Raw genomic sequence first — 55,394 nt, 5'->3', positions numbered from 1 at the left:
GACGATCAGCACGTCCGGCCGCGCGATCGGGCCATCCTCCGGCAGCGCGTTGAAGCCGCTGATCGCGGCCGCCACCTGCTCGGCCGAGCCGTCGCCCTGCACCTTGACCGGCCATACCAGGACACGGCGGGGGAAGCGGTCCTCCAGCCGGTGCAGGATGTCGCGGATCACCGCGCCGGTCGGCGACGTCACGACGCCGATCACCTCGGGCAGCCATGGCAAGAGCTGCTTGCGCGCGGGATCGAACAGGCCCTCGGCGCCGAGCTTGCGCTTGCGCTCCTCCATCAGCGCCATCAGCGCGCCGATGCCGGCGGGCTCCAACGCCTCGATGACGATCTGGTACTTGGAGGAGTTGGGATAGGTCGTGAGCTTGCCGGTCGCGATGACCTCGAGCCCTTCCTGCGGCTTGAAGCGCATGCGGCCGTGCACGCCCTTCCAGATCACGGCCTCGATCTTGGCGCTCTCGTCCTTGAGCGCGAAATAGCAGTGCCCCGAGGAATGCGGCCCGCGAAAACCGGTGATCTCGCCGCGCACGCGGACGTGCCCGAACTGATCCTCGACTGTGCGCTTCAGCGCCGAGGACAGTTCGGTGACGGTGAATTCGGGCGCGTTGGGCAGGGCTTCCGCAGGCGGCATTGCTTCTGATTCGGTTCGGGGAGCAGCCGCCAAGGTAGGAGCTTTCGGCTCCCATCGCCAATCAAGCCGTTGCCTTTTCGATAACTCTGTATTACAGAGTTCTCTATTATAAGACGGAGAGGACGATGAAGAGGGGTGTTCGGATCGCCGTGCGGCTGGTGGGCTGGCCGTTGGCTCTCGCAGGAGCGATGGCCCTCACCCTGGGGGCAATGATCGCCCGGCCCATGGTGCGGCCGCCCGAGCTGAAGTCGATCTCGAACACAGCGGGCCAGGTCGACCGCAGCACCATGCCCGGCCTGCAGCGCTTCACGGCCCGCGACGGCACCGAACTCGCCTACCGGCACTATCCGGCGCGAGGGACGCCGGTTGGAAAGGTCGCGGTTCTGGTGCACGGCTCCGCCGGCTCCAGCATCGCCGTCCATGCGCTGGCCGACGCCCTGGCCGCGCGTGGCGTCGAGACCTTCGCCCCGGACATGCGCGGCCATGGCGGCTCCGGCACCCGTGGCGACATCGGCTATCTCGGGCAGCTCGAGGACGACCTCGCTGACTTCGTTGCGGAGGTGAGGACGTCCGTACCGGCGCAGCCGCTCGTGCTGCTCGGGCATTCGGCCGGCGGCGGCTTCGCGCTGCGCGCCGCGGGCGGACCGATCCAGGACCTGTTCGCCCGCACCGTTCTGCTCTCGCCCTATCTCGGCTACGACGCGCCGACCAACCGTGACAATTCAGGCGGCTGGGCCAGTCCCGATATTCCGCGCATCCTCGCGCTCGCCGTGCTGAGCCGCATTGGCCTGTCCTGCTGCGAGGCGCTGCCCGCTCTCGCCTTTGCCGTGCGGCCGAACGCGGAGAAATACGTCGTCTCGACCTACAGCTATCGGCTGCTGCGCAACTTCGCGACCGGTGGCTACAAAGCCGACCTCACAGCGGCGAAGCATCCTGTGACCCTGATTGCCGGTGCCGACGACGAACTGATGCTCGCCGACAAATATGCCGAGGCTGTGCATGCGGTTGCGCCCGCGGTTGACGTGAAGCTGATCGCCGGCGTCAATCACATGGAGATCGTGTCGGCGCCGCAGGCCATCCACGCGATCGCCGAGGACGTGGCCACGCGCTAGAGGGTCTATTGCCATGATCGACAGCCGGGAGGCCGCGCGTGCGCTCGGCGACATCGAGGACGTCACGAAGCGCGTGCGGCAATCGCAGATCTACAGGCTCTCCAGCCTGCTGATGATCCTGTGGGGCGTGCTGGTGTTCCCCGCCAACCTCATCACCTATCTCGCCCCGGTCTACGCCGACAAAGCGTGGCTCGCGGTCTACGTGCTCGGCATCGCCGGCTCGGCGATGCTCGGCGTGGGACAGAAATTCCGCACCGGCGTGCGCGGCTTCGATATCCGGGCGCTGCTCGCCTTCGTGATGTTCTTCGCCTTCGGCTCCTTCGTCGAGACCATCGGTCATTTCGGGCCGCGCGAGATGGGCGCGTTCTGGCCGATCTACTTCATGCTGTTCTACTGCCTCGCCGGCCTGTGGTTCGGCATCGCGTTCATGATCTTCGGCCTCGGCGTGACCGCGCTGACCCTGATCGGCTATGCCTTCATCGGCGCGGCCTTCCCGCTGTGGATGGCCTTCGTCAACGGCGGCGGCCTCGTCCTCGGCGGCCTGTGGATGCGGCGGAGCTGAGGGGGTGGCGGAGCTCGACGAGATCATCCACCAGCCGCTGCGGCTGAAGATCATGGCGGCGCTGAATGCGCTGCCGACCGCGGGCGGATTGGAATTCGTCCGCCTGAAGAAGCTGACCGGCGCCACCGACGGCAACCTCGGCGCCCATATCGAGACGCTGGCGCGCGCGGGCTATGTTGCGGTGGACAAGGCCTTTGTCGGCAAGAAGCCGCAGACCACGGTCACGGTCACCGCGGCCGGCCGGGCCGCTTTCGCCCGGCACGTCGCCACCCTGCAGGAGATCATCGCTGGCGCCGCCGCCAAACCGTCCGAGCCATGATTTGACTCTGTAGCGACGGCCGGGCAATTGGGGCGTCCAGATTGGCTTACACCCCCTGCAACGGCTTCGACGATGAACATTCTCCTCCTTGGTTCCGGCGGCCGCGAGCACGCGCTCGCCTGGAAGATTGCAGGCTCCCCGCTGCTCACCAAGCTCTGGTGCGCCCCGGGCAATGCCGGCATCGCCAAGGAGGCCGAATGTGTCACGCTCGACGTCGCCGACCATGCGGCCGTGATCGCCTTCTGCCGCGCCCACAAGGTCGACCTCGTGGTGGTCGGCCCGGAAACTCCTCTGGCGGCCGGCATCGTCGATGATCTCGAGGCGGCCGGAATCAAGGCGTTCGGGCCGTCCAGGCTCGCCGCGCAGCTCGAGGGCTCCAAGGGTTACACCAAGGATCTCTGCGCCGAGTACGACATTCCGACCGGTGCCTATTGCCGCTTCGACAATGCGCCGGAGGCGCTCGCCTATGTCCGCGAGCACGGCGCGCCGATCGTCGTGAAGGCCGATGGGCTCGCGGCCGGCAAGGGCGTCGTCGTCGCCAAGACGCTGGCCGAGGCCGAGGACGCGGTGCGGATGATGTTCGATGGCGGCTTCGGCGTCGCCGGCACCGAGGTCGTGATCGAGGAATATCTCGAGGGCCGCGAGGTCTCGTTCTTCGCGCTGTGCGACGGCCAGACCGCGATTCCGCTCGCATCCGCCCAGGACCACAAGCGGGTGTTCGATCATGACCAGGGGCCCAACACCGGCGGCATGGGCGCCTATTCCCCGACGCCGTTCGTGACCCAGGAGATCCATGATCAGATCATGGATCGCATCATTCTGCCGACGATTGCCGGCATGAACGCGCGCGGCACGCCGTTCAAGGGCATCCTCTATGCCGGCCTGATGCTGACGGCGCAGGGCCCGAAGCTGTTCGAGTACAATGTGCGCTTCGGCGATCCGGAATGTCAGGTCCTGATGCTCAGGATGATGTCGGATCTCGTTCCCGCGATGCTCGCCGCCTGCGACAGTCAGCTCAAGAATTTCGATCTGCGCTGGTTTCCCGACGCCGCCGTCACCGTGGTGATGGCCGCCAAGGGCTATCCGGGCGACTACGCAAAGGGCGGCGTGATCGAGGGACTCGATGACGCCGCGAAGGTCGACGGGGTCGAGATCTTCCACGCCGGAACGGTCGCCAAGAACGGTGCTGTTCTCGCCAATGGCGGACGGGTCCTCAATGTGTGCGCGTCGGGAAAGACCGTGACCGAAGCGCAGGCGCGGGCCTACCAGGCCGTCGACCGCATCAAATGGACCGACGGCTTCTGTCGCCGCGACATTGCCTGGCAGGCCGTGGCTCAGGAAAGCGGTAACGGCTGAGCCGGCGACGGTTCCAAAATCCGGCCTCTGCCTTGAATCTCCGAAACGCTATGTTTCCCCGGAAATCTGTGGCAGTTCCATACTATCATGCCGTGACGGGATGATTCAGTTCCGCCGTGGAACGGAGGGGCCATGGAATGCGCGCGGTGCGGGAGGCAAAATCAGCCAGGGAGAGCGTCATGCGATCTCTGCGGTGAGCCGCTCGGCCTCAGATGTGAGGCGTGCAGCCACGCGAACAACCCGTCGAATCGCTTCTGCGGCCAATGCGGCTCGCCGCTGCCGGGCCGGGTCGCTCCGCCCGACCAGGCCGCTCAGCGCGTCCTGAGGACGCTGAGCAGCAAGGGCGGCGAGCGCAAGCGCCTCACCATTCTGTTCGCCGACATTCGCGATTCGACCCAGCTGATCGACAGCCTCGGCGATCCCGAGCTCGCGATGCAGCGGCTTGATCCGGTGCTCAACCTGATGAAGGAGGCCGTTCACCGCTACGACGGCGTCGTCAACAAGACGCAGGGCGACGGCGTGATGGCGCTGTTCGGCGCGCCGGTGCCGCATGAGGACCATGCGGTGCGCGGCTGCCTTGGCGCGCTCGCGATGCAGGATTCGATCGGGCGTCTGGCGGACCCGCATCTGCAGGTCCGCGTCGGGCTGCACACCGGCGAGGTCATCGTCCAGGTCGTCGAAAACAGCATGTACCAGACCTACGACGCGGCCGGGGCCAACGTACACCTGGCCAACCGTCTGGAGCACATGGCCGAGCCCGGGACGATCCTGATCAGCAAGGAAACCTATCTCGGCGCCCGCCAGTTCGTCGAAGCGGAATCACTCGGCACGCACACGCTGCGAGGCATTGCGTCGCCCGTCTCCATCTACAAGCTGATCGGCCGCCTCAGCGCGCCGGCGAGCGACGTCTTCCGCAGCGGACAGCGCCTGCTGCCGCTGATCGGGCGCAACGCCCAGCTCCGGGTGCTCGAACGCGAGCTCGACGACGTGCTGGCCGCGCGCGGCGCCGTGGTCGGCATCGTCGGCGACGCCGGCATCGGCAAGAGCCGGCTGTGCTTCGAGTTCGCCGAGCACTGCCGCCGGCAGGGCATTCGTGTCTACGAGGCGCGCGTGCTCGCGCACAGCCGCACCACGCCATTCCAGCCGGTGCTGGAATTGCTGCGCGACTTCTTCGGCATCCGCGCCAAGGAGCCCGTCGAGGTGTCGCGCCAGCGTGTCGTCGACAAGCTTGAAGCCATCGGCATGCCCGACACGGCGCTAGTGCTGCTCCTGGACTTCATGAGCCTCGCCGACCCGGCGCGGCCCGCGCTGCGGCTCGATCCCGGCGTGTTCAAGACGCGCCTCCTGAACGTCTTCAAGACGCTGTTCCGCACGGCGCCCGCCGACGGCGCCGTCGTGATCATGATCGAGGATCTGCACTGGCTCGACGAGGCCAGCGAGGAATTCGTCGAGGCTCTCGCCGAGGCCACGATCGGCACCAAGACGCTGCTGGTCGTCAACTATCGGCCGGGTTTTGCCGCGTCCTTCATGCAGCGGGCGCTGTTTCACGAGCTGCATATCGTCCCGCTGGCCTCCACCGAGGCGCGCGAGCTGCTGCGCGGCGTGTTCGGCGACGATCCATCGCTGGAGCAATTGGCCGGCGACATCGTCGAGCGCGCGCAAGGCAATCCTTTCTTCCTCGAGGAGCTGGCGAGCGCGGTGTCGGAAAGCGGCGGCTTCGAAGGCGAGCGCGGCGCCTACCGGCTCAAGGGCGGCATTGGCCCCATTCCGCTGCCCCCGACCGTGCATGCCGTGGTGGCCGCGCGCATCGACAGGCTCGGCGAGACCGCCAAGAGCGTGCTCGAAACCGCCGCCGTGATCGGCCGCTCGGTCGCACTTGCGGTGCTCAGGCCGGTGATGGAGCTCCCCGATGCCGAACTCTATGAGGCGCTTGCACAGTTGCGACAGGCCGACCTGCTCTACGACCTGCCGCCATTCGACATGGGCGTGCTCGCCTTCCGCCATCCGCTGATCCAGGAGGTGGCCTATGCGATGCAGCTGCGCTCGCGGCTGACCGGCGTGCATCTGGCCGTGGCCAAGGCGATCGAGTCACTCGATTGGGGCAGCCAGGACGAGTTCGCCGCCCTGATCGCCTCGCACTACGAGTTCGCAGGCCAGACCATGCAGGCCGTCGAGCATCTGCAGCGGGCAGCGCGCTGGATCGGACGCACCAACACGCCGGAGGCGCTTCGGCTCTGGCGCAAGATCCGCAACATGCTCCAGGCGTTGCCGCCGTCGGAGCACGTCGATCGCCTGCGTGCTTTGGCCAGCGGCCAGATCCTCAATTGCGGATGGCGCGAGGGCATGTCGGCCGACGAGGTGAGGCCGTTTGCCGAGGAGGCCCTGCGCTATGCGCGCTCTTCCGACAAGATGCATGAGCCCATTCTCATCGGCGCGTATGGCCGGGTGCTTGCGTCGACCGGAGCGGCTGACGACTACGTCGATCTGGTGCAGAACGCCGTCAAGCTGACGTCGGAGGAGGGCGACGTCGGACGTTACGCCACCGTCAATGCCATGCTGGCCCAGGCGTTCTTCATGTCGGGGCGCCCGCGCGAGGCGCTGGCCGCGGCCGAGACCGCCCAGGATGTCATTCGCAGCCAGGGTGGCTTCGACAGCAACGTGACGCTCGGCCTGACGCCTAACCAGATCCTGGGTTTCGATGTCGAATATTGGATCAGATGTCTGAAGTCGCGGATCCTGCTCCAGCTCGGCCGCTTCGAAGACGTCGAAAAGGAGTTGGTCCATCTGCTTGGCGAGTCGGCTCAGCAAGTGGCCGCCGTCGTGCGCTTCATTCCGCATTTTGCTTCGGTCGAGTTCGGGTGGGCGACCGGCAACGCCGCAATGGTGCGCGACCACGCGGCCCGCGTGAACGACATCGCCGAGCAATCGGGCATGCCATACATCCGCATGGCGGCCCTCTGGTGCGCGAGCCTCGCGCTCGCTGCCGCGGGTGATCTCCCTTCGGCGGCGCAGGAGCTTCAGGACGCGATCGCCTATGCGCGCCAGAAGAGGGCAGGCCTCGAGTTCGAGCCGCGCATGCTGGCGTCCTACGCCGCGTTGCTCTGGCAGGCCAAGCGGATGGAGTCGGCTCTTTCGGCGGCCGAAGAGGCCATTGCCGTCGGTCAAAGACGAACGGATCGCATCGCGCAGTTGCACGGCCTGCTGCTGAAGGGACACATCATGAGCTCCGCTCCGCATGTAGCTGCAGCAGATGATGCTCGTCGCTTGCTGGCGGAGTGCGAAGGACTGCTGTCGATCACGGGTGCGGATTTGCATCAGCCGTTGTTGATGGCGCTGAGGTCCTCCCTTGAACAAGTAAGATGATATGGGCAGAGTGCCGGCGTTTGTATGACCAAACGATGGCGAGGGACCCATGGGTGCAATGATCAAGGACAGCACGACGCTGGATATCGTCGTGCAGTTGAACAAGCGTTTTGATGCGGATGCGTTGGCCGAAATGGTCGAGTTGCAGCGTGAGTTCGGTGTTTTCTCACTGCAGCACGGGCTGCAGCAGTCTTTCGCCCTGCTCGGAATCGTTCCGTCCGACTGGTCCGAGCGGCGCCGCTGGTACAAGTTCCTCGAGTTTCTCAAGACCTACCCATCGGATATGCCCAACGTGAATGGGCATGACCGTGTGATCAAGGCGTTCAAGGACAATCTCGAAGCCGAGAAGCCGCTTCCCGTCTCGATCGTGTGCCATGCCGCGGCTGATGATCCGCGCGTCACCGTGTCCGAAGGACGCCCCGTGGTGTTCTCCCTCGATGTTCACGTGATGGTGTCGATTCCGACGACGCCGGGGCGTGAAGTCCGCCGTCAGGCGGCCGAGACCGCGCGGGCGAGGCGAGTCGAGAAACGCAAGAAGTGAGCGAGACGCAGGGCGGCGGTCCTGAGCGGACGGATCCTCCTCCGGAGGCCGTCTGCTCCGGCGTCGATGCCTACTATACCGCTTGCGTCGCGCGTCATGGCGCGACGCCGCGTGGCGTCGATTGGTCGTGCGAGGCGACGCAGAGCCTGCGCTTCGTGCAGCTGATGAAGCTGTGCGACACGTCGGCGCCGTTCAGCCTTAACGATGTCGGCTGTGGCTACGGCGCGCTGGTGCCGTTCCTGGCTTTCCGTCATTCGTCCTGCGACATCGACTATCTCGGCATCGACTTGTCCCGCGCCATGATCAGCCGCGCCCGCCGGCGTTTCTCCGGCCCCCGGCGGCGCTTCATCGTCGCCGCGCAGAGCCCGCGCGTCGCCGACTATTCGGTCGCTTCAGGGATCATGAACGTCAATGTGGGCTATCCGCGCGAGGTCTGGGAGAGCTACATCAAGGATCTGTTGCGGCAGCTGCATGCGGCCAGCCGGCGCGGCTTCAGCGTCAACTTCATGCACGCAGATGCCGTCGATCCATTGGATCGCGAGCCGGCGGCGACGCGTCTGTATCGGACGACGCCGGACATCTGGTCCGAGCATTGCGCGCGCGAATTTCCGGTCACGGTCGATATCCTCGGCAACTACGGCATGAAGGAATTCACGCTGTTGGTGCGCCGCAAGCCGGACCCGGGCCCGCTCCAGGCGAGCCCGCCAGCCTGATGCCGGGCCGGCCGACATCATCGTCGCGCGCCGATCGTCGCAGTGACGCCATCGAGGGTGCGGTCGACGTGCTGATCTCGCCGCGAGGCCACGCGAGCCCTTCGCGGCTCGAACGCGCCTGCGCGCTGCTGCGACGGCAGGCGCCGCTGCATTGGGTCGAGCGCCCCGGCGTGCGCCCGTTCTGGGCCGTCACGCGCCATGCCGATATCGCGGCCATCGAAACGCAAAGCCGGGACTTCGCCGCGGGACCTCGGACCTATCTCGCCAGCGAAGCCTCCGAGGCTGTGCTGCAGCGCGTGACCGGCAAGCCGCAGCTCGTGCGCGGCCTGACGGAGATGGATCCGCCCGATCACGCCGTCTACCGCGCGGTCATTCAAGCAGCCTTCTCGCCGCCGGCCTTGCGCGACATGGAAGCCTGGCTGCCGCGATGGGCGGCCGACATCATCGATCGCGTGGCGGCGCGCGGCAATGAATGCGACTTCGCCGCCGACATCGCGCGGCCGTTCACCTTCCGCGTCATCGGCCGCATGCTAGGCACGCCCGAAGCCGATGATGCGCGGCTGGCGCGGCTCGCCCAGGCCTTCGTCGGCGCCGAGGATCCCCAGCGGCGGCTCGCGGAGTCGCCGGCCGACACCATGCGGATGGCCATGCTGGCGCTGCGCGACTATTTCGAAGCCGTCGCCGCCGATCGCCGCGTTCATCCGCGCGATGACCTCGCGACGATGATCGCGACGGCCACGCCGCATGGCGCGGCAATGCCGCATTACGAATTGATCTCCTACTTCATCCTGCTGGTCACCGCCGGTCACGACACCACGGCGCTCGCGCTCGCCGGAGGGCTGGAGGCGCTGCTGGCCGCGCCCGACCAGGTTGCACGGCTGCGCTCGGGGCCTGATCTCCTCGACAGCGCCATCGAGGAGATCTTGCGCTGGACCAGCCCCGTCCGTCATTTCATGCGGACCGCTATTCGCGACACCGACATTGCCGGCCGGCGCATTCGCGAGGGCGAGGCGTTGGCGCTGTTCTTTCATTCTGCCAATCGCGACGAGGCGGTGTTCGAGGACGCCGGCACATTCCGGATCGATCGCCGGCCGAATCCGCACATTGCCTTTGGCCGCGGACCGCATGTCTGCCTGGGGCTGCATCTGGCGCGGATGCAGATGCGGGCGCTGCTGACGGAACTGTTGCGGCGCACGGAGCGGATCGAACTGGCGGGGCGGGTTCGCCGCGTCGAGTCGCCCTTCATGAGCGGTGTGAGCGCGCTGCCGCTACGCATCTCGTTTTGCGCGCCGCACAGGGCAGCTGTAGCATAGCGCGGGCGATCCGCGGGCCGTCCGTGCGACGAGTGCTTTGAGGCTGACATGAGTGACCTCGCCGATCTGTTTCCAGGCTATGCGTCCGAATGGATCAACACATCCGCGGGGCGCGTCTTCGCGCGTGTCGGCGGCAGTGGTCCGCCGCTGCTGCTGCTGCACGGCTTCTCCGAAACGCATGTGATGTGGCACCGCGTGGCGCCAGCGTTGGCTGATCGCTTCACGCTGATCGTCGCCGACCTCCCTGGCTACGGCTGGTCCGACATGCCCGACAGCGATCCGGAGCACACGCCGTACACCAAGCGCGCGATGGCGAAGACGATGATCGAGGCGATGGAGCAGCTCGGCCATGTCCACTTCGCGCTGGCCGGCCACGATCGCGGCGGCCGCGTCGCCTATCGGCTGGCGCTCGATCATCCCGGCCGGCTGTCGAAGCTCGCCGTGCTCGATATCCTGCCGACCTATGACTATTGGGAACGTATCAACCGCGCCTATGCGCTGAAGATCTACCACTGGGCATTCCTGGCCCAGCCGGCGCCGCTGCCGGAGACGCTGATCGCGGGGGCGGGCGAGTTCTTCCTGAAGCAGAAGATGGCGAGCCAGACCAAGAGCAAGACGCTTGACGCGATCGACCCTCGCGCGCTTCAGCACTATCTCGCGCCGTTCCGCGACCCCGCGCGAATCCATGCGATGTGCGAGGACTATCGCGCCGGTGCCTATGCCGACTATGAGATCGACAAGGCCGATCTCGGCGCCGGCAAGAAGATCACGGTCCCGATGCTGGCGCTGTGGGGCGATGCCGGGATTGCCAGCGCGGCGGCGACACCGCTCGACACCTGGGGGAAATGGGCGACCAACGTGCGCGGCGCGCCGGTCGATTCCGGGCATTTCCTCACCGAGGAGGCGCCATCCGAGACGGCGCGGCTGTTGCGGGAGTTCCTTCTGAGCGAGTGACATCAGCGCCGCGCCTTGAAGAACTCCTTCAGCATCTGCGCCGCTTGTTGTTCGCCGACGGCCGAATAGACGTCCGGCACGTGATGGCAGGTCGGGGAGGCGAAGAAGCGCACGCCCGACTCGACGGCGCCGCCCTTGGGGTCGGCCGCACCGTAATACAGCCGGCGGATGCGGGCGAAGGAGATGGCGCCGGCGCACATCGTGCACGGTTCGAGGGTCACGTAGAGGTCGCAATCCACCAGCCGCTCGCTGCCGATCACCTGGCCGGCCTGGCGCAAGGCCAGGATCTCGGCATGGGCGGTGGGATCCCGGTCGGTCAGCGTGCGGTTGCCGGCGGTGGCGATCACCTCGCCGTTACGGACGACCACGCAGCCGATCGGCACCTCGCCGGAAATTCCGGCCGATTCGGCCGCTTTCAGGGCCAAATCCATGAAAGAAGGGCTGTTCATGGCTCGTATTACCCGGTCAAGTCTGCTACTGCATCGCCCTTCAGCAAAACCGGACACCGATTTCCCGCGTGACATGCGCTGCTCAGAGCGCGCGTATCACCCCGCGTCCTGCACCTCGAAGCGAGACCTTCATGCCCCGTGATACCGACAAAGACAACGATACCCGCGGCCGCCGCGGTGGCGCCCCGCGAGGGCGGTCCGAGGGGGCCAAGGGACCTAAGGGACGCTCGGGCGCCGCGCGCGGGCCTGAGAAGAAGTTCGCCAAGCGCGGTTTCGGGGCCAAGGACGGCGGCAAGAGCTTTGCCAAGCGCGACGGCGACAAGCGCTCGTTCGACGAGGGCCGCGCGCCGCGCCGGCGCGACGACGGCGATGCGCCGCGGAAATCCTTTGGCGACAAGCCGCGCTTCAATCGCGATGAGCGTCCGCGCGGCGACCGGCCCTATGCCGCTCGCCCCGCCCGGGCCGCCGATGGTGAGAAGCGCGCCTTCAAGCCGCGTGGCGACCGGCCGAAATTCGATCGTGATGAGCGCGGTGGTGAGAAGCGCCCCTATACGCCGCGTGCCGGCCGCGACGAGGCCCGTCCTGCGGGGCGGTCGTCGGAGCGCAAGTTCGGCGAGCGCAAGCCTTACGCGCCGCGAGAGCGTGACGGTGAGAAGCGTCCGTATACGCCGCGTGGCGAGGGCGCGCGCGATCGCGGCGACCGGCCCGCGCGTAGCTTCAGTGACCGTCCGTCGCGTGGAGGTGATCGTCCGGAGCGCAAGTTCGGCGGCGAGCGCAAGTTCTCGCGCGGCGCCGAGGGGGATCGCGGCGAGCGAAAGTTTGGCGGCGGCGCACGTGGTCCGCGCAAGGAGTTCGGCGACCGACCGCCGCGGGGTGAAAGCAAGCCGTGGCAGAAGCGCGATACCGATGGCGAGCGGAGCGCGCGTCCGCCGCGCGAGGGCGGCCGCAGCTACGACCGTCCGCGGTCCGACCGCACCCGTGAGGATCGTCCGAAGTTCGACCGGCCGAAATTCGATCGTCCGCGTGATCGCGGCGACGACCGGGGCTTCGACAAGCCGCGCCGCCGTCCCGAGGGCCGCACCGACTGGCAGGAGCATCCGCGCAGCGAGCGCCGCGAGTTCGGCGATCGGCCGCGCCGCGACAATGAGAACGACGGCGAGATCTTCGCCAAGCGCCCGGCGTTCGGCGGCCGCGGCCCGTACCGCGAGCGCAAGCCTGAGACGGAGAAGCGCAGCAAGCGCGTCGTGCCCGACGAGGCGCCGAAGCCCGGCAAGACCGGCGAGCGCATCGCCAAGGTGCTGGCCCGCGCCGGCCTTGCCTCGCGCCGCGACGCCGAGGAGATGGTGACGCAGGGCCGCGTCAGCGTGAACGGCCGCATCATCAACTCGCCGGCGCTCGACGTCACCGAGAACGACGAGATCAAGGTCGACGGCGCGCCGCTGCCGGAGCGCGAGCGGACGCGGCTGTTCCTGTATCACAAGCCGCGCGGGCTGATGACGACGCATAGCGACCCCGAGGGCCGCCCGACGGTGTTCGACAATCTGCCGGAGGGACTGCCCCGGCTGATCTCGATCGGCCGGCTCGACTTCAACACCGAAGGCCTGCTGCTGCTGACCAATGACGGCGGTCTCGCGCGCGTGCTCGAGCTGCCGGACACCGGCTGGACGCGGCGCTACCGTGTCCGCGCTCATGGCGAGATCACGCAGGGACAGCTCGACCAGCTCGCCGCTGGTGTCGAGGTCGATGGCGTGAAGTATGGTCCGATCGAAGCCACGCTCGAGCGCGACCAGGGCGCCAATGTCTGGCTCGTCGTGGCGATCCGCGAGGGCAAGAACCGCGAGGTACGCAATGTGCTGGCGCATCTCGGCCTCGAGGTGAACCGCCTGATCCGCGTCTCCTATGGTCCGTTCCAGCTCCTGGAGCTGCCGGAGGGCGAGGTGCAGGAGGTCAAGACGCGGGTGCTGCGCGAGCAGCTTGGCGAGAAGGTCATCGCGCAGTCCGGCGCCGATCTCGGGCCGGCCGGCAATAGCAATCGCGAGCCGCTGCCGGATCCGAAGCCCAAGCCGAAGCGCGAGGTCGTCGCCGACCGCAAGGGCCGCCGCGTCCTCGTCCAGCGCACCGGCAGCGAGGAGGCCCGCGAGCGCCACGAGGCCGAGGCGCGCTTCCCCGGCCCGCCGAAGCGGCCGAAGCGCGGCTATCACGGCAAGCGTGATATCGCTCCGCGGGACGACGAGTAGGGCGATGCGGCCGGCTGCGATGTATGCCGCGAGGGCAGCGCTCCTCGCTGACGCTCGGGTGGTCTTTCCTCTCCCTCCCCCCTTGTGGGGGAGGGTTGGGGAGGGGGGTGGCCAAGGAAAGATTCGCGTTCGTGGCACCCCCACCCCCAACCCCTCCCCGCAAGGGGGAGGGGAGTGGCGCCGTGCCCGCACGTCCAAACCTCGCTTCATCAATCCGCGCAAGGGCGCGTGATGCGTGTCGTCGGGGGACGGCTGAAGGGCCGCAACATCGCGTCGCCGGCGTCGCGCGATATCAGGCCGACGCAGGATCGGCTGCGCGAGGCATTGTTCAACATCCTGGTGCACGCCTACGACAATCCGATCGCGGGCGCGCGTGTGCTCGATCTGTTTGCCGGCACCGGCGCGCTCGGCATCGAGGCGGTGTCGCGCGGGGCTGAGTTCACCCTGTTCGTCGACAATGGCGCCGAGGCGCGGGCGCTGTTGCGCAACAATGTCGAGGCGCTTGGCCTGGGCGGCGTCACCAAGGTGTATCGCCGTGATGCCACCAATCTCGGCCCGGCGCATCCGGTCGAGCCGTTTGCGCTGGTGTTTCTTGATCCGCCCTATGGCAAGGGGCTGGCGGAGACGGCGCTGGTGTCGTTGCGCGATGGCGGCTGGCTGGTGCCATCGGCGCTGCTGGTTGTTGAGGAGTCCAAGGCCGCGGCGTTCAAGGCGCCAGACGGGTTCGAGGAGCTCGAGCGGCGCGCCTACGACGACACGGAATTCGTGTTTCTGCGCCGCTCGTGATCCTCGCTCGGTGTCGCACCTGCAAACGCAGGGGCCCATAACCACAGGATCACGTTGGGAGGCAGGCTGCTCGCCACCCCGTTCTTTTTCCTCACGGCTGCTGCGGCGTATGGGTCCCGGATCGGCGCCTCCGCGGCGCTTTGCGCCGCTGCGGCTTGTCCGGGACGACACCGGATTTGTAGCCATCGTCGAGGCCTCGAGCGTCGCTATCTCCTCCCGAACAGCTTCTCGACGTCGGCGAGCTTGAGCTCGACATAGGTCGGGCGGCCGTGGTTGCACTGGCCGGAGTTCGGCGTCTCCTCCATCTCACGCAGCAGCGCGTTCATCTCTTCCGGCTTGAGGCGGCGGCCGGCGCGGACGGAGCCGTGGCAGGCCATGGTGGCGGCGACGTGCATCAGGCGGCGCTCCAAGGGCAGCGCTTCGCCCCATTCCTCCATGTGCTCGGCGAGATCGCGCAGCAGCGCCGACGCATTGACCTTGCCGAGCAGCGACGGCGTCTCGCGCACCGCGACCGCGCCGGGGCCGAAGGATTCGATCGCGAGCCCGAACGAGGCGAGCTCATCGGTTCGCGCAAGCAGCGACTCGACGTTGGCCTCGTCGAGCTCGACGATATCGGGGATCAAGAGGATCTGCCGCTGCACGCCGTGGGTCGCAAGCGAAGACTTCAGGCGCTCATAGACGATGCGCTCGTGCGCGGCGTGCTGGTCGACGATGACGAGGCCGTCGCGCGTCTGCGCCACGATGTAGGTGTCGTGGATCTGAGTGCGCGCCGCGCCCAGCGGACGGTCGAGCAGGTCGGGCGCGGCCGGCTGCTCGTGCAGGCGCAAATCGGCGCGCGGGCCGCCGACGTCGAACGCCGACTGCATCGGCTCGGCGAAGGCGGCAGACGAGAATGCTGCCGGGCCCGCAGCCGCATCGTCATAGAGCGGCATCGGCGCCACCGGCGCCGACGGCGAGCGCTGCCAGTCCCAGTTCATCGGCGCAGCGTTCGGCCGCGGCGGCGAGAATGCCGGGCGGAACGCCGCGATGGTCGCACCGCCATCATTGGCCGCGGTGCGGCGGCCTTCGCGCGCCAAGCCTTCCTTCAGCGCGTGGATGATCAGCGCGCGCACCAGGCCGGCATTGCGGAAGCGCACCTCGGTCTTGGCCGGATGCACGTTGGCGTCGACCTCGCGCGGATCGAGCGTGACGAACAGCGCCACCACCGGATGCCGGTCGCGCGGCAGATAGTCGGCATAGGCCGCGCGTACCGCGCCGAGGATCAGCTTGTCGCGCACCGGGCGGCCGTTGACGAACAGATACTGGCCGAGCGCATTGGCGCGCGTCAGCGCCGGCGCCGCGGCGAAGCCTTCGACGACGACATGATCGCGCTCGCTGCGCACCGCGATCGCATGGCTGCGGAAGTCGGCGCCGAGGATATCGCCGAGCCGCGTCAATTGTCCCGGCGCGCCGGGCAGCGCGGCGGCCCAGGTCACCGGCGCGCGCTCCTCGCCGGCGATGGTGAAGGCGATGTCGGGCCGCGCCATCGCCAGCCGCCGCACCACCTCGCGGATCGCCTCGGCCTCGGTGCGGTCGGTCTTGAGGAACTTCAGCCGCGCGGGCGTCGCGTGGAAAAGATCGGCGACTTCGACGCGGGTGCCTTGATTCAGCGCCGCCGGTACGATCTCTGACTTGTCGCCGCAATCGACCGTGATGCCCCAGGCATGCGGCTCGCTTCTGTGCCGCGTCGTGATCGACAGCCGCGCCACTGAGCCGATCGACGGCAGCGCCTCGCCGCGGAACCCGAGCGTGCGGATCTGCAGCAGATCTTCGTCGTCGAGCTTCGACGTCGCATGACGCTCGACCGCGAGCGCAAGATCGGCTGATGTCATGCCGCCGCCATCATCGGTGATGGCGATCTTTCGCCGGCCACCGCCATCGGTGAAGATGTCGATGCGGTGGGCGCCGGCATCGATCGCATTCTCGACCAGCTCCTTGACCACGCTCGCAGGCCGCTCGACCACCTCGCCGGCGGCGATGCGGTTGATGACCTGTTCGGGGAGTTGGCGGACGGGCATGACTTGAACTTGGGTGGCTTGGATTTTGAAGGGACGCGGCGCCGTGAGAATAGCGTTTTTTATGCAGTGCGGCAGGCGAAAGCCACGTTCTCCAACGGGATTGTGAGGCGGGCGGGGCCAGTATATCGTTTCGCGAAAATCACAATCTGCCGGAGGAAGTCCATGTGCCGTCTGTTCGCACACCAGCCTCAGCGCGATTATGAGTCGCAGACCCGCTCCTTGCGGATCGGCGGCCATAGCACGTCGATCCGGCTCGAAATGGCGTTCTGGGACACGCTTGAGGAGATCGCGGCGAAGGAAGGCATGAGCGTCGCCAAATTCGTGACCACGCTGTATGCCGAGGTGCTCGACCATCACGGCGAGGTGAAGAATTTCGCGTCGCTGCTGCGGTGCTCCTGTCTGATCTATCGGTCGAAGGCGAGCGCGGCGATGCCGGAGTTCACCGCGGCTGCGATCATGGACGCGGCGGAGTAGCCACGCCACCAGTCTCTCGTCTCCCTCCCCCCGCCTGCGGGGGAGGGCGGGGTGGGGGCGCCCCACGGATAGTCTTTGCCGTATGAGCTCCATCATCAGCAATTTTTGCTGAGCGTTCCCCCACCCGCATCGCATCTTCGATGCGATGCGACCTCCCCCGCAAGCGGGGGAGGTGCTGACCGAGATCGCCGCAAGACTTTTGCGCCACCATATCGATCGTAATCAGATCTCCTTCTTCTGCATCGCGCCCGCGATGTAGTCGGCTTGCCTGATCGCCAGCGCCACGATGGTCAGCGTCGGATTGCACGCCGCACCCGTCGTGAACTGGCTGCCGTCCGACACGAACAGGTTCTTCACGTCGTGCGTCTGGCCGAACTTGTTGACGACGCCGTCTTTCGCCTTCTCGCTCATCCGGTTGGTGCCAAGATTGTGCGTCGAGGGATAGGGCGTGGTCGGATAGGTCACAGTGGCGCCGACGGCCTCGTAGATCGCCGAGCCCTGCTTGTAGGCGTGGGCGCGCATCGCGACGTCGTTGGGATGATCGTCGAAATGCACCGAGGCCACCGGCATGCCGAACTTGTCCTTGGCGACCGGATCGAGCGTGATGCGGTTGGTCTCCTGCGGCATGTCCTCGCCGACCAGCCACATGCCGGCCATGCGCGGATAGGTCTCCATCGCCGCGGTGAAGCTGCGGCCCCAGGCGCCGGGATTGAGGAACGCGGCCATGAACGGCAGGCCGAGCGACAAGGTCTCCATCTCGTAGCCGCCGACGAAGCCGCGCTTCGGGTTGAACGCGGCCTCGTCACGGACGATGCCGGCCATCGTGGTGCCGCGATACATGTGCACGGGGTTCTCGAACGTCGCGTAGACGCTGCCGGTCATGTGCCGCATGTAGTTGCGGCCGACCTGGCCCGAGGAGTTCGCAAGGCCATCGGGGAACAGGTTGGATGCGCTGTTGAGCAGAAGCCGCGGGCTCTCGATGGAGTTGCCGGCGACCGCGACGATGCGGGCCTTCTGCTGCTGCATCTTGCCGTCGGCATCGGCATAGACCACGCCGGTCACCTTGCCGGAGGCGTCATGCTCGATCTTGATCGCCATGCAGCCGGAGCGGACCTCGAGATTGCCGGTGGCCTCGCCCTTCGGGATCTCGGTGTAGAGCGTCGACCATTTCGCACCGGACTTGCAGCCCTGGAAGCAGAAGCCGATCTGCTGACAGGCGCCGCGGCCGTCGCGCGGCTGCGAGTTGATCGCCATGTTGCCGGTGTGCACGGTCTTGTAGCCGAGCCGCTTGGCGCCGGCTTCGAGGACCTTGAAGTTGTTGTTGCCGGGCAGGCCGGGAATGTCGTTGGTGCGCGTCACGCCCATCTTGAACTCGGCCTTGGCGTACCACGGCGCCATCTCGGCGAGCGTCACCGGCCAGTCGAGCAGCGTGGTGCCCGGCACGCCGCCATAGGTGGTGCGCGCCTTGAACTCGTGCTCCTCGAAGCGCAGCGAGGCGCCGGCCCAGTGCACCGTCGAGCCGCCGACCGCCTTCACGATCCAGGCCGGCAGATTGGCGAAGTCCTTCGCCACGCGCCAGCTTCCGGACGTCGTCCGCATGTCGGTCCAGGCGAGCTGGGTGAAGCTCTCCCATTCGTCGTTGATGAAGTCGGGGATCTCGTAGCGGCCGCCGGCCTCCAGGATAACGACCTTGATGCCCTTCTGCGCGAGCTCGTTGCCCAGGGTGCCGCCGCCGGCGCCCGAGCCCACGATCACGACCACGCTCGAATCGTTCAGATCGAATTTTGCCATTGTGGTTTCCTCCGTGTTCTCGTTGTTGTTCGCCGGCGTCAGGCTTTTGGCAGCCAGTCGATGTCGGAGAAGCCACGGTTGATGTAGCCGCCATGCTCGGCGGAGGAGCCCTCGTAGCCGAACTTCGGCCAGAGCTCTTTCTGGTTGTACAGCGACACCACGAGATCGCCGCGCAGCGTCTTGAAGAAAGGGGTCTGCTCGATGCCCACAAGCAGCGCGACGCGGTCGGTTTCCCACGGCACCTGCGCATAGGGCACCTTGTGGCGATCCCTGGCGTCCTGGTCGAGCCGGGCGATGCCGTCATTGATCATCGCCTTGACGGCAGCATCTTCCGCCGCCTTGCCGTCCCACGGCTTGACGGCAGTGATGTAGTAGCGGTCGGCGAGGAAGTCGTGCGGATAGATGTCGCGCGCGACCTTCACCAGCGTCTTCAAGGTCGCCGGCGTCAGCGCCTTGGCATCCTCCGCCCAGGCATCGGTGACGCCGACGCCGGTCGCGGAGGCGACGGCGGCGGCCGGCACTGTCGCTGCCGCGCCCTTCAGGAAGACGCGGCGGTCGTATTTGTTACGGCGATCGACTTCTCTCATGGCAGTTTCCTCCGTGTGATTTTTATTTGTAATTCCGTGGTCTTGCGGCTCAGCCGAAGCGGCCGCCGCGCTGGATCACCTCGATCTTGTAGCCGTCGGGATCGCTGACGAAGAAGAAGCGGGCCAAGGTCGCACCATTGTGCTTGAAGTCGCGCAAGGGGCCGGGCGCCAGGTTCTCGCGCTCGAAGCGGGCGTGCTCGGCATCGACATCGTCGACCACGACCGCGAGATGGCCGTAGCCGTCGCCGAGCGTGTACGGCTCCTTGCGGTCGAAATTGACGGTCAGCTCGACCTCGAACGGCGACGAGGGATGGCGCAGATAGATCAGGGCGAAGCCGTCGAAGCGCAGGTTGTCAGCGATCTCCAGGCCGAAGGCGCGCTTGTAGAAGTCGAGCGCCTTGGTCTCGTCGAAGACGCGGATCATGGAGTGAACGGGCTTGGCCATCTCAATTGTCCTTCAAATAGTTGATGATCGCGGCGCGGACGTCGGGCTTGGCCTGGCGGTAGGCCATGACGGCGCCGGGGATCAGCTCTTGCGGGTTGGTCAGCCAGGCGTCGAGCTTGGCCTCGTCCCAGGTGAAGTCGGCTTTCGCGAAGCCGGCGGAATAGCGGAAGCCTTGGACGGAACCGGCGCGGCGGCCGACGATCTTCGACAGCGGCGGTCCCTGTCGCATCGGCTCGGTGCTGCTCAGCGTGTGGCAGACACCGCATTGCTGCTTGAACAAGGTGGCGCCATCGGCGGGCTTGGGCGAGGGCAGTGCCATCTGCGCGGAGGCGATCGTGGTGCCGAGCACCGCGCTGCAAAACAGCCCGACAAAAACAGGCGCAAGCCGCGCCGCACGCCATCCCGACATCGATCCTCGCTCTCGTTTTTTCTGAGAGTAGGTTGCAGCCGATGTGGCGTGGTAGTAGCCGGCTGTTTCAGCGAGAACAAAGCAGGCGCGGCTCGTTGCAGCGCGGGAGATGAGTCAGCAGTGCAGACTCATCGTGCTGTCATCAGGGGGGCGACGTTGTACGGGCGGCTCTGTACGAATCTATCTTAAGCGCCACACCGATCGTCATTCCGGGGCAAGGCCGCAGGCCTTGAACCCGGAATCTCGAGCTTGGCTTGCGTTCGTTTCCAACAATCTCGAGATTCCGGGTTCAATCGCCGATGCGCAAACGCGCATCGACGATTGCCCCGGAATGACGGGATTGGGTGACAAGCTCAAGGCCGGCCAACTAATCGTCGAAACGTCTTGCGCCGCGGCCGGCCTTGACGTCGCTGCGCAGCTTCTTGCCTTCGAGACGGCGCTGCTTGGAGCCGAAGGTCGGCTTGGTCGGGCGGCGGACCTTCGGCCGCACCATCGCCTCGCGCAGCAAGGTCACGAGGCGCTCGATCGCATCGGCCTTGTTGCGCTCCTGGGTGCGGAAGCGCTCGGCCTGGATGACGATGACGCCGTTCTTGGTCATGCGCTGGCCGGCGAGACGGGCGAGCCGTGCGGCGGCATCCTCCGGCAGCGTGATGCGGCTGGTGTCGAAGCGCAGTTGCGCCGAGGTCGACAGCTTGTTGACGTTCTGGCCGCCGGGGCCGGAGGCGCGGACGAACGAGATCTCGATGTCGTTCTCGTCGATGGCAAGGTCGCGGGAGATCCGCAGCATGGGGCACCAGGGGGATTCGAAGGCTTTCGTGGGCACCATAGCGGGTTTAGCGGCGGTGTGCGCGGGTGGGCAGTGACCAGATTTATGATGGTGCCGCGACGCTACCAAAACCTCCGCTGTCATCCCGGCGAACGCCGGGATCCATAACCACAGGGAGCGGTTTGGGGTAGGCTGGTCATGACCGCCTTTCGCATCATTTCGGCTGCGGCGTATGGGTCCCGGATCGGCGCCACGCCGCGCTTCGCGCGTCGCGGCTTGTCCGGGACGACGACTGTGGGTGGGGCGCAGCTCGGCCAGCAACGAAAGCTGTCGTCCGGGCAAGCCTTCAGTGACGCGAAGCGTTGCGGAAGGCGGCGACCCGGGACCCATACGCCGCAGCAGATATGATGATGGGAAGTGCCAACGACCGGCGTGCTCAAACCCCTCCCTGGGGGGATGGGTCCCGGATCGGCGCCCCGCCGCGCTCCGCGCGTCGCGGCTTGTCCGGGACGACACCATTTGTGTTGTGGCAGCTGTGGTCAACCGCACCGAGGTGTGATGCGGCGTCGCCTCCGCTCAGTTCGTCTTCGTCACCGGCGCGGTGACCGGCGCCTGCGCCGGCTCGGCCGCCGCCTGCGGCGTGCGGCCGACCACCGCCGTCAGCAGGCCCTGGCTCCAGAGCTGCTTGGCCGCCTTCTTGGCATCGTCGAGCGTAACCGCATTCACGATCTCGCTGCGCTTCTCGATGTAGTCGATCGGCATCTTGTCGAGCTGGTACTGCAGCATCGCCTGCGCCAGCTTGGAGGAGGTGTCGAGCGCCAGCATTTGCGAGCCGTTGATGTAGGACTTGGCCTCGTCGAGCTCCTGCTGGGTCGGACCTTCCTCGGCCATGCGGCGGATCTCGCCCTCGACCGCGGCGATGGTCTCGCTGGCGCGGTCGAAGCGGGTCGCGGTGTTGCCGATGAAGAGGGCCGAGTGATCCATCCACAGCAGCGCGTCATAGACGGAGTAGGCGAGGCCGCGCTTCTCGCGCACCTCCTTGTACAGCCGCGACGACAGGCCGCCGCCGCCGAGGATGTGGTTGACGACATAGGCCGCCATGAAGTTCGGGTCGTGGCGGCGGATGCCGGGGCCGCCGAAGGTGATCACGGTCTGCGGCACGTCGAGCGAGACGAGCACGCGCTGCGGCGGCTTGGTGGCGACGACGTCTGGCACCGGGGTCAACTGCGCCTTGGCCGGCAGGCTGCCGAAGGTCTGGTCGAGCAGCTTGCCGAGCGTCGCCGGATCGACATCGCCGACGACGGCAACCTTCAGCGTGTCCTTGGCGAGGACGCGGCCGACATAGGCCTTGAGATCGTCGACGGAGATGCTCGGCACGCTGTCGAGCGTGCCGTTGGCGGGACGGCCATAGGGATGGTTCGGAAAGGCGAGCTCGAGGAATTTGCGGCCCGCGAGCGAGCTCGGGTTTGTGGTCTCGCGACGCAGCCCCGAAAGCACCTGCGACTTGATGCGCTCGACATCGGCGCTGTCGAAATGCGGCGAGGTCAGCGCCGTGCGCAACAGGTCGAACGCTTCGTCCTTGTTGTCACGCAGCATGCGCAGCGAGCCGCGGAACTGATCGCGCGACACCTGAAACGACAGCTCGATGGCGCGGCGGTCGAGGCGCTCGTGGAAGGTCTTGGAATCGAGATCGCCGGAGCCCTCGTCGAGCAGGTCGGCGACGAGATTGCCGACGCCGGGCTTGCCCTGGGGATCCTGCGAGGCGCCGCCCTGGAAGGCGTATTCCATCGCGATCAAGGGGACGGTGGCGTCCTGAACGAACCAGGCCTCGATGCCGCCGGGCGAGACCAGGCGCTGGATCTTGGTCGCGGCCTGCGCGGCCGGTGCCAGCGTGAGCGCGGCAGCGGCAACGGCAAGCGTGCAGGCGAAACGGCGGGCGAAGCTCATTGTGCTCATCACGACCGCTTCTCCTCGCGCTTGGCCGCATTGTCCTTGATCAGATAGCCGGTGACCGAGCGCTTCTTCTGCAGCCAGGTCTGCGCGGCGGCGCGGACCTGCTCGGCGGTGACGGCGCGGATGCGGTCCGGCCAGCTCCGGATATCCTCGATGCTGAGACCGGTGGTGAGGCCGCCGCCATACCAGCGCGCCATCGTCGCCTGGTTGTCCTGGGCGTAGATCGCTTCCGCGATGAGCTGGGTCTTGACGCGCTCGAGATCCTCGGCGCGCACCGGGTTCTGCGCGAGCTCGGCGATGACGCTGTCGACGACGGCTTCGACCTGGGCGAACTCGACGCCCGGCCGCGGCGAGGCCGCGATCGAGAACTGGGTCGGATCGAGCGAGGTGCCCTGATAGGACGCGCTGGCATTGATTGCGAGCGGCTTGTCGACGACCAGCGCGCGGTAGAGATAGGAGTTGCTGCCGCTGCCCATCAGCTGCGCCAGCACGTCGAGCGCGGCCGACTGGCCGGGCGCTGCGGTCGTGGCCGAGGGCACCAGATAGAAGCGCCGCATCGAAGGCTGCTCGACATGCGGATCAGCGAGCGTGACGGTGCGCGGCGCCACCGGTTCCGGCTCCTGCGGCCGCATGCGGCGGGCGGGGATGTCGGGCTGCGAGGGGATCTTCGCGAACGTCTTTTCGACGAGCGGACGAACCTCGTTGACGTCGGTGTCGCCGGCAATCACCAGCGTCGCATTGTTGGGTGCATAGAAGCGGCGATAGAACGCCAGCGCATCCTCGCGGCTGAGCTTCTCGATCTCCGGCTTCCAGCCGATCACGGGACGGCCATAGGGATGGTTGACGTAGAGCGCCGCCATGATCTGCTCGTTGAGGCGGGCCTCCGGCGAGTTGGCGACGCGCATGTTGTACTCCTCGAGCACGACGTCGCGCTCGGGCAGCACGTTCTCGTCCTTGAGCACGAGGCCGGTCATGCGGTCGGCCTCGAACTCCATCATCTTCGGCAGCTGGTCGCGCGGCACGCGCTGGAAATAGCCGGTGTAGTCGACCGAGGTGAAGGCGTTCTCATTGCCGCCGATCTTCAGCACGGTCTTGGAGAACTCGCCGGCCGGATGTTTCTCGGTACCCTTGAACATCAGGTGTTCGAGGAAATGCGCGAGGCCCGATTTGCCGGGCGTCTCGTCGGCCGAGCCGACCTTGTACCAGATCATCTGCGTCACCACGGGGGTGCGGTGATCCTGGATGACGACGACCTGCAGGCCGTTGGGAAGCGTGAAGCTGGCGGGGGGCTCGGAGGCGAACGTCGTTTGCGCCGAAGCGCCGGCCGTGAACGCAAACAGGGAGACGAGTGCGGCGGCGACGGGAATGAACCGGTGCGAGGACATCATGATCCTTCTGAAAGCCCGCGGGAGGGCGGGGCGATCGGGTTTGAGCGCAGCATGCTACACCGCGCGGGACGGCGCCCGGCGTCACAAAACGGCGACATGCTGCCGCCGCAAGACATTAAATTTCGCTAACGCCGGCTTGAGCCGGCATCCCCGGAGAAGGTGAGGCGGTCGCCGCCGTCACCGTTCCTTGCCGGTCATGATGTCCAGCTGCTTGCCGCCGATCGGCTCCATCTTGCCGGTGCCATAGGCATAGCTGGACGAGGGGGTCTGGTAGCCCGGCGGCGGCTGGGTCAGGCTTTCGCGCTGCGGCTCGCTGGTAAACTGCTTGGTCTCGGTGTCCGTGCCCTTGAACATGCCGAACAGGCCGCCCTTGAAGCCGAGCTGGGACGGGCTCATCATCGGGTTGTTGCTGACGCCGGGCTGGATCGGCTCGGTCGACTTGGCGGACGCCGTGCGGCCGGCGCGCATCTCGGCGGGGGTCAGCGGACGCGAGGCGGCGACCGGATCCTTGTTGTCCTTCTTACGTGCGGCGGCGGCTGCGCGGCGCTGCTGCTCGTCGGGGTCCTTCGGCCAGTTCGGCGCGGTTGCCTGGGCCGCGGAGGCCGGCGGCGGCAGATCGAGCTTGGGCGGGACCACCAGCGGCGAGCGCTCGCGGTAATTGATGGTCGGCGTCTCCATGTTGGTGCCGCCGAGGCCGCGCATCACGTTGTCGATGATCTTCTCTTCGAAGGTCTTGTCGTCTTCCTCGTCCTCCTGGGCACGGGCCGCGCCCGTGGCCATGATGACGCCGATGCCGAGCACGACTGCCGAAAGGCGCAGGGCGCGAATGGCTGGGCGGCTCACGATCCGGCCGCTGACTTCGGTCTTGCGCATGGCTTTCCCTGTCCTCGCTTGTCCAGTGGTCGTGCTCCGACGAACCGGCCGCGACTCCATCGTCTGAATAACCCGCGCCCCCAGGGGCCGTCCGGTCATCGCGCCGATCTCGAAAACGTGAAGAACGTCAGGCTCTTGACCCCAAGTCACCCCGGGGATCGGCACCGGCCGGTATCGACCTGGATCAGGGCGCTTTTGCGGCGGAGCTCCCGAAGAAGGAGTCATACAGCAGGCCCGCCACCCCGGCAACGATGGCCACATCGGCCATGTTGAAGATGTACCAATTGTAGACCGTGCCTCCGATCTGGACGTGGAACAGCGCGAAATCGACCACGGCGCCGAACGCCAGCCGGTCGATGCCGTTGCCGATCGCGCCGCCGATGATCAGGCCGAGCGCCAGCGTCGCCAGCTTGGTTTCCGCCCTGAGCATCCAGATGCCCAGCGCGATCACCGCGACCACCTTCACCGCCATCAGACCGTATTGCGCCAGCGGCGAGTCGTTCTGCAGCCAGCCGAAGCTGATGCCGATGTTCCAGGCCAGCACGAGATCGAAGAACGGCGTGATCTTGACAGTGCCGCGGTTCGGCAGATCGAACCCGTAGAGCAGCCACAGCTTGGTGGCCTGGTCGATGATGAGTGTGGCGAGGGCCGCGAGGAGGCCGAGGCGGAGGCGGGCGGTCATTGCAGAGTGGCCGTGGGATCGTCACAGCGCGTACGCGGCAGGTCCTCACCTCTCCCCGCCTGCGGGGAGAGGTCGGATTGCATCGGAGATGCAATCCGGGTGAGGGGGACTCTCCACGAGCTCGGTCTGTGGAGAGTCCCCCTCACCCCCGCCCTCTCCCCGCACGCGGGGCGAGGGAGCGCACCGCGCTCGGGGACAGAGATCGGGTCCATTAAGCGCTCACCCCCAGCGCCTTCCATTCGCGCAGCGCCTTCGCGTCGCGCGGGGAGACGTCGGGATAGTCCTTGTCCTCGCCGACGCTCTCCAGGATCTTCCAGGAGCGGGCGCACTTCCTGCCGACGGCTTTCTCGACCACCACCGCCACACCCGGCACCGCATCCAGCCGGAACGCCTCGGCTGGCGCGTCGCCCTCGCGGACCTCGTAGTTCGAGGTGATGCAGACCTCGGCGAGGTCGGTGTCGAACAAGGTGCCGAGCAGGGCGCGGTCGGCGACGTAGATGATTGGCGAGGCCTCGAGCGAGGACCCGATGGTCTTGGCGGCGCGGGCGAGCTCCAGCGCGCCGGTTACGACGCGTCTGATGTTGCGGATGGTCTCCCATTTCGCGGCGAGTGCCTCGTCGCGATAACCGTCCATCGCGTCCGGGAACAAGGTCAGATGCACCGACGGCTCGGCGTCCGGCCGGTACATCCGCCATGCCTCGTCCGTGGTGAAGGACAGCACCGGCGCCAGCCATTTCAGGATGGCGTCGCAGATCAGGTCGATCGCGGTCAGCGCCGCCTTCCGGGCCACCGAGGACGGCGGGTCGCAATACAGCGTGTCCTTGCGGATGTCGAAATAGAACGCCGACAGCTCGGTGTTCATGAACGCCGCGAGCGAGGCGATCACGGTCTTGTAGTCGAACGCGGCATAGGCGCGGCGGATCACCTCCGCCTGCTGGCTCAGCTGATGCAGCATCAGCCGCTCCAGCTCCGGCATGTCGGCGAACGCGACGGCCTCGTTGCGCTTGTAATGGTGCAAGGTGCCGAGCATCCAGCGGATGCTGTTACGCAGCTTGCGGTAGGTCTCGATGGTGTTCTTCAGGATCTCCGGGCCGATGCGCTGGTCATCGGCATAGTCGGTGGCGCAGACCCAGAGCCGCAGGATGTCGGCGCCGGAATCCTTGATGACCTTCTGCGGCTCGATGGTGTTGCCGAGCGACTTCGACATCTTGCGGCCGTTCTCGTCGAGCGTGAAGCCGTGCGTCAGCACGACGTCATACGGCGCCCGGCCGCGCGTGCCGCAGCTCTCCAGCAGCGAGGAGTGGAACCAGCCGCGATGCTGGTCCGAGCCTTCGAGGTACATCACCGTGTCCCGGCCGCCATCGACCTTGCGCTTGATGCCGGCGAGGCCGGGGAAGTGCACGGGGTCTTCCAGCACAAAGGCGTGGGTCGAGCCGGAGTCGAACCAGACGTCGCAGATGTCGTCGACCTTCTTCCAGTCTTCGTTGGCGCGGGATCCGAGGAAGCGCTCGCGCGCGCCGTCGGCGTACCAGGCGTCGGCGCCTTCTTTTTCGAAGGCGTCAGCAATGCGGGCGTTCACCGCCTCGTCCTGCAAGATCTCGGCCGAGCCGTCGCCCTTCTCGCGCACGAACACGGCGATCGGCACGCCCCAGGCGCGCTGGCGCGAGATCACCCAGTCCGGGCGGTTGGCGATCATGCCGTTGATGCGGTTCTGGCCGGCGGCCGGTACCCATTGCGTCACCGAGATCGCGCGCAGCGCGCGCGCGCGCAGGGTGTCGCCGGACTTCGCCTGGCCGTGGTCCGCAATGTCCTTGTCCATCGCGATGAACCATTGCGGCGTGTTGCGGAAGATCACCGGCTTCTTGGAGCGCCAGGAATGCGGGTACTGATGCTTCAGACGGCCGCGCGCCAGCAACTGGCCGGCGTCGGTCAGCGCCTTGATGACGGCCTCGTTGGCGTCGCCCTTTTCGCCCTTGTCGTTGATGACGCGTTTTCCCGTAAAGCCCGGCGCGTGATCGGTCAGCGCGCCGTTCTCGTCGACGGTGTAGGGGATCGTGGTGGCGATGCCCCGGCCGTCGAGCTCGCGCGCATTCGCCATCCAGACGTCAAAGTCCTCGCGGCCGTGGCCGGGGGCGGTGTGCACGAAGCCGGTGCCGGTGTCGTCGGTGACGTGCTCGCCCGACAGCAGCGGCACGACGAAATTGTAGCCGCCTGCGAGGCCCTTGAACGGATGGGCGCATTCGACGGCATCCAGCGTGTCGCCGGGGATGTCGCGCAGCTTGGCGTAGCTCGTGATGCGCGCCTGCTTGAACACGCTGTCGGCGAGCGCGTCGGCCAGGATCAGTCTGTCGCCGGCCTTCGCCCAGTTGTCCGCCGGTGCGTCGGTGATCTCATAGAGGCCGTAGGCGATCTTGGGCGAGAACGAGATGGCGCGGTTGCCGGGCAGGGTCCAGGGCGTGGTGGTCCAGATCACGACCGAGGCGCCGGCCAGCGCGCCATGCGCTGGCGACGTCACCGGAAACTTCACCCACACCGTGTCGGACTGATAGTCCTCGTACTCGACCTCGGCCTCGGCCAGCGCGGTCTTCTCGACCACGCTCCACATCACGGGCTTGGAGCCGCGATACAGCGTGCCGTTGGCGGCGAACTTCATCAGCTCGCGCGCGATCTGGGCCTCGGCCGGATAGGTCATGGTGGCGTAGGGATGGTCCCAGTCGCCGATCACGCCGAGACGCTTGAACTCTTCGCGCTGCACGTTGAGCCAATGCTCGGCATAGGCGCGGCATTCGCGGCGGAACGCGACCATGGCGGCAGAGTCGCGGAAGTCGGGCTTGGTCTTGCCCTTCTTGCGGTAGTTCTCCTCCTCGATCTTCCACTCGATCGGCAGGCCGTGGCAGTCCCAGCCCGGCACGTAGTTGGAATCGTGGCCGAGCATCTGCTGGCTCTTGGTCACGACGTCCTTGAGGATCTTGTTCAGCGAATGCCCGATATGGATGTTGCCGTTGGCGTAGGGCGGGCCGTCATGCAGGACGAATTTCGGCCGTCCCTTCGCGGTCGCGCGCAGCTTGCCGTAGAGGTCGATGTCGTTCCAATATTTCAGCAGCTCTGGCTCGCGCTGCGGCAGGCCGGCGCGCATCGGGAATTCCGTCTGCGGCAGATAGAGGGTTTTCGAATAGTCCTTGTCGGCTTTTTGGGCGTCGGATTTTTGCGGCTTGTCGGACATGGGGATCTGGCTTGATGAGCTCAAAGAGGGGCGCGGAAGCGCGATCTGCGATCGCGGGCGGCGGAACGAGCAGAGACATCCCGGTCTTGCGCCGAGCTCGAAAAGCTCAGGCGGAAGCCGGGCCGCTAATGCCGATGGTGCGCCGTATCAACATGGGGCTCCCTCATAGCAGCCGGGCGGCCAAATCGCAAAGTGATCTGCGCGTCAGCGCTCTCCAGATGCGGTCATTCCGGGGCAGCCCGTCAGGGCTGAACCCGGAATCTCGAGATTCCGGGTTCGATGCTGCGCATCGCTCCGGAATGACGGCATGGAGGACGCAGGTCAGCCGATCTCGCCGAGCCGGGGGAAGAGGCCGGCGCTCGCCGCCAGCAGGGCGCGGGCCTTGGCGCTGTCGTCGTCCATCTGCCGGATCAGGGCGTCGATCGAGGTGAATTTCGCCTCCTCGCGGATGAAGCCGATGAACGCGACATCCAGCACCTCGCCATAGAGGCTGTCCTTGAAATCGAACAGAAACGTCTCCAGCAGCGGCGCGCCATTGTCGAAGGTCGGCCGGCGGCCGAAATTGGCGACGCCGTCGATCAGCACCCGGTTGGCGCCGCGGCCGCGGCCGACCCGGACGGCATAGATGCCGTGACGCAGGCCGCAATCGCGATCGAGCCGCATGTTGGCGGTGGGGTAGCCGAGGTCGCGGCCGCGCTTTTCGCCATGGATGACCTCCGAGGAGACGAACCAGGGACCGCCCAGCATGGCGGTGGCCTCCGCGACCTGGCCCTCGGCCAGCGCCTCGCGGATCGCGGTCGAGGACACCGGCCGCTCGTCGATGTCGACATGCGGCTGGACCTCGACGGTGATCCCGAGCTTGGGCGCCTCATTGGCGAGCAGGGTCGGGGAGCCGACCCGGCCCTTGCCGAAATGAAAATCGTAGCCGACGGCAATTCCGGCGACGCCGAGGCGGCCGATGAGATCGTGGTGAATGAAGTCCTGCGCCGGGGTCTGGGCGCGGCCCTTGTCGAAAGTCATCACCACGGCACCGTCGAGCCCGGCGCCGGCCAGCAGCCGCAGCTTGGCGGCCTCGTCGGTCAGCCGGAACTGCGGGGTATTCGGGCTGAAAAAGCGCCGCGGATGCGGCTCGAAGGTCAGGGCCAGCGCCGGGCGGCCCTTGGCCCTGCCCATCGCGATGGCGGCGTCGATCACGGCCCGATGGCCGAGGTGAACGCCGTCGAAATTCCCCATCGCCACCACCGCGCCCTTGAGGATGTCCTGTGGCGGGGTGGAATCGCGGATGATCGTGAAAGCTGACATCTGACGGAAATATCTCGCGAATTTGTCAAGTTCCCCGATCCGGCGGGGTGCCTTCGACCGTGGGCGGGCGGCCTGCCGAAGTCAAGCCAAAGGGGCCGCGGAATTCATGCAGCGCAGCAATAGCGACATGCGGCCGCAGCGCAGTTAACGCGCTGTTTAACGGCTGATGCTACTGCTTGGACCGGATGGCGGGGTCGCTGAAAGACCTGAGCCGAAAGAGCGTTTTGGTAACAGTCTGCGCGTTGTGTTCGCGTTGGGGGAGTCAAGATGGCGGTTGATTTGACGATGCCGGTGCTCGTCGTCGACGATTACAGCACCATGATCCGGATCATCAGGAATCTTCTGAAGCAGATCGGGTTCGAGGACATCGACGACGCGAGCGACGGCTCGATGGCGCTCAACAAGATGCGCGCCAAGAAGTACGGCCTCGTGATCTCCGACTGGAACATGGAGCCGATGACCGGCTACGACCTGCTCCGCGAGGTCCGCGCCGATCCGAACCTGGCGACCACGCCGTTCATCATGATCACGGCGGAATCCAAGACCGAGAACGTGATCGCGGCCAAGAAGGCCGGCGTGAACAACTACATCGTCAAGCCGTTCAACGCCGCGACCCTGAAGACCAAGATCGATGCGGTGTTCCCGGACATGGCGACGGCCTGAGGGCCGATCCGATCTCATCACGGAAAAAAGACGCCCGGCATTGCCGGGCGTTTTTCGTTTCAGGCTCCGCTTACCACTTCAACTCGCGCATCAGCGCGCGGGGCGGGTGGCCGAACAGCTCCTTGACCGAGGCGGGGTCGAGCTGGTCGACGCCGGCGAACTCCTCGGAGTGGATGCCGCGGGTCACGAACAGGCAGTCGATGCCGAAGCCGTGCGCGCCGGCGAGATCGGTGCGGACGGAATCGCCGATCGCCAGCACCTCCTCGCGCGCGACCTGTCGCCCGGCATGCTGCTCGGCGAGCTGCATGGCGCGCTCGTAGATCGGCCGGTGCGGCTTGCCGTAGAAGATCACCTCGCCGCCCAGCTCGCGATACAGCTCGGCGATGGCGCCGGCGCAGTAGATCAGCCGGTCGCCGCGCTCGACCACGATGTCGGGATTGGCGCAGATCAGCGGCAGCTTGCGTTCGCGCGCCTGCAGCAGCATCGCCCGGTAGTCCTCGGCGGTCTCGGTCTCGTCGTCGTACAGGCCGGTGCAGATGATGTAGGAGGCGTCCTCCAGCGGCGACAGGGTGACGTCGAGGCCGCGATAGATGGAGTTGTCGCGCTCGGGGCCGAGCCAGAACACCTTGCCGCCGGGATGATCGGCGACGTAGTGCCGGGTCAGGTCGCCGGAGGAGACGATCGCGCTATAGACCTCGTCAGCTACGCCGAGCTTGCGCAATTGCCGTTGCACCGAATCGGCGGGACGCGGCGCGTTGGTGATCAGGATCACCGTGCCGCCCTGCTGCCGGAACCGATGCAGCGCCTCGCAGGCCTCGGGGAACGACTCCAGCCCGTTATGGACGACGCCCCAGATGTCGCTCAGCAGAACCTGCTTGCGGACGAGAAGATCGCGCAGCCGCGCCTCGAAGTGGAGCGCGGTCATGCGAGGGGCCGTGCCTCAGTGCGTGCCGGCGATACGGCGGACGAGCGCGGCATTGCCGCTGCGCGTCGGACCGATGCTGTTCGAGACGTCCAAAGTGGTATTGCCGGCGGCATTCTGGTCCTGAATCTTGATGTCCTGCCCGCCCGAGGGGGTGGAAGCGGCCTCGCCGGTAGCAGATGCGCCTTCCGGTCGCAATGGGCGGGGCGGCGCGAACAGGAAGCCCTGGCCGAAGCGGACGTCGTAGTCGAGCAGGTCGACGACGCTGCCCTCGCCCTCGATCCGCTCGGCGATCAGGTCGATGCCGAAACGGCCGAGCAGGTCGGACAGATCGGTCGGGTGGATGTCGGACACCGAGCTCTGCTTCGGGTCGAGCAGCAGCGCGGCCGGCACCTTGATGAAGCGGACGCCGCGATCGGCAAGCTCGCGCGGCTCGAAGCGGAGGTCGGTGACGTGGTCCATCGAGAACCGGTAGCCGCGCTGCGCCAGCGCCGCGAGATGCTCGGTCTCAGTCGGGCCGAGGTTGCGCAAGGTCGACTGCTTGAATTCGAGCACGAAAGACGGCGCCAGCGCCCGGTTGGCTTCGAGGAAGTCGAGGCACTGCGAAAAGTTCTCAGGGTTGCTCAAGGTCGCGGCGGAGATGTTGCAGAAGATCCCGACATCCTTGTTGCGCACCATCAGGCGCCGCAGCACCTGGACGCAACGGAGCATCACCATGTGATCGATCCGACCGACGAGCCCGGCGCCCTCGGCGATGCCGATGAAATCCTCCGCCGCAACGACCAGGTCGCGCTCGTCGCGCAACCGGGTCACCGCCTCGTAGAAGCGCACCTTGCGCTGAGGCAGCGTCACCAGCGGCTGCAGGTAGATGTCCATGCGGTTGTCGTCTATGGCGCTTTTGACGGCGGCAAGGATCTGGGCCTGGGTCCGCGGGACTGCCGGTGCCGGCGGGGCGACCGCAGGCGTGGCAGCGACGGGCGCGGCGACAGGCGCTTTCGCCACCGGAGCCGGCGCCGGCCCGACGGTCGCGATCGCTTCCTTCTTGAGCTCGATCGGCGCGGACGGCGCGGCCTTCGGATCGGGATAGACGGCCGACGCCGCGGGGGGCGCGACCGCAGCCGGAGCTTCGCGCGCAGGCGCGGACGTTGCGTTCGCCGTTGCTGCCGGCATCGCGGCGATCAGATCCTCATGCTGGGCCACGGTGACGGCGAGCTGCTTCATCAGTCCGCCGAGCTCGTTGATCTCGCCGATCACGCCCTGCAGGCGATCGGAGCTGACCGAGTTCGACGACACGATGCGTCCTTCGACAGCCGACAGCCGGCGGCCGAACTCGGCGACCTGACGGGCGAGGTCGGCCGTTCCGCGCGACAGATCGGCGATCTGGCTGCCGACATCGGTGCGGTCGCGCAGCCGCATCGAGACGGCGTTGTAGAGGATGAGGAATGTCAGCGCCGTCAGCGCGACGATCGCGGATTCCGACCCACTGATGCCGGCCACCGAATACAGGATCAGGCCGAGCGACGCCGCGACCAGAACCATGCAGATGGCGATGAAAATCGTGGAAATACGGATCATGCTGCGCGACGCTCCCAACCGAATGCAACCTTAGCACTTCTGTTGATTCGCGAGGATAGTCGGCAGGATTCAAATACCGGGCGTGGCTGACGATTTCCCCATCGCGTGTCATTTACGCAAGTTCGCGCCCGACATCGGAGTGTCATCGTAGTGAGGCGGTCCCGTAGAACGACGGGGTGCACCATCCCGACATGTGTCTGGATGTGTTCACTGCTCCGAGGCGTCTCGAAGACCGTGGCAAAACACGCGCGTCAGCCGGGACCGCCGTCCCGGCATGCGCGCGTTGCTGATCAGCTCAGATAATTCGCCGATGCTTCGACGGCGATCGAAGCGCTCAGTCGTTGTGCTGGCGACGCCGGCGCAGCGCCGCGACCCCGAGCAGCAGGGCGGCAACGGCGACGCCGACCGGCACGTTGACGCGGCTAAGACCGCCGCTGTGATTCGTCGCACTTGCCGATGGTGCCAGCGGGATGGTGTCGGGATCGATCTGGTCGGCGTCGGGCTGCCGCGCCACCGGCGCGGCGATCGCCACGCGCAGCCGGCTGCCGAGCGAGGGATAATGCGGCGTCGGGCTGCGCAGCTTGACCGCCGCGATCACGGCGCAGATCACCGCCAGCGCCAGCATGATGCCCCCGACCACCGCGAAGGCGGTGAACAGGCCGTAGGTCATTTCCACCCACCGGAATAGCGCGGTCAGGCCGACGATGCAGGCCGCGATCAGGAAGATTCCCGCCGTGGCGAACAGCCCGGCCGCGACGGCGTAGGAGGTCACCGTGCCCGTCGCCTGTCGCGTGCGATCCCGTATATAGGCCTGGGTGGCGCGCTTGACGCGGTTCAGCCTCTGCTCGAGGCCCAATTGCAGGAGCTCTCCTGGCGGTGCGAGCATGCGCGTCCTCCGAAAATCGTCGCCGCGCGCGAACCGCCGGCTCGCGACATGAACGTGGAGGATTTGGGAAGGTTCCCGGTTGAAAGACGGAGGCGATGTCCGTCGTTACTTGCTGCTCCACCGAGTGGCGATGTCGAGAGGATCTTCAGCAGGGACAGCGTGAGTACCGCGGTGAAATGGCTCGGGGTCTTACAGGTGCTCTATCCCGGGTGTTTTCGCGCCGCGAGCGAAGCACTCTCTGCTCCCTCCCCCCTTGTGGGAGAGGGTCGGGGAGGGGGGTAGCCACGGGCGCGATCAACGAGAGCCTGACGGACGGCTTCAACGACGCCCTCCAAGTTCGACATCACCTGCGCGTTGGTGAAGCGAAGCACGGCAAATCCCTCGGTTGCAAAAAACGCGTCGCGCTTGGCGTCTTTCGTTTGTCGCTCGGCGAAATCGTGTGACTCGCCGTCGAGTTCGATCACGAGCTTCGCCGAGAAGCAGACGAAGTCTGCGATGTAGTTCTTGATCGGGACCTGGCGGCGAAAGCCAGCCCCCTCAATTCGGTTCGCCTTGATGTACCGCCACAGCAGCGTCTCGGCCCGCGTCATCGCCTGGCGAAGTTGCTTCGCTCTGTTGCGCTGGCGGTCGCTGACGTCTGCGTGCGGCATGCTGGGCTACCCCCCCTCCCTGCCCCTCCCCCATAAGGGGGGAGGGAACGGATAGATCGGTGATTGTTGAAGCATAGCAAGGACGCCGTCGGCGCGAAGTCTCCGCAAATAAAAAATGGCGGCTCTTCGAGCCGCCATTTCGCTGTTTGCTATCCGATCTTCGCGCGGCTTACGCCACGGCCTTGATCACCTTGCCGACCTTCTCGACGATCTCGCCGACCTGGTCCTCGTTGATGATCAGCGGCGGCGTGAGCGCAAGCGTGTCGCCGGCGATGCGCAGCATCATGTCGGTGTTGTGGAAGGCCTGCTCCATCGCCTGATAGCCGCGCTTGCCGACGGCGTCGGGCAGCGGCGCGAGGTCGATGCCGGCGGTGAGACCGACGGTGCGGATGTCGAGTACGTTGGGCAGGCCCTTGAGCGACATCACGGCGTCGGCCCATTTCGGCTCGATCGCCTTGGTGTGCTCGAACAGCTTCTCGTCGCGATAGATGTCGAGCGTGGCCAGACCGGCTGCGCAGGCGATCGGATGCGCCGAGTAGGTGTAGCCATGGGTGAACTCGACCATGTGCTCCGGACCGCTCATGAAGGCGTCATGGATGGTGTCGCGCACCAGCACGCCGCCCATCGGCGCCGCGCCGTTGGTAACGCCCTTGGCGAAGGTCAGCAGGTCCGGCGTCACACCGTAGCGCTCGGCGGCGAAGGCATGGCCGAGACGGCCGAAGCCGGTGATGACCTCGTCGAAGATCAAGAGGATGCCGTGCTTCTGGGTGATCTCGCGCAGGCGCTTGAGATAGCCCTTCGGCGCCGGGATCACGCCGGTGGAGCCGGCCATCGGCTCGACGATGACGGCGGCGATGGTGTTGGCGCCGTGCAGGCCGACGAGGGTCTCGAGCTCCTCGGCGAAGTGCGCGCCGTATTCCGGCTCGCCTTTGGTGAAGGCCTGCTTCTCGCGGTCATAGGTTGCCGGGATATGGTCGACACCGGTGAGCAGCGTGCCGAACAGCTTGCGGTTGTTGACGATGCCGCCGACCGAGGTGCCGCCGAAGCCGACGCCATGATAGCCGCGGACGCGGCCGATCAGGCGGGTGCGGCTGCCCTGGCCGTTGATCTGGTGATAGGCGAGCGCCATCTTCAGCGCGGTATCCGCGGCTTCCGAGCCGGAGTTGCAGAAGAAGACATGGTCAAGGCCGGTGGGCGCGAGGTCGGCGATTCGGTTGGCGAGCTCGAACGCCTGCGGAATGCCGAACTGGAAGGGCGGCGCGTAGTCCAGCGCGGCGGCCTGCCGGCCGATCGCCTCGGCGATCTGCGTGCGGCCGTGGCCGGCATTGCAGCACCACATGCCGGCGGCGGCGTCGATGATCTTGCGGCCGTCGACGGTGATGTAGTGCATGTCCTTGGCGCCCGCGAGCATGCGCGGATTCTTCTTGAAGGCCCGGTTGGCCGTGAACGGCATCCAATGCGCGGCAAGATCATTCGGAACAGTGACGGCGGGGCGGGGGCTCTTGTCCAGCATGGGGACCTCTCGGGTAGTTGAGGCAGATGGTGCGACGGCGACAGCATGACCCGGAAAGGCGGCAAACCGATTGCCAGACACGGACCGAAACGGATCATGCGTGAGGGGCCTGAATGCGCGCGCCGACGTGGTCAGCCGATGATCCGGGCCGGCGGCAAGCTATCAGTTTCGCGGGCCGACGGAAACGTCAAAGGTCCGGCGTTCCCGCTGCCCTGGTGAGCGAATTCTGCACAGCGGCAGCAGTTTGTGCCGAATCCTGGAAGTCCGCTGCGTCATTTCGCGTCAGCGCTTCCGCCGCTGAGTCACACCAGATCGCGCGCGGTGATCCAGAAGACCTCGCCCTCGGAGTCCTCGGTATCGAGCCACAGCAGCGGCAGGTCCGGGTAGGCGGCTTCGATCTGCGGCCGGTCACGGCCGACCTCGCACAGCAGTCCGCCCTCGGCGGTCAGGTGATCGCGGGCCTCGCCGATGATGCGGTGGATGATGTCGAGCCCATCCGGGCCGCCGTCGAACGCCATCGCCGGCTCGGCGCGGCATTCCCGCGGAAGGCCGGCCATGCCTTCGGCATCGACATAGGGCGGATTGGTGATGATCAGGTCGTAGCGGCGCTGGTTGAGCGGCGCGAACAGGTCGCCGCGATGCAGGGAGATGCGCTCGCCGAGGTCGTAGTCGGCGACGTTCTTCGCTGCGACGGCGAGTGCGTCCTTGGAGAGATCGACCGCGTCGATGACCGCGTTCGGGAAGTGGCGGCTGGCGAGGATCGCGAGGCACCCCGAGCCGGTGCAGAGGTCGAGCATGCTGTCGACCGCGAGGGGATCGTCGATCAGCGAGGTGCCGTCGGCTTCGGCGCCGGCGAAATGCGTCTCCAGAAGCTCGCCGATGAAGGAGCGCGGCACGATGACGCGCTCGTCGACATAGAACGGCAGGCCGCGCATGTAGACCTTGTTTACCAGATAGGCCGCCGGCTTGCGCGTCGCGATTCGGGCAGCAATCAGGTCGAGGATGGTCTTGCCCTCGGCCGCGGTGACCCGCGCCGTCACGAAGCTCTCGAACTGCTCGGGGCGCAGATGCAGCGCCTCGCCGATCAGGAAGGCGGCCTCGGACACCGGATCGGTTGTGCCATGCGCGAACACCAAATCGGCGTTCTGGAAGCAGCTCACGGCGTAGCGCAGGTAGTCGAGCAGCGTCGCCAGCTCGCCGGCATTGACCTTCGGCAGCTTCGGAGCCGCCGGCTTGCGCGGCGCGGCCGCCTTTGTCTTCTTTGCCATCACTTCGTCCAGCGCGCCGCGGCGGCATCGTCGTGGCTCTTCGCCTCGACCCAGCTGCCGCCGTCTTCGGTTTCCTCGCGCTTCCAGAACGGCGCGTTGGTCTTGAGATAATCCATCAGGAACTCGGCCGCCTCGAACGCCGCCTGGCGGTGGCTCGATGCGGTCACCACCAGCACGATGTTCTCGCCCGGCGTGATGCGGCCGAAGCGGTGGATCACCGTGAGGCCCTGGAGAGGCCAGCGCGCCATCGCCTGCTCGGCATGGCGCATGATCTCGGCTTCCGCCATCCCCGGATAATGCTCGAGCGTCAGCGCCGAGATCGGCGTCGCGTGGTCGTTGCCGCGGCACAGGCCGGAGAAACTGACGATGGCGCCGATGTCGGTGCGGCCTCGGCCCAGCGCCGCGATCTCGGCGGCGGTGTCGAAATCCTCGTGCTGCACGCGGACGGTGACGATCGCGGTCATGGCGGTTGTCTTCTGGCGGTTGTCTTCCGGCGCGCGTCAGCCGCCGGTCATCGGCGGGAAGAACGCGATCTCGCGGGCGCCGGCGATGGCCGTGTCCGGCTGCACATGGGTCTGATCGATCGCGGTGCGGATCACTTTCGGCTTCTCGAACGCATAGGCGTAGCCCTCGCCCTGCGCGGTCAGCCACGCGATCAGGTCGCTGACGGTGCGGACGTCGGCCGGCGGCTCGATGGTCTCCTCGGCCTTGCCGACGCGCTCGCGCACCCAGGCGAAATACTTCACCTTCATCGCGAATCCTCTTCGATGAGGTGGTGGATGCCGGCACGGAAATAATCGTAGCCGGTGTAGATCGTGAAGATCGCCGAGGCCCACAGCAGCACGATGCCGATCATGGTCACCACCGGAACCACTTGATCGCCGGCCTCGCCCGCGAGCAGGAAACCGATCGCGATCAACTGCATCGTGGTCTTCCACTTCGCGACCTTGGTCACGGGCACGCTGACCCGGAGCGCGGCGAGATATTCGCGCAGGCCCGAGACCAGGATCTCGCGGCACAGGATCACGATCGCGGCCCACAGGGTCCAGCCGTGGATACTGTTGTCGGCGGCCAGCATCAGCAGGCACGAGGCGACCAGCAGCTTGTCGGCGATCGGATCGAGCATGCGGCCAAATGCCGATTGCTGGTTCCAGATGCGGGCGTAATAGCCGTCGAGATAGTCGGTGATGGCAGCCGCGATGAACACGGCCACCGCAACCCAGCGCAGCCACAGCGGATAGTCCATGATCGACTGTGCGTAGATGCAACCGACCACGACCGGTATCGCGGCGATGCGCGTATAGGTCAGGATGTTCGGCAGGGACGTCGATGTCTTGCTGGGCACGCGTGTGGTCGCAATATTCATCCGGTGTACCAATACTGCCGCCGTTCGAACGTCAACCTCCGAGCCGGGCCGCCCGGGCAGGATGACGCAGATATGACGCAAATCGCAACGAGGTCCTGCGGAGATAGGAACTCTCCCGCCCGGATACAAAGAGAGCGGTAACGCTTCCTTAAGCAACCCGGCGCGCCCGCGCCAGTGTCGAGATCGGCGCGCCGCGGTGGGCCCGCCGATACTTCTTATTGCGGTGCAGTGACAGCTGCGCGACCGCGCGGCGCGGCTCCGGCTTGTCAGATCGCCTCGGCCGCGTGCACTGCGCACCAATGCGCCTGGCGCTCCGCGAACACGCGGTCGCGGACATAGGCCAGCGTCTCGTCGTCGAAGGTCTCGATTACCTCCAGGCTGAAGGCGGCTTCGCCATGCGCCGTCCAGGCCGCCTGCAGTCCGCCGCGGCGATGGCCGCCCTGGCGCAGGGTGAACCAGAGCCGATTCTGGATTTTGTCGAGATCGGGCGCGCAGCCGACCCAGCGCGCGCCGGTGGCGGCGCACGTCACGGCATAGATGCCGGCCGGGGTCTTGCGTTCCTTGTAGGCGGCTGCGGCCGCCTTGCGCTGATCGGGGGTCATGGTGGTGCTCCGGATTTTCGTCCGGGTGGATATCAGATAATTATATCCGGGTAAAATACTTTCCGCGCCCCCAGTGGAAGAAGCAGGGCACCAGCCCATCGACGTCATTCCGGGGCGCCCGAAGGGCGAGCCCGGAATCCATAACCACGAGAGTGAGTGGTGATGCGGGATGATCGCCACAGCCTGTCCCGTTCACACGTCCGCCTGTGGCTATGGATTCCGGGCTCGCGCTGCGCGCGCCCCGGAATGACGGTGGAGAGGGGCGGGCTCAAGCCGCGGCGGGACTCTCGCCGGATCGGCGAACCGCCCTCAGCTCACATTGCTGTGGAAGTACTCGAAAATCTTCCGCGCACTCTCCGCGGAGACGCCCGGCACCTTGCCGAGGTCGGCGATCGAGGCGCGCTCGATCTCCTTCAGGGTGCCGAAATGGTGCAGCAGCGCGCGCTTGCGGGACGGGCCGATGCCGGGGATCTCCTGCAGGCCGGCTTCGCGGATGTCCTTCTTGCGCAGCTTGCGGTGCGAGCCGATGACGAACCGGTGCGCCTCGTCGCGCAGGCGCTGGATGAAATACAGCACGGGGTCGCGCGGCTCGAGCTTGATGGCCTCGCGCTCCGGAATGAACAGCGTCTCGCGGCCGGCGTCGCGGTCCGGGCCCTTGGCGACCGACATCAGCGCGACATTGCTGACGCCGAGCTCGGTGAAGATCTCTCTGACAGCATTGAGCTGGCCGCGGCCGCCGTCGATGATGACGAGGTCGGGCCATTGCGGCACGTCGTCCTCCTTCGCGGCGCGCGCGAGATCCTTCTCGGACGGCGCGACCAGCCGCTTGAAGCGGCGCTGCAGCACCTCCTTCATCATCGCGTAGTCGTCGCCGGGTGTGAGCCCTTCCGACTTGATATTGAACTTGCGGTACTGGTTCTTCATGAAGCCGTCGGGACCAGCGACGATCATCGCGCCGACCGCGTTGGTGCCCTGGATGTGGCTGTTGTCGTAGACCTCGATGCGCTTCGGCACCTGCGGCAGCGCGAGCGTCGCGGTCATCGCCTCCAGCAAGCGGCTCTGCGTTGCGGTGTCGGCGAGCTTGCGGCCGAGCGCCTCGCGGGCATTGGTCAGCGCATGCGTGACGAGATCCTTCTTCTCGCCGCGCTTCGGGCAGGACACCTCGACCTTGTGGCCGGCCTTGACACACAGTGCCTCGGCGAGCAGCTCGGCCTCCTCGATCTCGTGCGAGAGCAGGATCAGTTTCGGCGGCGGCTTGTCGTCGTAGAACTGCGACAGGAAGGCGGACAGCACCTCCTCCGGAGTGAACGTCTTCTCGGCGCGCGGGAAGTAGGCGCGGTTGCCCCAGTTCTGGCCGGTGCGGAAGAAGAACACCTCGACGCAGGAGAAGCCGCCCTCCTGGTGAATGGCGAACACGTCGGCTTCTTCGACCGTGCGCGGATTGATGCCCTGCTGCGAGGAGATCGCCGACAGCGCGGCGAGACGGTCGCGATAGACGGCCGCGGTCTCGAATTCGAGCTCGGCGGAGGCCTTCTCCATCTCGCCTGCGAGCAGCGACTTCACCGCCTGGCTGCGGCCGGACAGGAAGTCGGTCGCCTCGCGCACGAGCTCGGTGTAGCCGGGAAAGTCGATCTCCTGGGTGCAGGGCCCGGCACAGCGGCGGATCTGGTGCAGCAGGCAGGGCCGGCTGCGGCTCTCGAAGAACGAATCGGTGCAGGAGCGGATCAGGAAAGCACGCTGCAGCGCCGTGATGGTGCGGTTGACCGCACCGGCCGAAGCGAACGGGCCGAAATAGCGCCCCGGCCGCGACTGCGCGCCGCGATGCTTGAGGATCTGCGGCGCCCAATGGTCGCCGGTGATCAGGATATAGGGGAACGATTTGTCGTCGCGCAGCTGCACGTTGAAGCGCGGCTTGAGCTGCTTGATCAGGTTCGCTTCCAGCAGCAGCGCCTCGGTCTCCGTCGTCGTCGAGACGATCTCGACGGTCACGGTGGCCGCGATCATGCGCAGGATGCGCGCCGGCAGCGGCGCGTTGGCGCGCGCGTAGGACGACAGCCGCTTTTTGACGTTCTTGGCCTTGCCGACGTAAAGCACGTCATGGGCCGCATTGAGCATGCGGTAGACGCCGGGCGAGGTCGGCGCCAGCCGCACCGCGTTCTCGATGGCGGCATGGCCGGTCGCGAGCGGGCCTTCGCCGATCGGCTCCAGGCTCTCCTCGGTCAACTCTGGCAGCCGGCCCTCGTCGTCCTCATCGGCGGGCGCCGCGGGATCGAGATCTGGCGTGTCGGCCGCCTCGGGCGGCAGGTCGGCCGTCGCGCCACGGCGGCTGTCAGGCGCCGGCGCCTTGGGTGGATCGGAGCTGTGGGTGGTCATGTCCGACAAATTAAGCGCTGCCGCGCCGTCTCGCCAGCGTGCGCGCGCGCCATGCACAGGGCAGGGCCGACGGCGGTAACGCTTCGTTAAGCACGTTAATGGCTCGCTAACCCGGCTTAACAACGGCTTAACCTAAAACTCTCGATAAATGCTCACGAAAAAAGTTGGAGTTCCGTAACCACACCGGCCCGCGCCGTCGCGCGGCGCTTGCTCCGGGTGGTGGCGGCAAGTGGCGTGGAGTGAGCGATGAACAGGTTCTTGGTCGGTGCTGCCGCTGTGGCGGGGTTGGGCGCAGCGGCTCTCGGATCGGTGTCGGCGCAGGCGGCCGACCTCGGCTATGGGCGCCGCGCGCCCTACACGGTGAATCAGCCCCTCAATGCCTATAGCTGGGCCGGACCCTATCTCGGCGGCACGCTGGGCTATGAATGGGGTACGGTCGGCAACAACCCGACCAAGCCCTCGGGCCTCACCGGCGGCATCACCGCGGGCTACAACTGGCAGAACGGCCCCTGGGTGTTCGGCGCGGAGGGCGACTTCAACCTGACCGGCGCCAACGACACCTTCGCGCCGTGGAAGTTCTCCAACCCGTGGTTCGGCACCCTGCGGGGCCGCGCCGGCTACGCCTTCAACAACATCCTGTTCTACGGCACCGGCGGTCTCGCCTTCGGCTCGTTGCGCGCGGAGACCTTCGGCCTGTCGGAATCGCACACCACGGTCGGCTGGACGCTCGGCGTCGGCACCGAGGTCGGCCTCGCGCAGAACTGGAGCGCCAAGATCGAGTATCTCTATGTCGATCTCGACAGCAGCAATTTCGTGATCACGGGGGCGAAGAACGACTATCGGACGGGACTGGTGCGCTTGGGCATCAACTTCCGGTTCTGATGGCAAGACGGGATAGGAAGAAGAAACGTCGAACGACAACCTCCCGGCCGCTCGCGCGGCCGGGATTTTTTTGTTGTCGCCGTCGCTGGCGCACGCGCGTGACCGCGCAGCCTGTCCGCATGGATCGCGCGGGCAAGCGTCGGCTGCACGGCCGTCAGCTTTCGAGAGTCGGATCGATTGACGTCGGAGTGCGCCCGCTACGACCGGCTGCGCCGAAGCGCCGCGACGATCGCCCGGGCCTCCGTCAAGACGACAGCACCAGGTTCACCGCTTTCGGTCCCTTGCCCTTCTTGTCGGGCTCGACCTCGAAACTGATACGCTGTCCCTCGGTCAGGTCCTTCAGGCCCGCGCGCTCCACCGCCGTGATGTGCACGAACACGTCGCGTCCACCGTCGTCCGGCTTGATGAAGCCGTAGCCGCGCTCACCATTGAAGAACTTGACCGTCCCAGTCATGGCCATCGGGAAACTCCTCCCCCGCAATGCTTCCTCCACTGCGCGCCCTGCGCAGCGTCCGACCGGACATCACTTTGATCGGAAAGCGTTGGCCACCTTAACGACCGGCGCTCGTCGCGCCGGATCGTCGGTACTTATTAGGCCTTGATCACCCCGCCGCAACCATTCGCGGAAGCGGAACGTAAAGCCAGTCTTACAATCAGACACAATAATACGGTTCCGCGTCCGTTGACCATGGCTTTTCGAGGTATACAGGCTTCAACCTTTGGGGATTTCCAGCCGGAAGCGTGCGGCGCCGCCCTGGCCGAGCGGCCGCTGCAACTCCTGCATGATGAGCTTCAACTCATCATGCAATGTCCAGGGAGGGTTGACGATCAGCAGTCCCGTCGAGGTCAGCGCCTCCCCCTCGATTTGCGGTGCAACGCTGAACTCGAGTCGCAACAGCTTGCCCGCCGGCTTGGAGCTACCGACCAGCTCTGCGACACGATCGGTCAGTTCCTCGTTCGCGCGGCGGGTCTTGGCGGGATACCACAGCACATAGATACCGGTCTGCCACTTCACATAGGCTGCGGCGAAGCGCTCGGCGAGCCGCGCGAACTCATCCTTGGCCTCGAAGGCCGGATCGATCAGCACCACGCCGCGGCGCTCGTTCGGCGGCACGAAGGCGGGCAGGGCGACCCAGCCGTCGAGATCGACGACGCGGGCCTGGGTGTCGCGGCGCAGCACGTCGATCAGTTGCTTGCGCGGCACCGGCGCCAGCTCGCACAGGGTCATGCGGTCCTGCGGCCGTAGGAGCGCGCGTGCGATCAGCGGCGAGCCGGGATAGGCGACGAGCTCGGCTTTCGGATTGAACGATCTGACGATGTCGAGATATGGCGACAACAGTGCATAGGCCGGCTCGGACAGCCGCGCCTGCAGCAGCCGTGCGATGCCGGTGAGATATTCGCCGCTGCGCGTGGCCTCGTCGCCGGTGAGATCATAGAGGCCGGCGCCGGCATGGGTGTCGATCACTCGGAATGCCGCCGGCTTCTCCTGGAGGTAGACCAGGATGCGCGTCAGCACGATGTGCTTGATGACGTCGGCAAAGCCGCCGGCGTGAAAGGCGTGTCGGTAGTTCATGCCGCACGGGTTACGCCGTTCCGCGCCAAAAGGGTACCCCGTCGATGCGCCGGCGGTTCATGACGCTGCATCTGCCGGCCGCGCCGACATCGACGTATGGCGATAGCAGGGGCGCTGCCACCGCTCTCTCGGCGAAATTTTAGCCGCCGCGCACCGGCGGCATGTTGACCTCGTCGCGGCGGCAGGCCTGGCGGTCGACCTCGTCGCAGCTGCGGAATTCCAGATCCTTCGACAGGCAGATACGCACTTCGCTGAGCCGGGTGCGATTGCATGTCACGGCTATGCCTGACGTCGTGAGCTTGGGATTGGCCTTGATGAAGGCGTCCTCGACGGCGGCCGGCGAGACCGTCTTGGCCTGCGCCAGATCGAGAAACTCCGGCGGGATCTTGATCGCGGCGCGCGCTTTGCGGATTGCCTCGAAATAGGCCTTCGCCGACAGGCCGGCGCAGGTGCCGTGCTTGTCCCATTCGTTGTAGATCAGCCCCGGCGCCGGCATCAGGTCCAGCATTGAGGTCATGATGTTGCGCGGCAGGCGCGGCGCCGGCTGCTCGCAATATTCGGGATAGCCGGTCTCATATTGCGGCCACAGCCCATGCACGACGAAGGAGTAGGGCCGGCCGCTGCATTGCTGCGACTTGCTGCCGCGGCCGCCGCGCTCCTCGGCCTCGGCGCAGAACGAGGGCGACCAGGACAGCGACAGCACGTAGAAGTCGAATGCGCCGGGCGCATTCTGACGGCGGTCCTGGGCCCGCACGGGCAGGGCCGCCAGCAGGCAGAGCAGGAGCGCGAGGCAGGCAACCAGTTGGGATACACGGACGGCAGGTCGACGCAGGCAATCGGACATGGCGGGCTCCCCGGACAATGCCGGGAGGGTAGCAGTCCGTCGGAACATTTCAAGAACAAAAAGGCCGCCCGCGCGGGCGGCCGACTGATTCGGCTGGTGTCAGCGACTCAGGGCTTGGCGGCGCGGCAGGCCGGATTGTAGGCCCAGTTGCGGTCGAGGCCGACGACGCAGAACTCGACGCCCTGATCATAGCCCGCAAAGCCGCCGTCCTCGATGATCGAGAAATTCACGGTGCGCGCCTTGCCGTCGCTGATCATCACGCTGCCGGTGCAGAAGCGGCGCGGAATGTTGTCGGACTGCCAGGGACGGAAGGCGATCTCATGCACGTTCGCGACGCCGGTGATGGTCAGCGACGAATTCCAGAAGGTGCTTTCCTTCTCCTGGAAGCGCGACACCACGGTCGGAATGGCCGCTTCGCAGGGTGCGACCCGGCCTTCATATTTCGGACCGGACAGCCAGAAATTCATCTCCAGCGGATTGGCGGCCTGGGCCGGAGCGCTCGCGACGAGGCCGGCGAGCAGCGCGCCGCAGGCGGCGCCGAACGTCTTGATGCCGAGCGTCTTAAAGGAGGTGCTGAAGTCGCGCATGGGGCGTCCGCAAGTCTGATCCGGGAGCGTGGACCGTGCCGTGGCGGCCACAGGAGGTCAAGTGCAACGCGGCAACACTCCACGATTAGTCCTGTTAACCCGGGCGCGGTGTTCTTTTCTTGGCCGGACAGGACCTTTAGAATGGCAGCCAGCTCAAGGAGATTGCAATGCGGACGCTGAAGGCCGGACTCGTGAAGACTGCAGGCCTCGCGGCCGTCGGGACGCTGTTGGCGGTCGCATCCGCCCAGGCTGACTATGTGCCGGCCTTCAAGGGCAACGACACCGGCGGCATCATCGCCTATCAGCTGGCCCAGACCACCGATGCGCGCCAGCTCGCGGTGGATCATTGCGCCTCCTACGGCAAGGTCGCGAAGTTCAAGGCCGTCGACGCCCGCTATGGCGGCTATGTGTCGTTCGCCTGCCGCTGGGTACCTTACGGCTCGGCGCAACGGCCGCTGCGGACGCTGTACTGATCTTCGATCCACTGCCGTTCGCTCGATCGACGTTCTCCTAATTGCCATCTTTTGGCGGCATTCGCTCCGGCATCGCGCAACAATCTGGAACGAAGCTGATGACCCGCACCCGCACCGCCCTCGGCCTGTTGGCCTGCTGCCTTCTCAGTGTGGCCGCCAGCCATGAGGCTCGCGCCGTGGACCTGCCGGTCCGCAAGGCGGGGCTATGGGAGCTGAAGATGATGCGGTCCGGCAGCCAGCAGCCGGACGCGACGATGCAGCATTGCACCGACGAGTCGACCGACAAGGAGATGAACAACTTCGCTTCGCCGATGGCGCAGCAGGTCTGCTCCAAGCAGGAGATCCAGAAGACGGCGACCGGCTATGTCAGCGATTCCGTCTGCAATTTCGGTGGCATCAATACGACGTCGCATGCCGACATCACCGGCGACTTCAACTCGGCCTACACGGTGAAGACGATGTCAAAGGTCCAGGGCGGCGCCGCAGGCACGACGGGCGTGAAGGACACCGCCATGACGATCGAGGCCAAATGGCTCGGCGCCTGCAAGCCGGACCAGAAGCCCGGCGACATCGTCATGCCCGGCGGCATGAAGATGAACATCAAGGACATGAACAAGCTGAAGAACCTGATCCCGGGCGTGAAGTAGCAGCCTCTCGCCGCGGGCCCGGTGCGCTCCCCTCCCCGCAAGGGGGAGGGGAGCGCACTGCCCGTGTTGTGAGATATCGACTCCGACTGCCGCGCAGCGCTGCGCCTACACCGGAATCCGCACGCTCGCCCGCAAGCCGCCCATCGGGCTGTCGCTCAGGGTAATGTCGCCGCCATGCGACCGCGCGATGTCGCGGGCGATGGCGAGGCCGAGGCCGGTGCCGCCTTCGTCCTGGTTGCGGGCGTCGTCCAACCGCAGGAACGGCTTGAACACCTCCTCGCGCATGGCCGCGGGAATGCCGGGACCGTCATCGTCGACGGTGATGGTGAGGTAGCGGTGGTCGCGATGGCCAGTGATGGCGATGGCGTCAGCGTGGCGCGCGGCGTTGGAGACGAGATTGCCGAGGCAGCGCTTCAGCGCCTGCGGCTTCACCGTCACCACCGGCAGGCCGTGGAACGACACCGTGGCGGAATGACCGTTGCGCTCGGCATCGCCGCGCAATTCCTCCAGCGCGTTCGAGATGTCGGTCGGCTGCGCGATCTCGCCATTGTCGCCGCGCGCGAACGCCAGATAGTCCTCCAGCATGTGCGACATCTCGTCGACGTCCTTGCGCATGGCGTCGATCTCGGGACTGTCGCCGAGCAGCGCCAGTTCGAGCTTGAAGCGCGTCAGGATGGTGCGGAGGTCGTGGCTGACACCGGCCAGCATCGCCGTGCGCTGCTCCATCGCGCGCTCGATGCGGGCCTTCATCTCCAGAAACGCATGCGCCGCGCGCCGCACCTCGCGCGCGCCGCGCGGCCGGAAGTTCGGCACCTCGCGGCCCTTGCCGAAGCTCTCTGCGGCGTCGGCGAGGCGCAGGATCGGCTTGATCTGGTTGCGCAGGAACAGCACCGAGACGATCAAGAGGATCGAGGACGTGCCGACCATCCAGAACAGGAAGATGTCGGTGTTCGACGCATAGGCCGCGCCGCGCTGCGCGAACACGCGCATCACGGCATCATCGAGCGCGATGCGGATCTCGACCAGGTTGGAGCGGCCGACGGTGTCGATCCAATAGGGGCGGCTGATCTGGCGGCCGATCTGGCTCGACAGCGACTGGTCGAGCAGATTGAAGAACGGCTTCGGTCCGGGCGGCGGCATATCGCCGGCGGGCAGGAAGTCGACCACGAGATTCAGCCGCTGCTGCGCGATCCGGCGCAGCATGGTGCGGTCCTTGTCCTGCGGATAGCCCTTGTAGATGTCGATCAGCGCAGCGACGTCCTGCACCACCGCGGCCGACAGGCGCCGCGTCACCGTGTTCCAGTGCCGCTCCATGAACACGCCGGCGACCACCGTCTGCAGGATCACCATCGGTACGATCATGATCAGCAGCGCGCGGGCATAGAGCCCGGTCGGCATCCAGCCCTTGAAGGCGTTGCCGACAATGCTGTTGGCGCGCGACACGCGGCGCGAGGCGGTGCGGATCAGGGTGAGGCCGGTGTCGAGCGTGGTCATGATGTGCGCAATCGCTGCATGCGTCCGTCATCGCGAGCGAAGCGACGCAATCCAGAGTCATTGCGGGACCCTGGATTGCGTCGCTTCGCTCGCAATGACGAGGAGAGATCGGGGCGCTTCACGTCCTGCAGCGGCGAGGCGACAGCCTTCGCCCAGGCGCCGGTCTGCTCCCTCTCCCTGTCGTTACGGGGAGAGGGCTGGGGAGAGGGGCAGCCGCACGGGGAGTGTTCGTGGTGAGACCTGTACCCCCTCACCCCAACCCTCTCAGCGCGAGCGAAGCTCGTCGCGTCCCCGCATCCGCCTTCGCTCTTCGAGCTACGGCGGACAAGAGCGGGGAGAGGGAGCGCACCGAGCGCGGCGCTCCATCTCGGCTCCAACTTGCTCCCCGCCGCCAACATGGAGGAGGCCCTATATGCCCTCGTACCAAGGACGAGCGGGTCAGTGCGCTGCTTCAAAAGCCCGCTCATCCTCACCCCGACGTCATCAGTCGGTAGCCGATGCCGCGTACGGCTTGCAGGAACAGCGGGTTGGCGGGATCGATCTCGAGCTTGCGGCGGAGGCGGTTGATCTGGACGTCGACGGCGCGCTCGTTGACGGTGCCGTTGCCGGTCAGCGCGCCGCGCGGCACGGTCTCGCCGCGGGCATTGGCGAGGATGCGCAGCATCTCGCGCTCGCGGTCGGTGAGATGAACGATCTCCTCACCCTGTTTCAATTCGCCGCGCGCCAGGTGATAGACGAACGGGCCGAAGCTGATCTGCTCGACGACCTCTTCCGCCGGCGGCGGCGCGGCGCGCTTGAGGATGTTGCCGATGCGCAGCGCGAGCTCGCGCGGTTCGAACGGTTTGGCGACGTAGTCGTCAGCCCCGAGCTGCAGCCCCTCGATGCGGCTCTCGGGCTCCGCGCGCGCCGTCAGCATCACGATCGGCACCGAGGACTGCGTGCGGATGGAGCGGGCGAGGTCGAAGCCGCTTTCGCCGGGCATCATCACGTCGAGGATCAGGAGATCGAAATGCAGCCCCGTCAGCTTGGCGCGGGCATCGCTTGCGCTCGCCGCCGTGGTGACGCGATAGCCTTCGCCGCGCAGGAAGCGCGACAAGAGATCGCGGATGCGGCGGTCGTCGTCGACGAGCAGGAGATGCGGCGCGTCGTCGGCCGGCGTCTGCTGCTGATGCGGGGCGATGGCGGTGATCGTCACGGTCACTCCTTGGCAGCGGCGACGGGCGTCCTGAAGATCGCTTCCAGCACCTTGTCCGGATCGTCGCGATCGATCATCGCGCGCAGGAATTGCCGGACTTTTTCGGCGCCGGCCGGGCCGATCTGCTCCAGCGCGCGGTCGATGCGCTTGGTCTGCAATCCCGCCAGCCTGACCACCAGCGCCTCGCCTTTGGGGGTGGCGAAAAGAAGGCGCTGCCGGCGATCATTGTTGCCGGTCTTCTGCACGATGTAGCCCTCGTCGAGCAGCTGCTTGAGCACGCGGCCGAGCGACTGCTTGGTGATGCGCAAGACGTCGAGCAGGTCGGCGACCTTTAGGCCCGGATAGCGTGTGACGAAATGCATCACGCGGTGATGCGCGCGGCCGAAGCCGAACGCCTCCAGCTCATGGTCAGCATCGCCGACGAAGTCGCGATAGGCGAAGAACAGGAGCTCGATGATGTCCCAGCGCAGCGTCTCGCCGCCGGCGGCCGCAGCGGGCTCACCCGGACGCACATCCGGGCTCAACGTCGGAGACGAGAAATTTATGTCAGCCATATTGACGTTTCTGCGGTTCAATGTTACAAAACAATCGCCCGCCACGAAATTTTAGATCGTTTCATCGGCGGGTGATCGTCTCAAGGCGTGTCTGAACGGGCCGAAAGCAACCCCGACGGGCAACTCTTGGCGGTGTATTCAACAACCGTGTGATGTCGAGCGGCATTTCGGCAAACCATACTGGACTTCCGCGAGGCGCAAAAGCATGTCCTGTCGTGGCATGCTTGCCTGGCAACCCGGCGCGACGCCGGTCACGGCAGGTCTGAAAATTCAAAGGACGACGGCCCGGATCGACGGGGCGGCGCCAGAACTCGCGAACGGCGACCAGAGCGGGGGAAGCAAGGACATGACTTTGACATTCGACATCAAGCCGACAGCGAATCCGACCTCCGACCAGGAGCGGGCGGCCAAGCTCGCCAATCCCGGCTTTGGCCGCGTGTTCACCGATCACATGGCCGTGGTCCAGTACAGCCAGGACAAGGGCTGGCACAGCGCCCGCGTCGAATCCCGCGCCAACTTCCCGCTCGATCCGGCCGCCGCCGTCCTGCACTACGCGCAGGAGATCTTCGAGGGTCTCAAGGCCTACAAGCGCGACGATGGCGGCGTGAACCTGTTCCGTCCCGACGCCAACGCCAAGCGGTTCTGGAATTCGGCCGAGCGCATGGCGATGGCGCAATTGCCCGAGAGCGTCTTCATCGAGGCGGTCGAACAGCTCGTCCGCATCGACCGCGCCTGGATCCCGGGCGGCGAGGGCAGCCTCTATCTGCGCCCATTCATGATCGCCAACGAGGTGTTCCTCGGCGTGAAGCCGTCGGCGGAGTACATCTTCGCCGTCATTGCGTCTCCGGTCGGCTCCTATTTCAAGGGCGGCCCGGCCCCGGTCTCGATCTGGGTGTCGGAGAACTACACCCGCGCCGCGGTCGGCGGCACCGGCGGCGTCAAATGCGGCGGCAATTATGCCGCGAGCCTGAAGGCGCAGGCCGAGGCGATGGCGCAGGGCTGCGACCAGGTCGTGTTCCTGGACGCGATCGAGCGCCGCTATGTCGAGGAGCTCGGCGGCATGAACGTGTTCTTTGTGTTCGCCGACGGCTCGCTGTCGACGCCGCCGCTCGGCACCATCCTTCCCGGCATCACCCGCGACTCCATCATCAAGCTGGCGCGCGACGCCGGCCGCGAGGTGCGCGAGGAGGCGTATGCGATCGACCAGTGGCGCGCGGATGCCGCGAGCGGCAAGCTGAAGGAGGCCTTCGCCTGCGGCACCGCCGCGGTGATCTCGCCGATCGGCAAGGTGCGCTCGACGAGCGGCGACGTGCTGATCAACGGCGGCGACGCCGGCCCGGTCGCCATGGGCCTGCGCAAGCAGCTGGTGGATATCCAATACGGCCGCACCCCGGATCCGCACCAGTGGATCAGGGATGTGAAGTAGGGGTGTGGAGGAGGGGGCAGCCCCCTTCGGCTGGCAATTCTGGGTACCATCGAGCCGCGATGGCGGTCTCCTCCCCTCCCCCTTGCGGGGAGGGGTCGGGGGTGGGGGTCGCAGCAAAGACTGCCCGTGTGGACCCCCACCCCCAACCCCTCCCCGCAAGGGGGAGGGGGGCGGACCGCATGCGGAGCGAAATGCTCGGCTCATATTCATAGGCCGCAGCCGAACCAGCGCGCCGCACGCCTGATCCTGCTTCCGGTTGCCGCACCCTTCCTCGGCTGCTACCAACCCTCTCAACGCATTCCATCCTGTAGGGTGGGTAAAGGACCGCAATAGCGGGCCGTGCCCACCGCTGCGATGTCATCTAGCCCATGGTGGGCACGCTGCGCTTTGCCCACCCTACGGTCGAGTCCCATGTCCGACAAACCCAAGAAACCCCAGAAGCTGAAGGCGCGGCTGCCGCGCGGGCTCGAGGATCGCGGCCCCGCGGCGATCGCGGCGACGCGCGAGATGGTCGAGAAGATCCGCACGGTCTATGAGCGCTACGGCTTCGAGCCGGTGGAGACGCCGGCGTTCGAATACACCGACGCGCTCGGCAAATTCCTGCCCGACCAGGACCGGCCGAACGAGGGCGTGTTCTCGTTCCAGGACGATGACGAGCAGTGGATCTCGCTGCGCTACGACCTCACCGCGCCGCTGGCGCGCTATGTCGGCGAGCGCTACGGCACCGACGGCCTGGTGCTGCCGTATCGCAGCTACCGTTCCGGCTACGTGTTCCGCAACGAGAAGCCCGGCCCCGGCCGCTTCCGCCAGTTCATGCAGTTCGACGCCGACACCGTCGGCTCGGCATCGCCAGCGGCCGATGCCGAGATGTGCATGATGGCGGCGGACACGCTGGAGGCGCTCGGCATTGCCCGCGGCGACTATGCGATCAAGGTCAACAATCGCAAGGTGCTCGACGGCGTCATGGAGGCGATCGGCCTCGGCGGCGATGAGAACATCGGTCGCAGGCTGACCGTGCTGCGCGCGATCGACAAGCTCGACCGTCTCGGCGAGCGCGGCGTGCGCGAACTGCTCGGCGCCGGCCGCAAGGACGAGAGCGGCGACTTCACCAAGGGCGCCGGGCTCGACGAGACGCAGATCAAGAAGATCGAGACCTTCGTCAATGCGCGCGCGCTGGTCGCGCCGCCGACGCTCGCTTATGCCGGCGACAAGGATGTCGCGCAGCGCCTCGCCGGCGATGCCGATCGCAAGGAGAGCGAGTACGACATCGCCCGCCGCATCGTCGACATGCTGCGCGAGACCTTCGCCGACTCCAAGCTCGCGGTCGACGGCCTGAACGAACTGGTCGAGATCGCCCGCCTGGTCGATGCTGCCGGTTATCACATCCAGATCATGGTCGATCCCTCTGTCGTGCGTGGTCTCGAATACTACACGGGCCCGGTGTTCGAGGCGCAGCTGCTGGCGGCGATCCCGAACGAGAAGGGCCAGCCGGTGGTGTTCGGCTCGGTTGGCGGCGGCGGCCGTTACGATGGTCTCGTCTCGCGCTTCCGCGGCGAGCCGGTGCCGGCGACCGGATTCTCCATCGGTGTCTCCCGTCTGCAGGCCGCGCTGACCTTGCTCGGCAAGCTCGACACGCGGCCGGCCTTCGGCCCCGTCGTGGTGACCGTGTTCGATCGCGACCGCGTCGCCGACTATCAGAAGATGGTCTCGACCCTGCGCGGCCACGGCATCCGCGCCGAGCTCTATCTCGGCAATCCGAAGAACATGGGCAACCAGCTCAAATATGCCGACCGCCGCAACGCGCCCTGCGTCATCATCCAGGGCTCGGACGAGAAGGCGCGCGGCGAGGTGCAGATCAAGGATTTGATCGAGGGCGCCAAGGCCGCGGCCGCGATCGCCTCCAACCAGGAATGGCGCGAGAGCCGCCCGGCGCAGGTTTCGGCCAAGGAAGACGAACTCGTCGCCGCCGTCCGCGAGGTGCTCGCGCGGCATGACGTGAGCTGGGGGTAGGGGAAGGCCGTCATGCGCGGGCCTGACCCGCGCATCCATCACTTCAAACAATTCCGACGATTTCAGAAGATGGATTGCCGGGTCAAGCCCGGCAATGACGAGCTTCAGACAAGGCTGACTAACAGGGAGCAACCAATGCCCGAGATCACCATCAACATGGCCGCCGGCCGGACCGACGAGCAGAAGACCAACATGATGCGCGACATCAGCAAGGCGCTGGTGACGCATCTCGGCGTCGATCCCGAGGCCGTCGTCATCCAGATCAACGAGGCGCCGCTGACCCACAAGATGAAGGGCGGCAAGACCTTCGTCGAGCGCCTGGCCGAGCAGAAGAAGTAGCGCGCCGTCGTCCGGGCGGAGCGCGGCCATTGCCTCGGTCTCGCAACCACCGCCGTCGTCCCGGCGAAAGCCGGGACCCAGACCCCCCGGGAGCGGTTTGAGGCAGGCTGGTCATTGGCATTTTGCCCATCACGGCGGCTGCGGCGTCTGGGTCCCGGATCAGCGCTACGCCGCGCTGCCGCGCGTCGCAGCTTGTCTGGGACGACAGCGGAATTTGGAGCGACCATGGACGCACGTGACATCATCAAGCCGGGGATGCGCGCCGAGCGCCTGCTGGTCGTGCCGCCGGAGCGCACCGTCGGGCACTTCGTGCCGCATATGCCGATGGTCTATGCGACGCCAATGATGATCCTGGAAATGGAGATGACGTCGGGCGACGCCATCAATCCGGTACTGCCGCCCGGCTGGGTCACGGTCGGCACCGAGGTCAATATCCGCCATCTCGCGGCCTCGCCGGTCGGAGCCACCATCCGCACCGTGGCCGAGGTGATCGAGGTCGAGCGCCGCGTCATCCGCTTCAACGTTGAAGCCTATCATGGCGAGACCAAGATCGGCGACGGCCGCCACGGCCGCGGCCTGATCAATGTCGAGCAGTTCAAGAAGCGCTTCGGCGTGCCGTAGGGCAGTTAGACCGACTGGCCCGTTTTCAACAGCGAGCAGCCGGTGATCTTGAGGCTGCCATCGGGCTGGACCTGCAGCGTGTACAGCGCCTCCCAGGCCTGGCCGTCGGGATCGACGATGTGGACGCGCTGCGCGACGCTGTCGCCTTCGACCTGCGCCGCGCCGAACTCGAAGCTACGGTGGCGATAGACCGGCGGGTAGCCGCTCTTCACCATGCTCATGAAGATCTCGATACTCGGAAACAGCGCCTGGATTTCGGGCGCTGCCTGCGCATAGGCGGTCGCGCCGTCATCCCGAGCTAAGGCCTGCTCCTGGGCGCGAATGACGCTTTGCGCGGCGCCGGCGTCGGCTGCGCTTGCGGATTGCGCCCATAACGACAGCAGCAGGACGAGCGGCATCAGAATGCGCATGTCGTGTCCTCCATCGGCAGTTCGGATCATAGATATCATGCGCCACGCGCCGCCCGTGACAAGCCTGCCGTGGCGCGTCAATGTCGCGGGCCGGTGTCGATCCACCGGCCGGACTGTGTCGACGCCGTCACGTCTTCGCGAGCCAATATCCGCGAGCCATGCGACCGGCGCGATGCCCGCCGCGCCGCGTCCGGCTTGATCTGGTCGGATGCGGCGCGAATCATGCATGC

The 55,394-nt window shown here is 66.5% G+C and carries 53 protein-coding genes (1 of these 53 cut by a window edge); 20 read left to right on the top strand and 33 right to left on the bottom strand.

Features of this window, described 5'->3' with window-relative positions:
* Positions 1 to 636, bottom strand: partial view of an exodeoxyribonuclease VII large subunit gene (xseA, locus tag ACQR1L_RS01550; protein ID WP_434856165.1) — the start only. It extends 978 nt beyond the left edge of the window; the window shows 636 of its 1,614 coding nt (coding positions 1-636); its start codon is at positions 634 to 636; the stop codon falls past the left edge of the window.
* 188 nt (positions 637 to 824) lie between these two features.
* On the opposite strand from xseA, the gene ACQR1L_RS01545 reads away from it, so the two are divergent.
* The 9 genes from ACQR1L_RS01545 to ACQR1L_RS01505 all read left to right on the top strand — a co-directional run bounded on the left by ACQR1L_RS01545 (position 825) and on the right by ACQR1L_RS01505 (position 10,869).
* Positions 825 to 1,748, top strand: a complete 924-nt coding sequence (locus tag ACQR1L_RS01545) for an alpha/beta hydrolase (RefSeq protein ID WP_434856551.1) — start codon at positions 825 to 827, stop codon at positions 1,746 to 1,748.
* 13 nt (positions 1,749 to 1,761) lie between these two features.
* Positions 1,762 to 2,310: a hypothetical protein gene (locus ACQR1L_RS01540; RefSeq protein ID WP_434856164.1), complete on the top strand. Its 549-nt coding sequence runs from the start codon at positions 1,762 to 1,764 to the stop codon at positions 2,308 to 2,310.
* A gap of 4 nt (positions 2,311 to 2,314) precedes the next feature.
* The gene (locus ACQR1L_RS01535) at positions 2,315 to 2,629 is read left to right on the top strand and encodes a winged helix-turn-helix domain-containing protein (RefSeq protein ID WP_434856163.1); all 315 of its coding nucleotides are present in this window, start codon (positions 2,315 to 2,317) and stop codon (positions 2,627 to 2,629) included.
* A gap of 72 nt (positions 2,630 to 2,701) precedes the next feature.
* Positions 2,702 to 3,985 (top strand): phosphoribosylamine--glycine ligase, encoded by a 1,284-nt coding sequence (purD, locus tag ACQR1L_RS01530; protein ID WP_434856162.1) that lies wholly within the window; start codon positions 2,702 to 2,704, stop codon positions 3,983 to 3,985.
* Between the two features lie 132 nt (positions 3,986 to 4,117).
* Positions 4,118 to 7,348 (top strand): AAA family ATPase, encoded by a 3,231-nt coding sequence (locus ACQR1L_RS01525; protein ID WP_434856161.1) that lies wholly within the window; start codon positions 4,118 to 4,120, stop codon positions 7,346 to 7,348.
* 49 nt (positions 7,349 to 7,397) lie between these two features.
* Entirely contained in the window at positions 7,398 to 7,889 is a 492-nt protein-coding gene (locus ACQR1L_RS01520; protein WP_434856160.1) for a hypothetical protein, read from the top strand.
* Entirely contained in the window at positions 7,886 to 8,602 is a 717-nt protein-coding gene (locus tag ACQR1L_RS01515) for a methyltransferase domain-containing protein (protein ID WP_434856159.1), read from the top strand. The genes ACQR1L_RS01520 and ACQR1L_RS01515 overlap by 4 nt, the downstream gene beginning before the upstream one ends.
* Positions 8,602 to 9,915: a cytochrome P450 gene (locus ACQR1L_RS01510; protein ID WP_434856158.1), complete on the top strand. Its 1,314-nt coding sequence runs from the start codon at positions 8,602 to 8,604 to the stop codon at positions 9,913 to 9,915. Before ACQR1L_RS01515 ends, ACQR1L_RS01510 begins: the two co-directional genes overlap by 1 nt.
* A gap of 48 nt (positions 9,916 to 9,963) precedes the next feature.
* Positions 9,964 to 10,869 (top strand): alpha/beta fold hydrolase, encoded by a 906-nt coding sequence (locus ACQR1L_RS01505; protein ID WP_434856157.1) that lies wholly within the window; start codon positions 9,964 to 9,966, stop codon positions 10,867 to 10,869.
* A gap of 2 nt (positions 10,870 to 10,871) precedes the next feature.
* Here the strand turns inward: ACQR1L_RS01505 and ACQR1L_RS01500 are convergent, their stop codons facing one another.
* Positions 10,872 to 11,318, bottom strand: coding sequence for a nucleoside deaminase (locus ACQR1L_RS01500; protein WP_434856156.1), 447 nt, complete (start codon positions 11,316 to 11,318; stop codon positions 10,872 to 10,874).
* Positions 11,319 to 11,449: 131 nt separating this feature from the next.
* On the opposite strand from ACQR1L_RS01500, the gene ACQR1L_RS01495 reads away from it, so the two are divergent.
* Together ACQR1L_RS01495 and rsmD are read left to right on the top strand one after the other, a co-directional pair.
* Entirely contained in the window at positions 11,450 to 13,555 is a 2,106-nt protein-coding gene (locus ACQR1L_RS01495) for a pseudouridine synthase (protein WP_434856155.1), read from the top strand.
* A 231-nt stretch (positions 13,556 to 13,786) separates the two neighbouring features.
* Positions 13,787 to 14,341 carry a 16S rRNA (guanine(966)-N(2))-methyltransferase RsmD gene (gene rsmD / locus ACQR1L_RS01490; RefSeq protein ID WP_434856154.1) on the top strand — a complete coding sequence of 185 codons (555 nt, stop codon included), beginning with the start codon at positions 13,787 to 13,789 and terminating at the stop codon, positions 14,339 to 14,341.
* Positions 14,342 to 14,547: 206 nt separating this feature from the next.
* Here rsmD and mutL read toward each other — a convergent pair whose 3' ends face one another.
* Positions 14,548 to 16,398 (bottom strand): DNA mismatch repair endonuclease MutL, encoded by a 1,851-nt coding sequence (gene mutL, locus ACQR1L_RS01485; protein WP_434856153.1) that lies wholly within the window; start codon positions 16,396 to 16,398, stop codon positions 14,548 to 14,550.
* 162 nt (positions 16,399 to 16,560) lie between these two features.
* Between mutL and ACQR1L_RS01480 the strand changes: the two genes are divergently transcribed.
* Positions 16,561 to 16,872, top strand: a complete 312-nt coding sequence (locus tag ACQR1L_RS01480) for a ribbon-helix-helix domain-containing protein (protein WP_434856152.1) — start codon at positions 16,561 to 16,563, stop codon at positions 16,870 to 16,872.
* A 222-nt stretch (positions 16,873 to 17,094) separates the two neighbouring features.
* On the opposite strand, the gene ACQR1L_RS01475 is transcribed toward ACQR1L_RS01480, so the two are convergent.
* The 11 genes from ACQR1L_RS01475 to ACQR1L_RS01425 form a co-directional block, all read right to left on the bottom strand.
* Positions 17,095 to 18,663, bottom strand: coding sequence for a GMC family oxidoreductase (locus ACQR1L_RS01475; RefSeq protein ID WP_434856151.1), 1,569 nt, complete (start codon positions 18,661 to 18,663; stop codon positions 17,095 to 17,097).
* A 38-nt stretch (positions 18,664 to 18,701) separates the two neighbouring features.
* A complete protein-coding gene (locus ACQR1L_RS01470; RefSeq protein WP_434856150.1) occupies positions 18,702 to 19,250 on the bottom strand; it encodes a gluconate 2-dehydrogenase subunit 3 family protein in 549 nt (182 codons plus the stop codon).
* Positions 19,251 to 19,299: 49 nt separating this feature from the next.
* A complete protein-coding gene (locus tag ACQR1L_RS01465) occupies positions 19,300 to 19,695 on the bottom strand; it encodes a VOC family protein (protein ID WP_434856149.1) in 396 nt (131 codons plus the stop codon).
* 1 nt (position 19,696) lies between these two features.
* Entirely contained in the window at positions 19,697 to 20,014 is a 318-nt protein-coding gene (locus ACQR1L_RS01460; protein ID WP_434856550.1) for a c-type cytochrome, read from the bottom strand.
* Between the two features lie 457 nt (positions 20,015 to 20,471).
* Positions 20,472 to 20,891 carry an alternative ribosome rescue aminoacyl-tRNA hydrolase ArfB gene (gene arfB, locus ACQR1L_RS01455; protein WP_006610408.1) on the bottom strand — a complete coding sequence of 140 codons (420 nt, stop codon included), beginning with the start codon at positions 20,889 to 20,891 and terminating at the stop codon, positions 20,472 to 20,474.
* 555 nt (positions 20,892 to 21,446) lie between these two features.
* On the bottom strand, positions 21,447 to 22,826 hold the full coding sequence (locus ACQR1L_RS01450) for a M16 family metallopeptidase (protein ID WP_434856148.1): 1,380 nt from the start codon (positions 22,824 to 22,826) through the stop codon (positions 21,447 to 21,449).
* Positions 22,826 to 24,211: a M16 family metallopeptidase gene (locus ACQR1L_RS01445; RefSeq protein WP_434856147.1), complete on the bottom strand. Its 1,386-nt coding sequence runs from the start codon at positions 24,209 to 24,211 to the stop codon at positions 22,826 to 22,828. The genes ACQR1L_RS01450 and ACQR1L_RS01445 overlap by 1 nt, the downstream gene beginning before the upstream one ends.
* 177 nt (positions 24,212 to 24,388) lie before the next feature.
* On the bottom strand, positions 24,389 to 25,084 hold the full coding sequence (locus ACQR1L_RS01440; RefSeq protein WP_434856146.1) for a hypothetical protein: 696 nt from the start codon (positions 25,082 to 25,084) through the stop codon (positions 24,389 to 24,391).
* A 184-nt stretch (positions 25,085 to 25,268) separates the two neighbouring features.
* Positions 25,269 to 25,766 (bottom strand): signal peptidase II, encoded by a 498-nt coding sequence (gene lspA, locus ACQR1L_RS01435; RefSeq protein ID WP_434856145.1) that lies wholly within the window; start codon positions 25,764 to 25,766, stop codon positions 25,269 to 25,271.
* Between the two features lie 211 nt (positions 25,767 to 25,977).
* Entirely contained in the window at positions 25,978 to 28,989 is a 3,012-nt protein-coding gene (ileS, locus tag ACQR1L_RS01430) for an isoleucine--tRNA ligase (RefSeq protein WP_434856144.1), read from the bottom strand.
* A gap of 321 nt (positions 28,990 to 29,310) precedes the next feature.
* Entirely contained in the window at positions 29,311 to 30,291 is a 981-nt protein-coding gene (locus ACQR1L_RS01425) for a bifunctional riboflavin kinase/FAD synthetase (protein ID WP_434856143.1), read from the bottom strand.
* A gap of 267 nt (positions 30,292 to 30,558) precedes the next feature.
* Between ACQR1L_RS01425 and ACQR1L_RS01420 the strand changes: the two genes are divergently transcribed.
* Entirely contained in the window at positions 30,559 to 30,954 is a 396-nt protein-coding gene (locus ACQR1L_RS01420) for a response regulator (RefSeq protein WP_006613531.1), read from the top strand.
* Between the two features lie 70 nt (positions 30,955 to 31,024).
* Here the strand turns inward: ACQR1L_RS01420 and ACQR1L_RS01415 are convergent, their stop codons facing one another.
* From ACQR1L_RS01415 to uvrC, 11 genes are all read right to left on the bottom strand, one after another.
* Entirely contained in the window at positions 31,025 to 31,879 is an 855-nt protein-coding gene (locus tag ACQR1L_RS01415; RefSeq protein ID WP_434856142.1) for a TIGR01459 family HAD-type hydrolase, read from the bottom strand.
* Between the two features lie 15 nt (positions 31,880 to 31,894).
* Positions 31,895 to 33,451, bottom strand: a complete 1,557-nt coding sequence (locus ACQR1L_RS01410; RefSeq protein WP_434856141.1) for an EAL domain-containing protein — start codon at positions 33,449 to 33,451, stop codon at positions 31,895 to 31,897.
* Positions 33,452 to 33,785: 334 nt separating this feature from the next.
* Positions 33,786 to 34,337: a phage holin family protein gene (locus tag ACQR1L_RS01405; RefSeq protein WP_434856140.1), complete on the bottom strand. Its 552-nt coding sequence runs from the start codon at positions 34,335 to 34,337 to the stop codon at positions 33,786 to 33,788.
* Positions 34,338 to 34,537: 200 nt separating this feature from the next.
* Positions 34,538 to 34,987 carry an endonuclease domain-containing protein gene (locus ACQR1L_RS01400; RefSeq protein ID WP_434856139.1) on the bottom strand — a complete coding sequence of 150 codons (450 nt, stop codon included), beginning with the start codon at positions 34,985 to 34,987 and terminating at the stop codon, positions 34,538 to 34,540.
* A gap of 169 nt (positions 34,988 to 35,156) precedes the next feature.
* Complete coding sequence (locus ACQR1L_RS01395) at positions 35,157 to 36,500, bottom strand: aspartate aminotransferase family protein (protein WP_434856138.1); 1,344 nt, start codon at positions 36,498 to 36,500, stop codon at positions 35,157 to 35,159.
* Positions 36,501 to 36,802: 302 nt separating this feature from the next.
* A complete protein-coding gene (gene prmB / locus ACQR1L_RS01390) occupies positions 36,803 to 37,768 on the bottom strand; it encodes a 50S ribosomal protein L3 N(5)-glutamine methyltransferase (protein ID WP_434856137.1) in 966 nt (321 codons plus the stop codon).
* Positions 37,768 to 38,232 carry a molybdenum cofactor biosynthesis protein MoaE gene (locus ACQR1L_RS01385; protein WP_434856136.1) on the bottom strand — a complete coding sequence of 155 codons (465 nt, stop codon included), beginning with the start codon at positions 38,230 to 38,232 and terminating at the stop codon, positions 37,768 to 37,770. Before ACQR1L_RS01385 ends, prmB begins: the two co-directional genes overlap by 1 nt.
* A gap of 36 nt (positions 38,233 to 38,268) precedes the next feature.
* On the bottom strand, positions 38,269 to 38,520 hold the full coding sequence (gene moaD, locus ACQR1L_RS01380) for a molybdopterin converting factor subunit 1 (RefSeq protein WP_434856135.1): 252 nt from the start codon (positions 38,518 to 38,520) through the stop codon (positions 38,269 to 38,271).
* A complete protein-coding gene (pgsA, locus tag ACQR1L_RS01375) occupies positions 38,517 to 39,134 on the bottom strand; it encodes a CDP-diacylglycerol--glycerol-3-phosphate 3-phosphatidyltransferase (protein WP_035647124.1) in 618 nt (205 codons plus the stop codon). Before pgsA ends, moaD begins: the two co-directional genes overlap by 4 nt.
* 266 nt (positions 39,135 to 39,400) lie before the next feature.
* Positions 39,401 to 39,736: a GIY-YIG nuclease family protein gene (locus ACQR1L_RS01370; protein ID WP_434856134.1), complete on the bottom strand. Its 336-nt coding sequence runs from the start codon at positions 39,734 to 39,736 to the stop codon at positions 39,401 to 39,403.
* 309 nt (positions 39,737 to 40,045) lie between these two features.
* The gene (uvrC, locus tag ACQR1L_RS01365; protein WP_434856133.1) at positions 40,046 to 42,109 is read right to left on the bottom strand and encodes an excinuclease ABC subunit UvrC; all 2,064 of its coding nucleotides are present in this window, start codon (positions 42,107 to 42,109) and stop codon (positions 40,046 to 40,048) included.
* Between the two features lie 246 nt (positions 42,110 to 42,355).
* Between uvrC and ACQR1L_RS01360 the strand changes: the two genes are divergently transcribed.
* Complete coding sequence (locus ACQR1L_RS01360; RefSeq protein WP_434856132.1) at positions 42,356 to 42,991, top strand: outer membrane protein; 636 nt, start codon at positions 42,356 to 42,358, stop codon at positions 42,989 to 42,991.
* A 244-nt stretch (positions 42,992 to 43,235) separates the two neighbouring features.
* On the opposite strand, the gene ACQR1L_RS01355 is transcribed toward ACQR1L_RS01360, so the two are convergent.
* From ACQR1L_RS01355 to ACQR1L_RS01340, 4 genes are all read right to left on the bottom strand, one after another.
* A complete protein-coding gene (locus ACQR1L_RS01355; protein WP_006612991.1) occupies positions 43,236 to 43,451 on the bottom strand; it encodes a cold-shock protein in 216 nt (71 codons plus the stop codon).
* 252 nt (positions 43,452 to 43,703) lie between these two features.
* A complete protein-coding gene (locus tag ACQR1L_RS01350) occupies positions 43,704 to 44,564 on the bottom strand; it encodes a 23S rRNA (adenine(2030)-N(6))-methyltransferase RlmJ (RefSeq protein ID WP_434856131.1) in 861 nt (286 codons plus the stop codon).
* A gap of 139 nt (positions 44,565 to 44,703) precedes the next feature.
* Entirely contained in the window at positions 44,704 to 45,408 is a 705-nt protein-coding gene (locus ACQR1L_RS01345; RefSeq protein WP_434856130.1) for a ribonuclease T2 family protein, read from the bottom strand.
* Between the two features lie 107 nt (positions 45,409 to 45,515).
* The gene (locus ACQR1L_RS01340) at positions 45,516 to 45,995 is read right to left on the bottom strand and encodes a hypothetical protein (RefSeq protein ID WP_434856129.1); all 480 of its coding nucleotides are present in this window, start codon (positions 45,993 to 45,995) and stop codon (positions 45,516 to 45,518) included.
* A gap of 167 nt (positions 45,996 to 46,162) precedes the next feature.
* On the opposite strand from ACQR1L_RS01340, the gene ACQR1L_RS01335 reads away from it, so the two are divergent.
* Positions 46,163 to 46,468 (top strand): hypothetical protein, encoded by a 306-nt coding sequence (locus ACQR1L_RS01335; RefSeq protein WP_434856128.1) that lies wholly within the window; start codon positions 46,163 to 46,165, stop codon positions 46,466 to 46,468.
* Positions 46,469 to 46,566: 98 nt separating this feature from the next.
* Positions 46,567 to 47,115, top strand: coding sequence for a DUF3617 domain-containing protein (locus tag ACQR1L_RS01330; protein ID WP_434856127.1), 549 nt, complete (start codon positions 46,567 to 46,569; stop codon positions 47,113 to 47,115).
* A gap of 105 nt (positions 47,116 to 47,220) precedes the next feature.
* Here ACQR1L_RS01330 and ACQR1L_RS01325 read toward each other — a convergent pair whose 3' ends face one another.
* The 3 genes from ACQR1L_RS01325 to ACQR1L_RS01315 all read right to left on the bottom strand — a co-directional run bounded on the left by ACQR1L_RS01325 (position 47,221) and on the right by ACQR1L_RS01315 (position 50,358).
* Entirely contained in the window at positions 47,221 to 48,609 is a 1,389-nt protein-coding gene (locus tag ACQR1L_RS01325) for an ATP-binding protein (protein WP_434856126.1), read from the bottom strand.
* Between the two features lie 469 nt (positions 48,610 to 49,078).
* Complete coding sequence (locus ACQR1L_RS01320) at positions 49,079 to 49,810, bottom strand: response regulator (protein WP_434856125.1); 732 nt, start codon at positions 49,808 to 49,810, stop codon at positions 49,079 to 49,081.
* Positions 49,807 to 50,358, bottom strand: a complete 552-nt coding sequence (locus ACQR1L_RS01315) for a MarR family winged helix-turn-helix transcriptional regulator (protein WP_434856124.1) — start codon at positions 50,356 to 50,358, stop codon at positions 49,807 to 49,809. Before ACQR1L_RS01315 ends, ACQR1L_RS01320 begins: the two co-directional genes overlap by 4 nt.
* Before the next feature lie 346 nt (positions 50,359 to 50,704).
* Between ACQR1L_RS01315 and ACQR1L_RS01310 the strand changes: the two genes are divergently transcribed.
* The 4 genes from ACQR1L_RS01310 to ACQR1L_RS01295 all read left to right on the top strand — a co-directional run bounded on the left by ACQR1L_RS01310 (position 50,705) and on the right by ACQR1L_RS01295 (position 54,754).
* Entirely contained in the window at positions 50,705 to 51,784 is a 1,080-nt protein-coding gene (locus ACQR1L_RS01310) for a branched-chain amino acid aminotransferase (RefSeq protein ID WP_434856123.1), read from the top strand.
* A 354-nt stretch (positions 51,785 to 52,138) separates the two neighbouring features.
* A complete protein-coding gene (gene hisS / locus ACQR1L_RS01305; protein ID WP_434856122.1) occupies positions 52,139 to 53,794 on the top strand; it encodes a histidine--tRNA ligase in 1,656 nt (551 codons plus the stop codon).
* 12 nt (positions 53,795 to 53,806) lie between these two features.
* Positions 53,807 to 54,133, top strand: a complete 327-nt coding sequence (locus tag ACQR1L_RS01300; protein WP_434856121.1) for a tautomerase family protein — start codon at positions 53,807 to 53,809, stop codon at positions 54,131 to 54,133.
* Positions 54,134 to 54,358: 225 nt separating this feature from the next.
* Entirely contained in the window at positions 54,359 to 54,754 is a 396-nt protein-coding gene (locus ACQR1L_RS01295; protein WP_434856120.1) for a thioesterase family protein, read from the top strand.
* Positions 54,755 to 54,759: 5 nt separating this feature from the next.
* Here ACQR1L_RS01295 and ACQR1L_RS01290 read toward each other — a convergent pair whose 3' ends face one another.
* A complete protein-coding gene (locus tag ACQR1L_RS01290) occupies positions 54,760 to 55,164 on the bottom strand; it encodes a DUF4864 domain-containing protein (RefSeq protein WP_434856549.1) in 405 nt (134 codons plus the stop codon).
* Positions 55,165 to 55,394 lie beyond the last annotated feature (230 nt).

It is taken from the genome of Bradyrhizobium sp. HKCCYLR20261, from assembly GCF_051168435.1.
Taxonomy (GTDB): domain Bacteria; phylum Pseudomonadota; class Alphaproteobacteria; order Rhizobiales; family Xanthobacteraceae; genus Bradyrhizobium.
Note: the sequence above shows the minus strand (reverse complement) of the source record. Positions and strands in the feature narration are given on the sequence as shown.

What these genes read in the sequence shown, in the direction of transcription:
- ACQR1L_RS01540 (WP_434856164.1), top strand. Translation starts at nt 1,762, where the DNA reads ATGATCGACAGCCGGGAGGCCGCGCGTGCGCTCGGCGACATCGAGGAC.
- ACQR1L_RS01465 (WP_434856149.1), bottom strand. Translation starts at nt 19,695, where the DNA reads ATGGCCAAGCCCGTTCACTCCATGATCCGCGTCTTCGACGAGACCAAG.
- ACQR1L_RS01450 (WP_434856148.1), bottom strand. Translation starts at nt 22,826, where the DNA reads ATGAGCACAATGAGCTTCGCCCGCCGTTTCGCCTGCACGCTTGCCGTT.
- ACQR1L_RS01425 (WP_434856143.1), bottom strand. Translation starts at nt 30,291, where the DNA reads ATGTCAGCTTTCACGATCATCCGCGATTCCACCCCGCCACAGGACATC.
- ACQR1L_RS01300 (WP_434856121.1), top strand. Translation starts at nt 53,807, where the DNA reads ATGCGCGGGCCTGACCCGCGCATCCATCACTTCAAACAATTCCGACGA.
- mutL (WP_434856153.1), bottom strand. Translation starts at nt 16,398, where the DNA reads ATGCCCGTCCGCCAACTCCCCGAACAGGTCATCAACCGCATCGCCGCC.
- ACQR1L_RS01335 (WP_434856128.1), top strand. Translation starts at nt 46,163, where the DNA reads ATGCGGACGCTGAAGGCCGGACTCGTGAAGACTGCAGGCCTCGCGGCC.
- purD (WP_434856162.1), top strand. Translation starts at nt 2,702, where the DNA reads ATGAACATTCTCCTCCTTGGTTCCGGCGGCCGCGAGCACGCGCTCGCC.
- ACQR1L_RS01500 (WP_434856156.1), bottom strand. Translation starts at nt 11,318, where the DNA reads ATGAACAGCCCTTCTTTCATGGATTTGGCCCTGAAAGCGGCCGAATCG.
- ACQR1L_RS01460 (WP_434856550.1), bottom strand. Translation starts at nt 20,014, where the DNA reads ATGGCACTGCCCTCGCCCAAGCCCGCCGATGGCGCCACCTTGTTCAAG.
- ACQR1L_RS01525 (WP_434856161.1), top strand. Translation starts at nt 4,118, where the DNA reads ATGGAATGCGCGCGGTGCGGGAGGCAAAATCAGCCAGGGAGAGCGTCA.
- ACQR1L_RS01545 (WP_434856551.1), top strand. Translation starts at nt 825, where the DNA reads ATGGCCCTCACCCTGGGGGCAATGATCGCCCGGCCCATGGTGCGGCCG.
- ACQR1L_RS01350 (WP_434856131.1), bottom strand. Translation starts at nt 44,564, where the DNA reads ATGAACTACCGACACGCCTTTCACGCCGGCGGCTTTGCCGACGTCATC.
- ACQR1L_RS01440 (WP_434856146.1), bottom strand. Translation starts at nt 25,084, where the DNA reads ATGCGCAAGACCGAAGTCAGCGGCCGGATCGTGAGCCGCCCAGCCATT.
- ACQR1L_RS01420 (WP_006613531.1), top strand. Translation starts at nt 30,559, where the DNA reads ATGGCGGTTGATTTGACGATGCCGGTGCTCGTCGTCGACGATTACAGC.
- hisS (WP_434856122.1), top strand. Translation starts at nt 52,139, where the DNA reads ATGTCATCTAGCCCATGGTGGGCACGCTGCGCTTTGCCCACCCTACGG.
- ACQR1L_RS01395 (WP_434856138.1), bottom strand. Translation starts at nt 36,500, where the DNA reads ATGCTGGACAAGAGCCCCCGCCCCGCCGTCACTGTTCCGAATGATCTT.
- ACQR1L_RS01520 (WP_434856160.1), top strand. Translation starts at nt 7,398, where the DNA reads ATGGGTGCAATGATCAAGGACAGCACGACGCTGGATATCGTCGTGCAG.
- ACQR1L_RS01355 (WP_006612991.1), bottom strand. Translation starts at nt 43,451, where the DNA reads ATGGCCATGACTGGGACGGTCAAGTTCTTCAATGGTGAGCGCGGCTAC.
- lspA (WP_434856145.1), bottom strand. Translation starts at nt 25,766, where the DNA reads ATGACCGCCCGCCTCCGCCTCGGCCTCCTCGCGGCCCTCGCCACACTC.
- ACQR1L_RS01330 (WP_434856127.1), top strand. Translation starts at nt 46,567, where the DNA reads ATGACCCGCACCCGCACCGCCCTCGGCCTGTTGGCCTGCTGCCTTCTC.
- ACQR1L_RS01405 (WP_434856140.1), bottom strand. Translation starts at nt 34,337, where the DNA reads ATGCTCGCACCGCCAGGAGAGCTCCTGCAATTGGGCCTCGAGCAGAGG.
- ACQR1L_RS01360 (WP_434856132.1), top strand. Translation starts at nt 42,356, where the DNA reads ATGAACAGGTTCTTGGTCGGTGCTGCCGCTGTGGCGGGGTTGGGCGCA.
- ACQR1L_RS01295 (WP_434856120.1), top strand. Translation starts at nt 54,359, where the DNA reads ATGGACGCACGTGACATCATCAAGCCGGGGATGCGCGCCGAGCGCCTG.
- ACQR1L_RS01475 (WP_434856151.1), bottom strand. Translation starts at nt 18,663, where the DNA reads ATGGCAAAATTCGATCTGAACGATTCGAGCGTGGTCGTGATCGTGGGC.
- ACQR1L_RS01290 (WP_434856549.1), bottom strand. Translation starts at nt 55,164, where the DNA reads ATGCGCATTCTGATGCCGCTCGTCCTGCTGCTGTCGTTATGGGCGCAA.
- ACQR1L_RS01495 (WP_434856155.1), top strand. Translation starts at nt 11,450, where the DNA reads ATGCCCCGTGATACCGACAAAGACAACGATACCCGCGGCCGCCGCGGT.
- ACQR1L_RS01315 (WP_434856124.1), bottom strand. Translation starts at nt 50,358, where the DNA reads ATGGCTGACATAAATTTCTCGTCTCCGACGTTGAGCCCGGATGTGCGT.
- ACQR1L_RS01510 (WP_434856158.1), top strand. Translation starts at nt 8,602, where the DNA reads ATGCCGGGCCGGCCGACATCATCGTCGCGCGCCGATCGTCGCAGTGAC.
- ACQR1L_RS01445 (WP_434856147.1), bottom strand. Translation starts at nt 24,211, where the DNA reads ATGATGTCCTCGCACCGGTTCATTCCCGTCGCCGCCGCACTCGTCTCC.
- ACQR1L_RS01410 (WP_434856141.1), bottom strand. Translation starts at nt 33,451, where the DNA reads ATGATCCGTATTTCCACGATTTTCATCGCCATCTGCATGGTTCTGGTC.
- ileS (WP_434856144.1), bottom strand. Translation starts at nt 28,989, where the DNA reads ATGTCCGACAAGCCGCAAAAATCCGACGCCCAAAAAGCCGACAAGGAC.
- ACQR1L_RS01345 (WP_434856130.1), bottom strand. Translation starts at nt 45,408, where the DNA reads ATGTCCGATTGCCTGCGTCGACCTGCCGTCCGTGTATCCCAACTGGTT.
- prmB (WP_434856137.1), bottom strand. Translation starts at nt 37,768, where the DNA reads ATGGCAAAGAAGACAAAGGCGGCCGCGCCGCGCAAGCCGGCGGCTCCG.
- ACQR1L_RS01400 (WP_434856139.1), bottom strand. Translation starts at nt 34,987, where the DNA reads ATGCCGCACGCAGACGTCAGCGACCGCCAGCGCAACAGAGCGAAGCAA.
- moaD (WP_434856135.1), bottom strand. Translation starts at nt 38,520, where the DNA reads ATGAAGGTGAAGTATTTCGCCTGGGTGCGCGAGCGCGTCGGCAAGGCC.
- pgsA (WP_035647124.1), bottom strand. Translation starts at nt 39,134, where the DNA reads ATGAATATTGCGACCACACGCGTGCCCAGCAAGACATCGACGTCCCTG.
- ACQR1L_RS01415 (WP_434856142.1), bottom strand. Translation starts at nt 31,879, where the DNA reads ATGACCGCGCTCCACTTCGAGGCGCGGCTGCGCGATCTTCTCGTCCGC.
- arfB (WP_006610408.1), bottom strand. Translation starts at nt 20,891, where the DNA reads ATGCTGCGGATCTCCCGCGACCTTGCCATCGACGAGAACGACATCGAG.
- ACQR1L_RS01325 (WP_434856126.1), bottom strand. Translation starts at nt 48,609, where the DNA reads ATGACCACGCTCGACACCGGCCTCACCCTGATCCGCACCGCCTCGCGC.
- ACQR1L_RS01310 (WP_434856123.1), top strand. Translation starts at nt 50,705, where the DNA reads ATGACTTTGACATTCGACATCAAGCCGACAGCGAATCCGACCTCCGAC.
- rsmD (WP_434856154.1), top strand. Translation starts at nt 13,787, where the DNA reads ATGCGTGTCGTCGGGGGACGGCTGAAGGGCCGCAACATCGCGTCGCCG.
- ACQR1L_RS01470 (WP_434856150.1), bottom strand. Translation starts at nt 19,250, where the DNA reads ATGAGAGAAGTCGATCGCCGTAACAAATACGACCGCCGCGTCTTCCTG.
- ACQR1L_RS01370 (WP_434856134.1), bottom strand. Translation starts at nt 39,736, where the DNA reads ATGACCCCCGATCAGCGCAAGGCGGCCGCAGCCGCCTACAAGGAACGC.
- ACQR1L_RS01385 (WP_434856136.1), bottom strand. Translation starts at nt 38,232, where the DNA reads ATGACCGCGATCGTCACCGTCCGCGTGCAGCACGAGGATTTCGACACC.
- uvrC (WP_434856133.1), bottom strand. Translation starts at nt 42,109, where the DNA reads ATGACCACCCACAGCTCCGATCCACCCAAGGCGCCGGCGCCTGACAGC.
- ACQR1L_RS01505 (WP_434856157.1), top strand. Translation starts at nt 9,964, where the DNA reads ATGAGTGACCTCGCCGATCTGTTTCCAGGCTATGCGTCCGAATGGATC.
- ACQR1L_RS01480 (WP_434856152.1), top strand. Translation starts at nt 16,561, where the DNA reads ATGTGCCGTCTGTTCGCACACCAGCCTCAGCGCGATTATGAGTCGCAG.
- ACQR1L_RS01340 (WP_434856129.1), bottom strand. Translation starts at nt 45,995, where the DNA reads ATGCGCGACTTCAGCACCTCCTTTAAGACGCTCGGCATCAAGACGTTC.